53 protein-coding genes and 1 tRNA gene (1 of these 54 cut by a window edge) are annotated in these 56599 nt (G+C 64.3%); 23 read left to right on the top strand and 31 right to left on the bottom strand.

Going from position 1 to position 56599, the window contains the following annotated elements; genetic code table 11:
- Positions 1 to 17: 17 nt before the first annotated feature.
- Complete coding sequence (locus FHT19_RS15075) at positions 18 to 392, bottom strand: MerC domain-containing protein (RefSeq protein WP_168555625.1); 375 nt, start codon at positions 390 to 392, stop codon at positions 18 to 20.
- 120 nt (positions 393 to 512) lie between these two features.
- Between FHT19_RS15075 and FHT19_RS15080 the strand changes: the two genes are divergently transcribed.
- The 3 genes from FHT19_RS15080 (at position 513) to rpsI (ending at position 2740) form a co-directional block, all read left to right on the top strand.
- Complete coding sequence (locus FHT19_RS15080) at positions 513 to 1562, top strand: COX15/CtaA family protein (RefSeq protein ID WP_169475749.1); 1050 nt, start codon at positions 513 to 515, stop codon at positions 1560 to 1562.
- A 150-nt stretch (positions 1563 to 1712) separates the two neighbouring features.
- Entirely contained in the window at positions 1713 to 2192 is a 480-nt protein-coding gene (gene rplM / locus FHT19_RS15085) for a 50S ribosomal protein L13 (protein ID WP_168555623.1), read from the top strand.
- Positions 2193 to 2194: 2 nt separating this feature from the next.
- On the top strand, positions 2195 to 2740 hold the full coding sequence (gene rpsI, locus FHT19_RS15090) for a 30S ribosomal protein S9 (RefSeq protein ID WP_168555622.1): 546 nt from the start codon (positions 2195 to 2197) through the stop codon (positions 2738 to 2740).
- A gap of 164 nt (positions 2741 to 2904) precedes the next feature.
- Here rpsI and FHT19_RS15095 read toward each other — a convergent pair whose 3' ends face one another.
- The 5 genes from FHT19_RS15095 to coaBC form a co-directional block, all read right to left on the bottom strand.
- Positions 2905 to 3993 (bottom strand): helix-turn-helix transcriptional regulator, encoded by a 1089-nt coding sequence (locus tag FHT19_RS15095; protein ID WP_169475750.1) that lies wholly within the window; start codon positions 3991 to 3993, stop codon positions 2905 to 2907.
- 86 nt (positions 3994 to 4079) lie between these two features.
- Positions 4080 to 5384: an ammonium transporter gene (locus FHT19_RS15100; RefSeq protein ID WP_169475751.1), complete on the bottom strand. Its 1305-nt coding sequence runs from the start codon at positions 5382 to 5384 to the stop codon at positions 4080 to 4082.
- Between the two features lie 147 nt (positions 5385 to 5531).
- Positions 5532 to 6665: a pyridoxal phosphate-dependent aminotransferase gene (locus FHT19_RS15105; RefSeq protein WP_169475752.1), complete on the bottom strand. Its 1134-nt coding sequence runs from the start codon at positions 6663 to 6665 to the stop codon at positions 5532 to 5534.
- 9 nt (positions 6666 to 6674) lie between these two features.
- Positions 6675 to 7154, bottom strand: coding sequence for a dUTP diphosphatase (dut, locus tag FHT19_RS15110; RefSeq protein WP_169475753.1), 480 nt, complete (start codon positions 7152 to 7154; stop codon positions 6675 to 6677).
- On the bottom strand, positions 7151 to 8407 hold the full coding sequence (gene coaBC / locus FHT19_RS15115) for a bifunctional phosphopantothenoylcysteine decarboxylase/phosphopantothenate--cysteine ligase CoaBC (protein ID WP_169475754.1): 1257 nt from the start codon (positions 8405 to 8407) through the stop codon (positions 7151 to 7153). Before coaBC ends, dut begins: the two co-directional genes overlap by 4 nt.
- A gap of 151 nt (positions 8408 to 8558) precedes the next feature.
- On the opposite strand from coaBC, the gene FHT19_RS15120 reads away from it, so the two are divergent.
- Positions 8559 to 8975, top strand: coding sequence for a hypothetical protein (locus FHT19_RS15120; RefSeq protein WP_169475755.1), 417 nt, complete (start codon positions 8559 to 8561; stop codon positions 8973 to 8975).
- Positions 8976 to 8981: 6 nt separating this feature from the next.
- Positions 8982 to 9386 (top strand): hypothetical protein, encoded by a 405-nt coding sequence (locus FHT19_RS15125; RefSeq protein WP_248290487.1) that lies wholly within the window; start codon positions 8982 to 8984, stop codon positions 9384 to 9386.
- Between the two features lie 146 nt (positions 9387 to 9532).
- Here FHT19_RS15125 and FHT19_RS15130 read toward each other — a convergent pair whose 3' ends face one another.
- The 3 genes from FHT19_RS15130 to FHT19_RS15140 are packed head-to-tail and all read right to left on the bottom strand — an operon-like array spanning position 9533 to position 13009.
- Positions 9533 to 10657: an acyltransferase gene (locus tag FHT19_RS15130; protein WP_248290488.1), complete on the bottom strand. Its 1125-nt coding sequence runs from the start codon at positions 10655 to 10657 to the stop codon at positions 9533 to 9535.
- Positions 10654 to 12258 (bottom strand): 2-polyprenylphenol 6-hydroxylase, encoded by a 1605-nt coding sequence (gene ubiB, locus FHT19_RS15135; protein WP_168555614.1) that lies wholly within the window; start codon positions 12256 to 12258, stop codon positions 10654 to 10656. The genes FHT19_RS15130 and ubiB overlap by 4 nt, the downstream gene beginning before the upstream one ends.
- A 13-nt stretch (positions 12259 to 12271) precedes the next feature.
- Positions 12272 to 13009, bottom strand: coding sequence for a class I SAM-dependent methyltransferase (locus FHT19_RS15140; RefSeq protein ID WP_169475757.1), 738 nt, complete (start codon positions 13007 to 13009; stop codon positions 12272 to 12274).
- A 60-nt stretch (positions 13010 to 13069) separates the two neighbouring features.
- Here FHT19_RS15140 and mutM point away from each other — a divergent pair, with 60 nt between their 5' ends.
- The gene (gene mutM, locus FHT19_RS15145; protein WP_168555612.1) at positions 13070 to 13882 is read left to right on the top strand and encodes a bifunctional DNA-formamidopyrimidine glycosylase/DNA-(apurinic or apyrimidinic site) lyase; all 813 of its coding nucleotides are present in this window, start codon (positions 13070 to 13072) and stop codon (positions 13880 to 13882) included.
- A gap of 133 nt (positions 13883 to 14015) precedes the next feature.
- Positions 14016 to 15800 (top strand): diguanylate cyclase, encoded by a 1785-nt coding sequence (locus FHT19_RS15150; RefSeq protein ID WP_211184934.1) that lies wholly within the window; start codon positions 14016 to 14018, stop codon positions 15798 to 15800.
- Between the two features lie 210 nt (positions 15801 to 16010).
- On the opposite strand, the gene FHT19_RS15155 is transcribed toward FHT19_RS15150, so the two are convergent.
- On the bottom strand, positions 16011 to 17984 hold the full coding sequence (locus FHT19_RS15155) for an ATP-binding protein (RefSeq protein WP_248290489.1): 1974 nt from the start codon (positions 17982 to 17984) through the stop codon (positions 16011 to 16013).
- A 558-nt stretch (positions 17985 to 18542) separates the two neighbouring features.
- Between FHT19_RS15155 and FHT19_RS15160 the strand changes: the two genes are divergently transcribed.
- The 5 genes from FHT19_RS15160 (at position 18543) to FHT19_RS15180 (ending at position 25781) form a co-directional block, all read left to right on the top strand.
- Positions 18543 to 19916: an SWIM zinc finger family protein gene (locus FHT19_RS15160; RefSeq protein WP_169475758.1), complete on the top strand. Its 1374-nt coding sequence runs from the start codon at positions 18543 to 18545 to the stop codon at positions 19914 to 19916.
- A gap of 262 nt (positions 19917 to 20178) precedes the next feature.
- Entirely contained in the window at positions 20179 to 21312 is a 1134-nt protein-coding gene (locus FHT19_RS15165) for a DUF5691 domain-containing protein (RefSeq protein WP_248290490.1), read from the top strand.
- Complete coding sequence (locus tag FHT19_RS15170; protein WP_169475760.1) at positions 21309 to 22388, top strand: AAA family ATPase; 1080 nt, start codon at positions 21309 to 21311, stop codon at positions 22386 to 22388. Before FHT19_RS15165 ends, FHT19_RS15170 begins: the two co-directional genes overlap by 4 nt.
- Positions 22389 to 22392: 4 nt before the next feature.
- Positions 22393 to 24609, top strand: a complete 2217-nt coding sequence (locus tag FHT19_RS15175; RefSeq protein WP_169475761.1) for a DUF5682 family protein — start codon at positions 22393 to 22395, stop codon at positions 24607 to 24609.
- Positions 24606 to 25781, top strand: coding sequence for a VWA domain-containing protein (locus FHT19_RS15180; protein ID WP_169475762.1), 1176 nt, complete (start codon positions 24606 to 24608; stop codon positions 25779 to 25781). The genes FHT19_RS15175 and FHT19_RS15180 overlap by 4 nt, the downstream gene beginning before the upstream one ends.
- Before the next feature lie 390 nt (positions 25782 to 26171).
- Here the strand turns inward: FHT19_RS15180 and FHT19_RS15185 are convergent, their stop codons facing one another.
- The 4 genes from FHT19_RS15185 to FHT19_RS15200 form a co-directional block, all read right to left on the bottom strand.
- Positions 26172 to 27071, bottom strand: a complete 900-nt coding sequence (locus tag FHT19_RS15185; protein WP_169475763.1) for an HNH endonuclease — start codon at positions 27069 to 27071, stop codon at positions 26172 to 26174.
- A 409-nt stretch (positions 27072 to 27480) separates the two neighbouring features.
- Positions 27481 to 28413, bottom strand: coding sequence for a nucleotidyl transferase AbiEii/AbiGii toxin family protein (locus FHT19_RS15190; protein WP_169475764.1), 933 nt, complete (start codon positions 28411 to 28413; stop codon positions 27481 to 27483).
- Positions 28406 to 29332 carry a hypothetical protein gene (locus FHT19_RS15195; protein WP_169475765.1) on the bottom strand — a complete coding sequence of 309 codons (927 nt, stop codon included), beginning with the start codon at positions 29330 to 29332 and terminating at the stop codon, positions 28406 to 28408. The genes FHT19_RS15190 and FHT19_RS15195 overlap by 8 nt, the downstream gene beginning before the upstream one ends.
- Before the next feature lie 597 nt (positions 29333 to 29929).
- Complete coding sequence (locus tag FHT19_RS15200; RefSeq protein ID WP_169475766.1) at positions 29930 to 30799, bottom strand: MBL fold metallo-hydrolase; 870 nt, start codon at positions 30797 to 30799, stop codon at positions 29930 to 29932.
- 71 nt (positions 30800 to 30870) lie between these two features.
- Between FHT19_RS15200 and FHT19_RS15205 the strand changes: the two genes are divergently transcribed.
- From FHT19_RS15205 to FHT19_RS15215, 3 genes are read left to right on the top strand one after another with little or no spacing between them, the layout of a single operon-like run.
- Positions 30871 to 31185, top strand: coding sequence for a metalloregulator ArsR/SmtB family transcription factor (locus FHT19_RS15205; RefSeq protein WP_169475767.1), 315 nt, complete (start codon positions 30871 to 30873; stop codon positions 31183 to 31185).
- A 4-nt stretch (positions 31186 to 31189) separates the two neighbouring features.
- Positions 31190 to 31708, top strand: coding sequence for a rhodanese family protein (locus FHT19_RS15210; protein ID WP_169475768.1), 519 nt, complete (start codon positions 31190 to 31192; stop codon positions 31706 to 31708).
- 7 nt (positions 31709 to 31715) lie between these two features.
- On the top strand, positions 31716 to 32495 hold the full coding sequence (locus tag FHT19_RS15215) for a sulfite exporter TauE/SafE family protein (protein WP_169475769.1): 780 nt from the start codon (positions 31716 to 31718) through the stop codon (positions 32493 to 32495).
- A gap of 255 nt (positions 32496 to 32750) precedes the next feature.
- On the opposite strand, the gene FHT19_RS15220 is transcribed toward FHT19_RS15215, so the two are convergent.
- Both FHT19_RS15220 and traA read right to left on the bottom strand, forming a co-directional pair.
- Positions 32751 to 33467, bottom strand: a complete 717-nt coding sequence (locus FHT19_RS15220) for a DUF6118 family protein (RefSeq protein WP_169475770.1) — start codon at positions 33465 to 33467, stop codon at positions 32751 to 32753.
- Positions 33464 to 36448 carry a Ti-type conjugative transfer relaxase TraA gene (gene traA / locus FHT19_RS15225; protein WP_169475771.1) on the bottom strand — a complete coding sequence of 995 codons (2985 nt, stop codon included), beginning with the start codon at positions 36446 to 36448 and terminating at the stop codon, positions 33464 to 33466. Before traA ends, FHT19_RS15220 begins: the two co-directional genes overlap by 4 nt.
- Before the next feature lie 182 nt (positions 36449 to 36630).
- Here traA and FHT19_RS15230 point away from each other — a divergent pair, with 182 nt between their 5' ends.
- From FHT19_RS15230 to FHT19_RS15245, 4 genes are all read left to right on the top strand, one after another.
- Positions 36631 to 36963: a conjugal transfer protein TraD gene (locus FHT19_RS15230; protein ID WP_169475772.1), complete on the top strand. Its 333-nt coding sequence runs from the start codon at positions 36631 to 36633 to the stop codon at positions 36961 to 36963.
- 16 nt (positions 36964 to 36979) lie between these two features.
- Complete coding sequence (locus tag FHT19_RS15235; protein WP_169475773.1) at positions 36980 to 37195, top strand: conjugal transfer protein TraD; 216 nt, start codon at positions 36980 to 36982, stop codon at positions 37193 to 37195.
- 76 nt (positions 37196 to 37271) lie between these two features.
- Complete coding sequence (locus FHT19_RS15240) at positions 37272 to 37439, top strand: DUF6771 family protein (protein ID WP_169475774.1); 168 nt, start codon at positions 37272 to 37274, stop codon at positions 37437 to 37439.
- Between the two features lie 81 nt (positions 37440 to 37520).
- Positions 37521 to 38162 carry a GNAT family N-acetyltransferase gene (locus tag FHT19_RS15245; RefSeq protein WP_169475775.1) on the top strand — a complete coding sequence of 214 codons (642 nt, stop codon included), beginning with the start codon at positions 37521 to 37523 and terminating at the stop codon, positions 38160 to 38162.
- 19 nt (positions 38163 to 38181) lie between these two features.
- Here the strand turns inward: FHT19_RS15245 and FHT19_RS15250 are convergent, their stop codons facing one another.
- From FHT19_RS15250 to FHT19_RS15270, 5 genes are all read right to left on the bottom strand, one after another.
- On the bottom strand, positions 38182 to 39327 hold the full coding sequence (locus FHT19_RS15250; RefSeq protein ID WP_169475776.1) for a hypothetical protein: 1146 nt from the start codon (positions 39325 to 39327) through the stop codon (positions 38182 to 38184).
- A gap of 39 nt (positions 39328 to 39366) precedes the next feature.
- Entirely contained in the window at positions 39367 to 40512 is a 1146-nt protein-coding gene (locus FHT19_RS15255; RefSeq protein WP_169475777.1) for an ATP-binding protein, read from the bottom strand.
- Entirely contained in the window at positions 40509 to 42281 is a 1773-nt protein-coding gene (locus FHT19_RS15260) for a methyltransferase domain-containing protein (RefSeq protein ID WP_169475778.1), read from the bottom strand. Before FHT19_RS15260 ends, FHT19_RS15255 begins: the two co-directional genes overlap by 4 nt.
- Positions 42278 to 42523 (bottom strand): hypothetical protein, encoded by a 246-nt coding sequence (locus FHT19_RS15265; RefSeq protein ID WP_169475513.1) that lies wholly within the window; start codon positions 42521 to 42523, stop codon positions 42278 to 42280. The genes FHT19_RS15260 and FHT19_RS15265 overlap by 4 nt, the downstream gene beginning before the upstream one ends.
- A gap of 115 nt (positions 42524 to 42638) precedes the next feature.
- Positions 42639 to 42929, bottom strand: a complete 291-nt coding sequence (locus tag FHT19_RS15270; protein WP_169475779.1) for a hypothetical protein — start codon at positions 42927 to 42929, stop codon at positions 42639 to 42641.
- On the opposite strand from FHT19_RS15270, the gene FHT19_RS15275 reads away from it, so the two are divergent.
- Together FHT19_RS15275 and FHT19_RS15280 are read left to right on the top strand one after the other, a co-directional pair.
- On the top strand, positions 42912 to 43952 hold the full coding sequence (locus FHT19_RS15275) for a nucleoid-associated protein (protein ID WP_169475780.1): 1041 nt from the start codon (positions 42912 to 42914) through the stop codon (positions 43950 to 43952). The genes FHT19_RS15270 and FHT19_RS15275 overlap by 18 nt on opposite strands.
- 25 nt (positions 43953 to 43977) lie before the next feature.
- Entirely contained in the window at positions 43978 to 45657 is a 1680-nt protein-coding gene (locus tag FHT19_RS15280; protein WP_169475781.1) for a hypothetical protein, read from the top strand.
- 66 nt (positions 45658 to 45723) lie between these two features.
- On the opposite strand, the gene FHT19_RS15285 is transcribed toward FHT19_RS15280, so the two are convergent.
- The 4 genes from FHT19_RS15285 to FHT19_RS15300 all read right to left on the bottom strand — a co-directional run bounded on the left by FHT19_RS15285 (position 45724) and on the right by FHT19_RS15300 (position 48504).
- Positions 45724 to 45990 carry a hypothetical protein gene (locus FHT19_RS15285; protein ID WP_169475782.1) on the bottom strand — a complete coding sequence of 89 codons (267 nt, stop codon included), beginning with the start codon at positions 45988 to 45990 and terminating at the stop codon, positions 45724 to 45726.
- A gap of 355 nt (positions 45991 to 46345) precedes the next feature.
- Positions 46346 to 47275: a nucleotidyltransferase and HEPN domain-containing protein gene (locus FHT19_RS15290; protein ID WP_169475783.1), complete on the bottom strand. Its 930-nt coding sequence runs from the start codon at positions 47273 to 47275 to the stop codon at positions 46346 to 46348.
- A gap of 60 nt (positions 47276 to 47335) precedes the next feature.
- Positions 47336 to 47611: a sigma-70 region 4 domain-containing protein gene (locus FHT19_RS15295; RefSeq protein ID WP_169475784.1), complete on the bottom strand. Its 276-nt coding sequence runs from the start codon at positions 47609 to 47611 to the stop codon at positions 47336 to 47338.
- Positions 47608 to 48504, bottom strand: a complete 897-nt coding sequence (locus FHT19_RS15300; RefSeq protein ID WP_169475785.1) for a zincin-like metallopeptidase domain-containing protein — start codon at positions 48502 to 48504, stop codon at positions 47608 to 47610. Before FHT19_RS15300 ends, FHT19_RS15295 begins: the two co-directional genes overlap by 4 nt.
- A 576-nt stretch (positions 48505 to 49080) precedes the next feature.
- Between FHT19_RS15300 and FHT19_RS15305 the strand changes: the two genes are divergently transcribed.
- Entirely contained in the window at positions 49081 to 49290 is a 210-nt protein-coding gene (locus FHT19_RS15305; RefSeq protein ID WP_169475786.1) for an AlpA family phage regulatory protein, read from the top strand.
- A 332-nt stretch (positions 49291 to 49622) separates the two neighbouring features.
- On the opposite strand, the gene FHT19_RS15310 is transcribed toward FHT19_RS15305, so the two are convergent.
- Together FHT19_RS15310 and FHT19_RS15315 are read right to left on the bottom strand one after the other, a co-directional pair.
- Positions 49623 to 50867: an integrase arm-type DNA-binding domain-containing protein gene (locus FHT19_RS15310; protein WP_169475787.1), complete on the bottom strand. Its 1245-nt coding sequence runs from the start codon at positions 50865 to 50867 to the stop codon at positions 49623 to 49625.
- Between the two features lie 166 nt (positions 50868 to 51033).
- Positions 51034 to 51107: transfer RNA gene (locus FHT19_RS15315), tRNA-Gly, on the bottom strand.
- Between the two features lie 165 nt (positions 51108 to 51272).
- Here FHT19_RS15315 and FHT19_RS15320 point away from each other — a divergent pair.
- On the top strand, positions 51273 to 53393 hold the full coding sequence (locus FHT19_RS15320; RefSeq protein ID WP_169475788.1) for an acetate--CoA ligase family protein: 2121 nt from the start codon (positions 51273 to 51275) through the stop codon (positions 53391 to 53393).
- 121 nt (positions 53394 to 53514) lie between these two features.
- Here the strand turns inward: FHT19_RS15320 and FHT19_RS15325 are convergent, their stop codons facing one another.
- The 4 genes from FHT19_RS15325 to petA form a co-directional block, all read right to left on the bottom strand.
- Positions 53515 to 54051 (bottom strand): adenine phosphoribosyltransferase, encoded by a 537-nt coding sequence (locus FHT19_RS15325; protein WP_169475789.1) that lies wholly within the window; start codon positions 54049 to 54051, stop codon positions 53515 to 53517.
- Between the two features lie 104 nt (positions 54052 to 54155).
- Positions 54156 to 54974, bottom strand: coding sequence for a cytochrome c1 (locus FHT19_RS15330; protein ID WP_168555603.1), 819 nt, complete (start codon positions 54972 to 54974; stop codon positions 54156 to 54158).
- Between the two features lie 30 nt (positions 54975 to 55004).
- Positions 55005 to 56279 carry a cytochrome b N-terminal domain-containing protein gene (locus FHT19_RS15335; protein ID WP_168555602.1) on the bottom strand — a complete coding sequence of 425 codons (1275 nt, stop codon included), beginning with the start codon at positions 56277 to 56279 and terminating at the stop codon, positions 55005 to 55007.
- 11 nt (positions 56280 to 56290) lie between these two features.
- A protein-coding gene (petA, locus tag FHT19_RS15340) for a ubiquinol-cytochrome c reductase iron-sulfur subunit (RefSeq protein WP_168555601.1) crosses the window boundary here: on the bottom strand, positions 56291 to 56599 show its 3' portion. It continues 285 nt past the right edge of the window; 309 of the gene's 594 nt are visible here — the last part of the coding sequence; the start codon falls outside the window, past its right edge; the stop codon is at positions 56291 to 56293.

The following is a 56599-nucleotide window of genomic DNA, read 5'->3' on the forward strand; positions in this document are numbered from 1 at the left end:
TTGCATGGTGCAAGGCTTCAGCAGGCGTTACGCCGCATGTTGACCACATGGGCCGTGGCCACGAGCAGCACGCCGCCGATGGTCAGCACGGATTCGGCCGCCCCATGGCCAACCAGCACGGCAGCGGTCATCAGCGAAAGGCCGGCCACGCCCAGGGCAAGGGGCAGGCGGTGGCCATGGCGCAATGCGCCCATGCCGATCGTTGCCGCACTGATCACGATGGCCAGGACCAGACCGACATGGTGGATTTCAGGATTGAGCAGCACACCGCCGCCCAGACCCAGGACGCCGACCAGGAACAGCCCGGCCAGGCAATGGATCATGCACAGGCCGGAAAGGAGCACGCCGAAACGGTCGAGTCGGCTGCGCAAGGCAAGGAAGGCCTGGTTCATGGCCGCCCATATATGTAACGTTGTATCATCGTTCAAGGCTTTTGCGCGGCCGGGCTGCAAAACCGGCTTCCCCCAAATGCCACTTGCGCGCCCGCGCGCGCAGACGCAGAAGTCGCGCGCATGACGGCTTCCAAACCTGCACCGCTGCTCCTGGTCCGCTGGCTTATCGTGGTGGCCGCCATGATCGTGGCGATCGTGGTGGTCGGCGGCATTACCCGGCTGACCGAATCGGGCGTGTCGATCACCGAGTGGAACGTGGTTTCGGGCGCCTTGCCGCCGCTCACCCACGCGCAGTGGCAGGCGCAGTTCGACGCCTATCGCCAGACGCCGCAGTATATCCTGGTCAATGGCCCGGCCGGGATGACGCTGGCGACCTACAAGTTCATCTTCTTCTGGGAATGGGTGCACCGCCTGCTGGCGCGCACCATCGGCCTGGCCTTTGCCGCGCCGCTGGTCTGGTTCTGGGTGCGTGGGCAGATCCCTGCCGGCTACAAGCCGCGCCTGCTGGCGCTCCTGGCGCTGGGCGCGTTGCAAGGCGCGGTGGGCTGGTGGATGGTCAAGTCTGGCATCGTGCATGATGTGAAAGTCAGCCATTATAGGCTGGCCACGCACCTGGCCGTGGCGCTGTTCACCCTGGCCGGGATCGTCTGGACATTGTTGGACTTGCGCGCCCTGGCCGCTGGCCAAGGCCGCGCGCGCCTGACCGGCCTTGGCGCGCTGGCGCTGGGGATGCTGGCGCTGCAGCTGGTCTATGGAGCGTTCCTGGCGGGCCTGCGCGCCGGCGTGGTGGCCGGGGCAGGGTGGTTTTCGTGGGACGCCTGGCCGCTGATGCAGGGCAAGTTCTTTCCCGATGGCGTGGAATGGGCGCGGGGCGCCTTGGCCACGCTGACCAGCGATCCCTATCTCGTGCACTTCCTGCACCGCTGGTGGGCCTGGGCCGTGGTGGCCGTGCTGGTGGTGATGGCGCGCAAGCTGCGCCGGGCGGGGCAACGGCCCGCCTCGGTTGCGATCCACATCGCTTTTGGCACGCAAGTCCTGCTGGGCATTGCCACGGTCTATAGCGGGGTTTCGCTGTGGCTCGCCGTGCTCCACCAGTTGTGCGGTGCGTTGCTGCTGGTGTGCACGGTCTGGGGTGCGCATGGCCTGGGACGGGGCGGCAAATCGGCCTGAAAACCGAGAAGGTATTATTTTACCTCTCCGCAAAGGCGCGGTTTGCTTGACTCCTGAGGCCATTTGCAACAAAGGCGCGGTTCTTCACCCCGCTTGTGCCAAGTCTGGCGCGGGACGCGGGTAACCCAACATCCAGGGAACCGAACAGCCATGAAGGCTCTCAGCAAGGTCACCCGGTCGATCAAGCCGGCCGAGGTGGAAAAGAACTGGCATCTTATCGATGCCGAAGGCCTGGTGGTCGGCCGTCTCGCCGTCATCATCGCCAACCATCTGCGCGGCAAGCACAAGCCCAGCTTCACGCCCCACGTCGATTGCGGCGATCACGTTGTCGTGATCAACGCCGACAAGGTGCGCCTCACGGGCAACAAGCTCAAGGCCAAGACCTATTACAAGCACACCGGCTATGCCGGCGGCATCAAGGAAGTCACCGCGGACAAGGTCCTGGGTGGTCGCTTCCCCGAACGCGTGCTGGAAAAGGCCGTTGAGCGCATGATCCCCCGTGGTCCGCTCGGCCGTGCGCAGATGCGCGCGCTGCACCTCTATGCCGGTACCGAACACCCGCATGGTGGCACCCAGCCGGTGGCGCTCGACGTCGCCTCGATGAACCGCAAGAACAAGGTGGGTGCCTGATCATGGCCGATAACGACACCGTCTCGAGCCTGGCCGACCTCAAGAACCTGACGTCTGCCGCTCCCGCTCCCGCCGCTGCTGCCGAACCCGCCGCCGAAGGCGACGCGCCGGTTGCACCTGCTGCGCCGACCATGCCGCTGCGCGATCGCGAAGTCGATTCGTTCGGCCGCGCCTATGCTACCGGCCGCCGCAAGGACGCCGTGGCCCGCGTGTGGCTCAAGCCCGGCAGCGGCAAGATCGTGGTCAACGGCCGCGACCAGGAAGTGTACTTCGCCCGTCCGACCCTGCGCCTGGTGATCAACCAGCCGTTCCAGGTGGCCGGCCGCGAAGGCCAGTACGACATCATCGCCACCGTCAAGGGCGGCGGTCTGTCGGGCCAGGCCGGCGCCGTGAAGCACGGCATCGCCCAGGCGCTGACCCGCTTCGAACCCGCGCTGCGTGGCGCCGTCAAGGCCGCTGGCTTCCTGACCCGCGACTCGCGCGTCGTGGAACGCAAGAAGTACGGCCGCGCCAAGGCTCGCCGCAGCTTCCAGTTCTCGAAGCGCTGATCTTTCAGTCCGCTTCGGCAACGAACGCATCAAGGGCTGGCCTTCGGGCCGGCCCTTTTTGTTTGCGCGTAGAGCGCGATGACAAAAAGTGGGGGCCGGGTTTTGTCAAAAAATCGCGCGAACACAAAAAACTAGGGCATGAGGGTGTTTCGACGAAACGCCGCCTAGGCCGCCGGATCGAGCGGGCCGGCCAGCGAGGCCAGCAGCACGGCCAGTTCGGTCTGCCGGGTCACCCCGGTCTTGGCAAAGACATGCTTGAGCTGGGTGCGCACGGTGGCTGGCGAGGCGGTGTGGCGGCTGGCGATTTCCGTCGGTGACAGGCCCTGGGCCACGGCGCGGGCCACGCGCGCTTCTGCCGGGGTCAGATCGAACAGCGCGCGGATCAGATCGGCGCCGGGCACGCTGGGGTTGCCGGCCCCCGCCAGGATCAACACCGCGCCGGCGCTGTCGAACGCATCACGGGCAAGGCCGTGCATGGGCACGAGGTGCAGGGCGTGGCGCGCCGCACCCTGGGCGTCGCGCAGCGGCAGCGAGCAGCCCGCGCGGCGTTCGCGCAACCGCGCCAGCGCCACCCGCAACTGCGCATCGCAGCCGGGATGCACCGCGTGCAGCACGCCTGCGCGCTGCGCCAGCAGGCTGTCCATCGCCGCGGCAAAGCGCGGGTTCATTGCCTCGATCCGGCCGGCCGGATCGATCACGCCGGCGGCTACGCTGACCAGGTCCAGCGCATTCACCGCCGCTTCTACCCGCTGCATGCGCAATTGCGCGCTCAAGGCCAAGGCGCGGGCAAGGTGCGGGCGCAAGGCATCGAGCCGGCGCGCCGCCTGGCGCGACGCCTCGTGGCCAGCAAACCCTTCCAGGGCCAGGATCAGGCCATCTTCTCCCGCACCCTGGATCACGGTGGCTGCGCCTGCATCCATGCCATGGGGAACGAGGAATTCGCTGTAGATCGGCAAGGACACGAGTTCGTCGGCGCTGTGCACGTCGCTGTCGGTGAGAAAGCCGGGGTGGTCGCCGCGCGCCAGCAACCGGCTCACCCGGGTGTTCTGCGCATTGTAACCCAGCCGATCGAATTCCACGGTGAGCGCCTGCACGCTTTCGGTGGAAGTCATCGCCAGGCCTTGCGGGCCAAAGCGGATCAGGTTGCTGCCGCGCGCGCCCGCCTGGTCCGCCAGGGTCTGCAATACCCCGGCCCAGCGCTCGGGCACGGCGGCCGCCTCATAGATGTCGCCTATCAGTCCCGCATCGAACATGCCCGCCTGCCCACCTGTTCCCCACGCCAATGCTATCGCACTTTGTCGCGGACGAACAAGCGGATGTGGCGCCGTGTTGACGCGATTCAGTCAAATTCCCACGCGCGCTCGCCGTGGGATGCAAGGTCGAGTCCTTCGCGCTCGTCATCCTCGTTCACCCGCATCGGCCAGATCCGGGCAAGGCCAAGCGCCAGCACCAGCGTGGCCAGCGCCGACCACAGCGCCACCACGCCCACGCCGAGCGCCTGGGCGAGGATCTGGCGCCCCATGTCCATGCCGGGGGCATAGCCGGCGCCGCCAAGGCTCGGGGCCAAAAACGGCGCCAGCAGCAGCGAGCCGATCATGCCACCCACGCCGTGGACGGCAAAGACATCAAGCGAATCGTCCACCTTGCAGCGGTGCTTGACCAGCAGGATCATGGGATAGCACACGCAGGCTGCGGCCAGGCCGAACAGCAGCGCTGCGCCCGGCGCGATCATTCCCGCCGCGGGCGTCACCGTGGCAAGGCCGCCCACCGCGCCGGTGGCAAAGCCCACGCTGGTGGGCTTGCCCACCGTCAGCCGCTCGATCAGCAGCCAGGCCATCGCTGCGGCGCAGGCGGCGATATGGGTGTTGAGAATGGCCGCCGTGGCCCCGGCATTGCCGGCCAGTGCCGACCCGCCGTTGAAGCCGAACCAGCCCACCCACAGCAGCGCAGCGCCAGCCATGGTCAGTGCGGGCGCGTGGGGCAGCATCAGCGTCTTGGGAAAACCCTGCCGCGCGCCCAGCAGGATCGCCACGACCAGCGCGGAAACCCCGGCGGTGGTGTGCACCACGATGCCGCCGGCAAAATCCAGCGTGCCGAGCCGCGTGGCAAGCCAGCCGCCGCCCCAGATCCAGTGCGCCGCGGGGGCATAGACCATAAGGCCCCAGGCCGCGCAGAATGCCAGGACCCACGAAAACCTTGCACGATCCACCCAGGCGCCGACCATCAGCGCGGGCGTGATTGCGGCAAAGCACATCTGGAACAGCGCAAATGTGTTTTCGGGAATGGCAAGGCCGGCACGCAGGGGTGCCAGATGGCCGAGCATGACCGGCCCGAGACCACCCACCAGGCCGCCACCCACCGGGCCGAACGCCAGGGCATAGCCGCAGACCAGCCACAGCAGCGAGGCGACAGCCGCGATCGCGCCCACCTGGACCAGCACCGAAAGGAAGTTCCTGGTGCGCACCAGGCCGCCGTAGAACAGGCCGAGGCCCGGCATGCACATCAGCAGCACGAGCGCCGAGGAAACCATGATCCACACCGTGTCGGCGCCGTTCGTCCCCGGCACCGGGCCGGCGGCGGCGTGGACGATGGTTGGTGCGGCCAAGCCGGCAAGCGCCAGCGGCCACGCGGCACGAGCGCGCATGACATTCTCTCCCGTTGTGCAGCGCCCACGCAAGAAGGCGGCGGCCACACCCTGATCCCTGGGGCAGGCCCCTAGGGCAGGCCAGGCGGGAAAGGCAAGCGCTAGTGGTGCATCACGCGCAACAAATGGTGTCTGGCAAGCACCAGATCAGAATGTTCGTTGTTCCAGATAGGCGCGCAAGGCAGCGATGCTTTCCGGCACGTCGCTGCGGCCAAAACCGATGCGGAACCGATCGGCGGGCACGGGGCCCAGATCGGAATGATAGATGCCCGAGGGCAGCAACAGCACCCCGGCCTTGTCGACCAGATCTTCGCAGAAGGCATCCACCGTGCCCGGCCCAAGCCAGCGCGGGTAGCCCACGCAGCCACCGTCCGATCGTGTCCATTCGAACAAGTGCGGATAATCGGCAAAGAACGCATCGAGCACGTCGAGATTGGCGCGCACGAGAGCATTGTTGCGCCCGATGATGCGATCGGCGGCGCGCAGCGCGATGATCCCCAGCGCCTCGCTGGGCGCGGAATTGCAGATCGACAGGTAGTGCTTCATCCGCTCCATGCGCGAAAGCACGCCCGCGTCCTGGCAAGCGATCCAGCCGATGCGCAGGCCGGGCAGGCCATAGGCCTTGGACAGCACATTGAGCGATAGGCCGCGCTCATAGATATCGGCCACTTGTGGCAGGTGCCGTGCCGGATCGGGGCCGAGCAGGCGATAGACCTCGTCGCTGAAGATCCAGATGCCATGGCGCCGGCACAAGTTCACCAATCCATCGAGCGTGGCGCGATCGGGGATGGAGCCGGTGGGATTGTGGGGAAAGTTGATCGAGACCAGCTTGGTATTGGGCTGGATCGCCGCCGCCACGCGATCGAGATCGAGCCGCCAGCCGTTTTCGGGATCGAGCGGCACGCCGGTGACCGCACAGAGCGAGAGCGGCACGGTTTCGGCCGCCTGGTAATTGGGCGTGATCACGATGGCGTGATCGTCCTTGCCCAGCAGCACGTGGTAGGCGACGTAGATGCCCTCTTCCGCGCCGGCAAAGCACAGCACGTTTTCGGGGGGCATCGCGTCATAGGTGCGGGCAATCTCGGCCCGCAAAGCCGGGGCGCCGAAAGTCTGGGTGTATCCCAGCCATTGCGCATCGAACGCGGCGGCATCGGCAGGATCGGCCATGGCGAGCAGTTCGCGCAAGGTCATGCTCTGCGCGTCGGACGCCGTCAGGTGATGCCGGGCGGCGAATTCCCACTTCGAGAAATACGCCTCCAGACGGAAGTCAGGCAGAGCCATCCTCGCCGCTCAGCTGCCCAGCGCGACGATGCCGCCGGTGGAGCCGAAGCCACCCTGGCCCCGCGTGGTATCGTCCAGTTCGTCAACCTCGAGCCAGGTGCCGTGCACCACCGGGGCCAGCACCAGCTGTGCCACGCGATCGCCGCGACGGATCGAAAAGCTCTCGCTGCCGTGGTTGATCAGGATGATCTTCAATTCGCCGCGATAGTCGCTGTCGATCGTACCAGGGGCATTGGGCACGGAAATGCCGTGCTTGAGCGCCAGGCCCGAACGCGGCCGCACCTGGATTTCGAAGCCCGGGGGAATGGCGAGCGCCAAACCGGTGGCCACGGCATGGCGCGCGCCCGGCGCCAGGTCGAGATCCTCGGCGGCCACCACGTCCATGCCGGCGGCGCCATCGGTGGCATAGGCGGGCAGGGGCAGCCCTTCGCCATGGGGCAAGCGCTTGAACAGGATCGGCACCGGGGCAGAATGGGAATGGGCGGTCATGCGGGGAATTCCGTTGGCGGGGTGGATGGGGCAGGTGCCGTGGGCGAAAGCGTTTGCGCGATGCGCGCGACAAGCGCCTCGGCCACGTGTTCCTTGGGCATTTCGGGCAGGCTGTCCACGCCGTCGGCGGCAACGATGTGGACAGCGTTGGTGGCCCCGCCCATGACATCGCCGGAAACGTCGTTGGCCACGATCCAATCCGCCCCCTTGCGCGCCCGCTTTGCCACGGCATGGGCGATGACGTCATCGGTTTCCGCAGCAAAGCCCACGACGAGTGCAGGGCGCCGCGGATCGCGGCACAGATTGGCCAGGATATCGGGATTTTCGACCAGGGCGAGCGGGGGCGGCGTGCCGCTGCCGTCCTTCTTCAGCTTGTGCGGGCCGGCATCGGCCGTGCGCCAGTCGGCCACGGCGGCGACCATCACCGCCACGTCGGCCGGCAGCGCCGCCTCTACGGCAGCGGCCATCTCGCGTGCGGTTTCCACGTTCACCCGAACAACACGCGGTGGCGTGGGCAGGGCGACGGGGCCGGCCACCAGCGTCACCCGCGCGCCGGCGCGGGCGGCAGCCTCGGCAATGGCAAAGCCCTGCCGGCCGCTTGACCGGTTGGCGATATAGCGCACCGGATCGATCGGTTCGTGCGTGGGGCCGGCCGTGACCAGCACATGGCGGCCCGCAAGCGGCAGGGCTGCAGCGGGCGGCAGGGGCTGCCTCGGCGCCAGCGCGGCCTCGATCGCCGTCCACACCGCCGCAGGTTCGGGCAGGCGGCCGGGGCCGAATTCGCCGCAGGCCATCGCGCCTTCATCGGGTTCCAGCACGGTGACGCCCGACGCGCGCAAGGTGGCGACGTTGCGCACGGTGGCGGCATGCTGCCACATGCGCACGTTCATCGCCGGCACGGCCATGACCGGCTTGTCGGTTGCGAGCAGCAAGGTGGTGGCCAGATCATCGGCGATGCCGGCGGCCATGCGCGCCATCAGGTCAGCCGTGGCCGGGCACACCACCACCAGGTCTGCCTGGCGGGACAGCTGGATATGGCCCATTTCCACTTCGTTCTTCAGATCCCACAGCGTTGTGTGCACGGGATTTTCGCTGAGCGCGGCGAGCGTCATCGCGGTTACGAAATGGGCGCCGCCCTCGGTCAGCACGCAGGTGACATCGCCGCCGCCCTTGCGGATCAGGCGGACGAGTTCGCAGGCCTTGTAGGCGGCGATGCCGCCGCCCACGATCAACAGGATGCGCTTTTGTAGCATGGGCGGCTTGTGCCGCCTTGGCCGATGCGGCGCAAGTTTTCCCGCCGTCGATGGTTCAAAACGGCGGAATTGCGTCGTTCAATTTCTTTGCAAGCTGTCCGAAAGTTTGTCAGACTTGCGACAAATAGAACAAGGTCGATGGAGAGACTCGATGCGTGTGGTGTTGGCCGCGCTCGTGTTGATGGCCGGGCTCGTGGATCTGATCATTGTCGGCTCGTTCCTCGTGACGCCGCATGACAGCGCCGAACTCGCGCGCGCGGCGCACGGGCTTTCGATCATCCGCGCGCATTGCACGTCGTTCTTCAGCGTCGCGGCGCTGGCGATGATTGCGGGCGTCTTGTGGCGCAATGGCGATCTGCTGCTGGTGCCGACCTTCATCTTCATCGGCGCGCTGGTGGAACGGCTGGTCAATTTCGTCGCTTTTGGCCCCTATCCCGAATGGTTGCTGCCCATGGCGCTGGACGTGGCGCACATCGCCTTGCTGTTGGCCGCGCGCCGCGCCTTTCGCCAGGCGAACGAGGATGAAGCAGCCGCGCCCGCCACGCCCCACCGCGCGAACCTGGCCTGATCCGCGGTGCCGATCCGCCTGATCCTTACAGCCCTGGTTTTCCTGCTTGGCCTGTTCGACCTGATGATGGCCGCCGCGTTCCTGTTCACGCCCCCGGCCGGTGCCGCGATGCTGGGCGTGGGGGCGCCGGGCGCGGCGGGCTGGGCCACCATTCGTGCCGATTTCACCGCGTTCTTTGGCGTTGCCGCGCTGTGCATGATGATTGGCGCCTGGCGCCGCAACGGCGATCTGCTTCTGGTGCCGGGCCTTTTGTTCGGCGTGGCGCTGGCCGGCCGCGCACTGGACCTGGCGCTGGCCGGTGCCTATCCCGGCTGGGCGCAACCCATGGCAGTCGAAGCGCTGCACGTGATCGTGCTGGCGGCTGCCTGGCGCATCCTGCCGCACCACCGCGTGGGGGACTTGGCGGGGTAGGCTGCTGGCAAACCGCAGCGCCCACGCCCTTCGACAAGCTCAGGGCGAACGGGGGTGGGATAATCGGAGGAGGAAGGGCGCATTCAGCCCTATTCCCCCGTTCGGGCTGAGCCTTTCTAAGCCCCCCGCAGGCAAGTGCTGAGCCGCTAGGCCTGCGCGCCCCTGCCACCCCAGCGGCCGGCAAAGCGCAGGATCGCGCGCTGGGCAGGGCGTTCGATCCAGCGGTGGGAGGCAAAGCCGGCGGCGACCGCGGCGGCCAGGAAGAAGATGAGGAACGCCGGCTCGCGCGCAATGGCCCGGCTGCCCAGCGTGGCGTCGATCAGCAGGACCAGCGCCACCTGCATCGGAAAATGCCAGAGATAGATGCCGTAGGAGGCTTCTCCCCACTGCCGCCCGAACGCGAGGGCATCGGTCTTGTCGGCCACGTCCACTGTCAGGGTGGCGAAGAGCACGGCAAACGTGCCGGCCAGGATCGTGGCGTCTTCGGCGTGATAGCGCGTGGCTGCGACCCAGCCTGCCACCGCGCAAGCCAGTGCGCCGCCGGCCAGCACGGGCAGCGGCAGCCAGCCTTTCAAAGCGGCGGCGTAGATCGCCACGCCCAGGAAGAAATAGCCGATGCAGGTCAGCACCGGCTCGTTCGGCCAGCCCAGGAAGAACAGGCGCAGCACGCCGACCGCCACCGGCAGCGACACCAGCAGTGGCGCGCGGCGCATGGCCGGCAGCAAGACCCAGAACGCCGCATAGGCCAGGATTTCGGTGGAGAGCGACCAGCTTGGCCCGTTGAATGACTGGTTGTGCTGCCAGCCCCAATAGTGCGCCAAGGGAATCGACAGGAGGAAATGCTTCCAGTCCTGCTCGTGATAGATGAACGCGGTGCCGTTGATGCGGGTATAGGCCGCCTGCAGGCCCGCCACGATCACCAGCGTCAGCAGGTGCAGCGGCCAGAGCCGTGCCACCCGGGCCAGCCAGAACCGGCGCATCGCCGTGCTGTCGGCAAAATAGACATGGGCAAAGACAAAGCCCGAGACGGCCCAGAAATATTGCACCGCCATGTGCCCATAGTCGAACAGCCAGCGCAGCGGCCGATAGAGCGGGATCACCGCTGCGCGATCGACCTGGAAGCCATAGCCCACTGGCGGCACGAAGAAGTGCTGGTAATGCCAGAACAGCACGAAGAACGCGGCGATGACCCGCGACAGGTCAAGCGCGTTGAAATGGCGCTTGGCCAGCCGCAGGCCGGGTAAAGGAGCGGGACGGGCGGGCGCGTTCACGGATGGCGATGCCATTCGGGTTCGGGCGGGGGCCCGTCATGATGGCCCCAGGCCTGGAGCCCCAGCACCGCAGCGCCGCCCAGCACGGCCGCGAGCAGCAGCCCGGTCCAGCTTGTGCCACGCGGATCGTCGTCACGCCGCTTGCGCTCCCACATCAGGTCGACATGCGGCAGCGGCGGAGCTTCAGGTGCGCCGCCCTTGGGCGGAAAGCGTTCCTCGATCCGGCGGATCAGCGCGGGCACGCGCAGCAGCGTGGCGGTGTCTTCTTGCAGCCGCTCGGCAATCGCGGCTTCGGGGCCCAGCTCGTCGCGGATCCAGTTGCGCACGAAGGGCGCGGCGGTTTCCCACATGTTGATATCGGGATCGAGCTGTTGGGCGATCCCTTCGACCATCACCATGGTCTTTTGCAGCAGCAGCAGGTGCGGCTGGGTCTGCATGTCGAAATCGCGGGTGATGGCAAACAGCCCGTCGAGCATCTGCCCGACCGACAGGTCTTTCACCGGGCGGCCGCGCATCGGCTCGCCCACTGCGCGCAGGGCCGTGGCGAATTCATCCACCGAGTGATAGCTCGGCACGTATTGCGCCTCGAAATGGATCTCGGCCACGCGCTTGTAGTCGCCCGTGGTCAGGCCATAGAGGATTTCGGCCAGCCATTGCCGCGCCTGGCGGTCGATCCTGCCCATGATGCCGAAATCGATCGCGGTGATCGTGCCATCGGCTTCCACGAACAAGTTGCCCTGGTGCATGTCGGCATGGAAATAGCCGCCGCTGATCGCCTGGGTCAGGAAGGCCAGCACCAGCCGGCTGGCCATTTCCTTGCGATCGTGGCCTGCCGCGTCGATCGCGTCCAGGTTGCTGATCTTGACGCCATCGACCCAGTCGAGCGTCATCACCCGGCCGTTGGTGCGGTCCCAATCGATACCGGGCACGCGATAGCGCGGAAAGGCGTGCATGGCATCGGCCAGTTCCGAAGCGCTCGCCGCCTCGCGGCGCAAGTCCACCTCGCGCGCGGTCCAGCGCTTGAAATTGGCGATGACCAGGCGCGGGCGCAGGCGCCCGGCTTCCCCGCCCAGCGCTTCCAGGTGCGCGGCGGCCCATTCATAGGTCTCGATATCGCGCGCCAGCTTTTCCCGCACGCCGGGGCGCAGCACTTTGACCGCCACCTTGCGCCCGTCGGCCGTCCAGGCCTGGTGCACTTGCGCGATGGAGGCGGCGCCCACCGGCTCTTCATCGAAGCGGGCGAACAGGCTTTCGAGCGGCCGTTCGAAGCTGGTTTCGATTTCGCGGCGGATCAGCGCGAAATCGACCGGGGGCAGCTTGTCCTGAAGGGCCAGCAGATTGCGCGCCGCTTCCTCGCCCACCAGATCGGGCCGGGTGGCAAGGGTTTGCCCCAGCTTGATCGCAGCCGGGCCGATCGCGCGAAACGCGCCGGCATAATCGGGCACGGCGGGCTGGCGCGTGCCGAAGCGGGCGATGCGGCACAGCCGGCGCACGGGGGCCGGGGTCTGCGGGCTCTCTTCCAGCAGGCGCAGCGCGCCATGGCGCGCCAGAATGCGGCCCCAGCCCAGCAGGCGGCGAATATGGGTGGCAGGACGGGTCAACGAATGTGTACTCTCAGACCTTCCAGCCGGAATGGATCGCCACCAGGCCACCCAGGATCGGCTCCACCTTGGTGTGGCGGAAACCGGCGGCTTTGATCATGCCTTCGAATTCGTCCATCTTGGGAAAGCGGCGGATCGATTCGATCAGGTAGCGATAGGATTCGGCGTCACCGGCAATCGCCTGGCCGATCTTGGGCACCAGCTTGTGCGAATAGGCATCATAGACTTCGGCAAAGCCGGGCCATTGCGTGGTCGAGAATTCCAGGCAGAAGAACCGCCCGCCGAACTTGAGCACGCGGTGCGCCTCGGCCAGGGCCGCGTCGATCCGGGTCACGTTGCGGATGCCAAAGGCGATGGTGTAGGCATCAAAGAAGCGATCGCCGAAAGAAAGCTCCTCGGCATTCTGGCGCGACCAGACCAGGCCATCGATGCCGCGCTCCATCGCGCGCTCGATGCCCACGTCGAGCATGTCCTGGTTGATGTCGCTCACTGTGATCGACGCGCCTTCGCGCGCCATGCGGAACGCGATGTCGCCGGTGCCGCCGGCCATGTCGAGAATCTGCTCGCCTTCGCGCGGCTTGACGCGGGCGACGAAGCGATCCTTCCACAGGCGGTGCATGCCCACCGACATCGCGTCGTTCATCACGTCGTACTTTTTGGCGACGCTGGAAAACACCGCGCCGACGCGGGCAGTCTTTTCCTCAGGGGTGACGTCCTCGTAACCGAAGGACACGCTTTCCGGGCTGGTCATGGTTCAGGGCCTTTAAAGAGGAATTGCCGCAGGCGCAAAGCATGATAGCAGAGCGGCACGATGCCCGAACTACCAGAGGTTGAAACCACCGTTCGCGGCCTGGCGAGCATACTCGAGGGCCAGACGATCACCCGCGTGGCCATGCGCCGCGCCGACTTGCGCCGCCCGTTCCCGCCAGACCTGGGCCAGGCGCTGACCGGTGCACGCGTGACGGGCCTGTCGCGCCGCGCCAAGTATGGCCTGATCCACACGGACCGTGCCCGCACCATGGTGTTTCACCTGGGCATGTCGGGCCGCTGGCGAATCGATCCCGAAGAGATCGCCAAGCACGATCACCTCGTGCTGGAAACCGGCAACGGGCATGTGCTGGCGCTCAACGATGCGCGCCGCTTCGGTTCGGTCGATCTGGTTGACGACGATGCGCTCGATGCCTGGCCGCCGTTCGCCGCGCTCGGGCCCGAACCGCTGGGGCCGGGGCTCACGGCGCAGCACTTGGCGCGCGCCTTTGCCGGCCGCATCGCCGCGATCAAGCTCATGCTGCTCGACCAGCGGATCGTGGCGGGCCTTGGCAACATCTATGTGTGCGAAGCGCTGCACCGCGCGCGCATCCATCCCGAGCGGGAAGCCGGCACCGTTTCGCTGGCCGCGCTCAAGCGGCTGGTGCCCGAGATTCGCGCCGTGCTGGAAGAATCGATTGCCGCGGGCGGTTCCACCTTGCGCGACTATGCCCGGCCCGATGGCGAGCTGGGGTACTTCGCCAAGGACTGGCGCGTCTATGGCCGCGAGGGCGATCCTTGCGCCTGCGGCCGGCCGGTGGCGCGCGTGGTGCAGGGCGGGCGCTCCACGTTTTTCTGCCCGGTATGTCAAAAGTGAACCCGCACAGAGCGATTTCTCTTTAGCGCCTAATCTGTTAAGCAGGCGATCGGGGTCGCACGGGTAGGTTCTATTGGTCGGGTCGCTTTCTCATCGCATTTCGCTGCTTTGCGCCGCGCTGGCCGGGTTGATCATGATTCTGGCTGGCGCGCTGCTGGCCGTGACGCTGCAGATGCATGACAACCTGCGGTGGGTCGATCATTCGTCGCGCGTGCTGCGCACGGCCAACCATGCCCTGGCCAGCCTGCGCGCCGCCGAATCCGGCCAACGCGGCTATACGCTCACCCACAATCCCGAATTCGCCAGTGCCGTGCTGCCAGCGATCGACACGGCGCGCCGCGATGCGGCCGACCTGGTGGCGCTGACCACCGACAATTTCGAGCAGCACGAGCGGGCGCGCCAGTTGCAGGTGCTGGTCAACGCACGCGCCGATACGCTGGCAACGGTCTATCGCCTGGCTCGCAGCGGCGCGTTCGATCGAGCTTTGGATTCTACGGCCAGCGGCCGCGGGCTGGCCATGATGCAACTGGTCGAAGCCAAGGTGAACGACCTGCTGCTCGACGAGCGAGCGCTTGCTGCCGATCGTATGGCCGAGGTGGAAAGCCTGCTGCGCACGATTCGCTGGCTGGTCGTGCTGGGCACGCCGCTTACCCTCATGATGCTGGCGCTGGTTGCGCGCTCGCTGATCCTGCGCATCCGGCGGCCCGTGGGGGAAATGCTGGCGGTGATGGGCGAACTCGGCGCGGGCCACCGCGAGGCGCGCGTTACCGGGGAAATGGGATCGAGCGAGTTCACGCGCCTGGCCGGCGGCTACAACGCCATGGCCGACGAACTGCAACGCGCGGTGGCCAGCCAGGCCGAGGCTGGCGAAAATCTCAAGGCCGCCAACGCAGCGCTGAGCCACAACGCTGAAACCCTGCGCGAACGGGGCGAAGTGATCGAGATTCTGGGCGGCATGGCGCACCGCATGCAGGCCGCCCGCACCGACGACGAACTCGCCGCGATCATCCGTGTCTTCGTGCCGCGTGTGCTGCCGCATATTCCCGGCGTGCTGTTCGTGCACAACAATTCGCGCAACCTACTGATTCCCACGGCCACCTGGGGCGGGGTGGAGGCCGGGCAGGCATTCGGGCAAGCCGGCTTTGCGCCAGAGGAATGCTGGGCCCTGCGCCGCGGGCAAAGCCATTACGTGGACGAGCCTGGCTCGGACATCGTTTGCCCCCACGTGGGCCAGCAATCCGATCACTACCATTGCGAGCCTCTGCTCGCCGGTGGTGAAGTGATCGGCGTGCTCTATCTCATGGGCACGATCGGCACCGAAAGCCGGTTTCGCCTGGCCGTGCTGAGCGAAAACATCGCCTCGGCATTGGTCAACCACCGCCTGCAGCGCGGCCTGCGCGAACAGACCATCCGCGATCCGCTGACCGGCCTGTTCAACCGTCGCTATCTGGAAGAGACGCTGGCCCTGGAAATGGCCCGCGCCTCGCGTTCGAGCGCGCCATTGACCGTGGTGATGTGCGATATCGACCACTTCAAGCGCTTCAACGACGAATTCGGCCATGATGCCGGCGACCAGGTGCTGCAAACCGTGGCCGGCGAATTGCGCCGCCGGTTCCGCGATGGCGACGTGGTCTGCCGCTTTGGCGGAGAGGAGTTCGTGGTGATCGCGCCGGCCACCGAAGTTTCGGTCCTGCGCGCCCGCGTGGAAGAAGTGCGCGTGGCGGTCAGCCTGTTGACCGTGCGCCAGGGCGAGCGGGCGCTGGGCTCGGTGACGATGTCGTTCGGTCTGGCCAGTTGGGCCCCAGGCATGGACCGCGAAGGCACCGCCCTACTCAAGGCCGCCGACGCCGCGCTCTACGCCGCCAAGCGCGAAGGCCGCAACCGCGTGATGATCGACCCGCAAGCGCTGGCGGCGTGAGGGTAGCGGCGCGAGTTTCGGTTTTCAGGAGCGGAATGCAATAGCTCGATGGCGCCGAGTGGCGGGTCAATCTTGCTTCCGAGCGTGGCGCCGGAGTGGTGACCCGGATCGCTCCAAAACCGGTTCGGCTCACGCTCTCGGTGTTGATGGGATGCTGCATCGAGCAGGCGCACCGTTCGGCCGAGGTGCAATCCCCGGCCGGACGCGGCGTCAAAAACCCATGCGCACGCTGCCGCCTCCCTTGGCTGCGCTTTCGTCGCGCAGACGGGCGAGGATGTCGGCGGCATCGTGCGCGGGGGCGTGGCGAAGCTGGCGCGCCACCACGGCAAAATCCCCCGGCGTCAGGTTGCTAAGGGCGGCGATGCCTTCTGGCGGCTCCATGCCGAAGCGCTGGCGAAAGGCCCGTATCAGCCGTTCGGGACCCAGCGGCTTCAACTTCAGTTTGAAAACAAAGCGCCGAAGTGTTGCCGGGTCCAGATTGTCGGGGTGGTTCGTGGCGGCCACGACCGGCAGCGGATGCCGGTCGAGCCAGGTCAGCAATTCATTGACCTGGCCAACCTCCCAACTAGTGCGCGCGTGCCGGCGATCGAACAAGAGGGAGTCCGCCTCGTCGAACAACAGGACGCCATCGCGGCGACGCGCTTCCTCAAAGGCATCGGCAATGGCGCGTTCGGTGCCGCCGACCCATTTGGACAGCAGGTCCGAAGCGCGTTTGACCAGGAGGGGACGATCCAGCGCACGGGCGAAGTGATGCGCCAGCGCGGTCTTGCCCGTGCCGGGCGGCCCGGAGAGCAGCAACGAGACATCGCTGGCCCCGCCCGCTGAGACTGCCTCCAGCAAGCTGGCCAGCGGACGATCGGTCTCGAACAGGTCAAGGTCGAGCGCGTCCTCGTGCCCCACTGGCAGAGGTTCATCACGCAGTGCGCGCACCAGCGATCCAGCCGCCTTGGCACCACCATCCAGTTCTCCTGCCAAACGCGCCACCCGCGCCGACACCCGCAACACGCTGGCCGCCTCGGGCGCGGCATCGATCAGCGCCGTGATGGCGTCGCCACGGACAACGCCTTCCTCGTGCGCGATCCGGTCCGCCATGCGCAAGGCCGCGCTGCGGGGCGGGTGCGCCATGCGCAGCACAAAGCTCATGCGGCGCAGGATGGCATCGTCCACATTGCCCAGCGCATTGGTGGTCCAGATCACCGGCAGCGGGTTGGTTTCCAACATGCGGTTGATGAAAACCTTGCTGCCCTCGCGTCGGTTCATCCAGTCACCCTCGCTGCGCTGGGTGTCGCCGATCAGGTCCTCCATCTCGTCGAACAGCAGGATCGCCGGGCGGGGTTGGCCAGACAGGGCACGCTGCGCCAGTTGCAGGGCGCGGACGCGTTCCCAGCGGGTCGGCTCATCCCCGTCGTCGTCAGCTTCGCCAATCGCGTGCAGCGGGGCGCCTACGGCAGCGGCAAGGGCCAGCGCCATTTCGGTCTTTCCGGTGCCCGGCGGGCCGTGGATCAGGATGTTGATGCCTGCCGCACGATGTGTCAGCGCCCCTGCCAGCAGGCGGCGCAGCATGTCGGCGTCACCCACGTGGCTGAAATCCTCCAACGTCAGTCGCGCGTCTTGGCGCGCGCCCACCAGCAAAGAAAGCAGATCGCCATCGGCCGCCGGCGCACGGTTGAGCAAACGCTCCAGCGGCCAGCGCAGGTCCACCTGCAAATGCCCTTGATGTCCCAGCTCAAAGCCGATCAAGCCAAGACGCAGGACCGGGCTTTGGCGCACGGCTCCTTCGGCCATGGCGCTGTCTGCGCCGGCCAGTTCACCCAGCAATGCTGGCAGATCATGCCCACACCGCGCGGCGATACGCACCAGTTCGCGAAACCGGGGCAGCCGCTCTGCCGCGATCATCACGGCCATCAGTTGTGCATCGAAGGGCGAAAAACCGAGCAGCCGGGCCAACCTTGCGCCCAGCACCAGGACATGGGCTGGCACGCCCTGCTGCTGGGATGCAGCCAGCTTGGGGCAGATTTCAGCCCACGCGGGATCTTCCTGTGCCGTTTCATCCAGCAACCACGGCAGGTTTGGCCCTGCCCATTCACCCAAAGCGAGCGCCAGTGCACCCTTGGCCGGAATATCCTGGCCAATCCGCAGCGCCAGGCTGCGGACGATCGAAAACTCGTCCATAAAGCGTCTCACGTGCGGCCTGGCCACGCGACTAGGCGCGGTCGATCAGGTCCAATTTCAAGAAGGCTTGAAAGGGCGCGACAGGCGGTTCCACCACCCTATCGCAGCGCCACGCGACGCTTACGAGAAGGGCTGGAACAGCACGGGCGCAGCGCCCACAAGGCTATAGTGTTCCAACACGGTCTTTCTCCGAGAAGACGGGCAATAAGCGCCGTCTGCCAGTGGATCATAAAACATGCGGCACCCCGGCGACAAGCATTTGTTCAAAAGCCGGCCAGGGATTTATGCAATTCGCAATTTATGCTCACGCTTGTAAGCGTGGTTATATTTAAAAAATATGCAAGCGGCGGGCTGGGCAATGAAATTCGCTGCCTGAGCGTGAGCATACGACATTTTGCCGCTGATCCACACCTGTCAAAACTTTGTCATCTGCAATGACGGCCATTTGCAAGCTGGGCCCCCGGGGCGCTTCGGGTCCGGCCATTCTTAAACTGCGGCCCGACATCGAAACACAATTGTTATTTAACAACCGCAATCTACCATGGCTTTCACGGCGAAGTTGGAGGGCGTGTGGGGGGCGATCTGAAGGCGGTTGAACAACTTGCAAGCGATCAGGCATCGCTCAAGGCCGCCGCCGGGCTGACCAAACCCACAAAATGGTCCGGCCTTGGCGCCAGCCATGATGCCACGCTGATCTGGGGCGAATGCGCCGGGTCGGGCGCGAATCCCTATCGGGTCATGGCCGATCTGCGCGATATGGGCAGCAAGTGTACCTGCCCTTCGCGCAAGTTCCCTTGCAAACATGCGCTGGCGCTGCTGTGGATCAATGTCGAGGCGATAGCGCCCTTTCCCGCCGCCGAAACGCCGGACTGGGTCAGCGACTGGCTGGGCAGGCGGCGGACAGGGGTGGTGGCGAGGCCCGTGGTCAAGGCGGAAAGCGGCGAGGAAAAGAGCCTTGCGGCAGCGCTGAGCGAAGCGCCCGAACCGGCCACGGACGAGAAGGCAGCAGCGCGGCGCGCGGCAGCCAGCGCCAAACGCGCCGAAGATACCGAGCGTGCGATCCTCGATGCGCTCGACGCGCTTGAACAATGGATTGGTGACCAGTTGCGGCTTGGCCTCGGCGGCTTTGTCGGCGATGTCACGGCGCGCTGTCGCCGGATCGCGGCCCGGCTGGTCGATGGCAAGGCGGCGGCGCTGGCTGGCCACATCGACGAACTGCCCGCGCGGCTGCTTGAACAACCCGCTGCTGATCGCATCCGCGCCGCCACCGTGGAACTGGGGCGCCTGGTGCTGCTGGCGCGTGCCTATCGTGCCGATCCGCGCGCGCCCGAACTGCGCCGCGCGGTGGCAACAACGGAAAACCGCGAGGCCCTGCTCGCTGATCCCCGGACGATCCGTGTGGCGGGCGTTTGGGAAGTGCTGGGCGAGCAGGTGCGGACACGGCGGGACGGGCTGGTTTCGCAGACGACATGGCTGCTCAACCTTGGCCCGGATCAGCCGCGCTTTGCCATGCTGCTCGATTTCTTCCCGGCCAGCGCAGGACGGCGGGGATCAGTCTTTGTACCCGGGGAACAATTCGTGGGTGAAATGGCCTTCTATCCAGCGCGCGCGCCATTGCGGGCGGTGCTGCTGGGGCGTGAGGCGGCGGGCGAGGCGCTGCGGGCATGGCCGGAGCACGACGAGCCGCTGGAGCAGGCGTTGACCACACCATGGCTCGACGAACCTTGGGCTGTGGCCTGGCCCGTGCTGCTGCCCGCCGGTAGGATCGGCTTTGACCGCTCTGGCGCGACATGGTGGCGGGGCAGCCACGGGGCACTGCCGCTGGGCGGCGAGGTGACGGGGTTGGCGACAGGCACCGAATTGACGCGCAGCGTCGGGTTGTGGTCGGGCAACCGGCTCGACCTGCTGGCCGCGCGCACGCCTTGGGGGCGGATCGGTGGCTGAAGCGCTGTTGGATGGACTGGCCCCGGTCATCACCCGTTGGACGATGGGCGGCAGCGCTGCACATGCAGCGCCCGCTGGCTGGCGCGGCGGGCTGGGCCAAGATGCGGGCGAGGCGGAACTGCGCCTGCTGGCGCTGACCGGCCAATTGCTGGGCACGATGGCCGTGGCCGAACCGGCGGGAGATCTGCAGGTGCTGGACGACCTTCCGCGCCTTGCCAAGCCGCCGCTGCCCGAAGCATTGCGTCCGCGCTGCCGGCGCATCTTGGCCGCGCTGCGCGATGCGGATCACCGCCGCGGCCTGCTGGCCCTGCTCGACCGGCGCGGTTGGACCATGCATCCTGCCGACTGGTTGCCGGGCGCCAATGAGCACGATCTTCCCGCCACGTATGCGGCGTGGCAGGATTGGGTGGCGCAGGCTGCCGCTTGCGCCGATACGGACGAAATCTCTCCGGAAAACTGGGATCGTTTCGGTCCGGCCGCAAGGCGGGTTGCCTTTGCCGAATTGCGGCGGCGCGATCCGGCGCGCGCATCGGCGTTGCTCGCCGCCAAGATTGCCAGCGAGACGCCAGACCGGCGGCTGCTCTTTCTCGACCTGCTGACCGGGCTGTCGGCCACCGACGTCCCGCTGCTCGAAACCTTGGCCGGCGATCGCGCGCCGCGCGTCAAGGCGCGGGCGATGGCATTGCTGGCCCGGCTGGGAAAGGGCGGTGCGGTGGACGAGGATGCCCGCGAGATCGCCGGGTTCTTCTCCACGAAAACCACCGGATGGCTGCGTAAATCGCTGCGGATCGTCCCGCAGGAATTGAAGACCTCCGCGCAGCGTAACCGCCGCGGCGCGCTGATGGAGGCGCTGACGCTGACGGCCATGGCGCAAGCCCTCGCGTTGAGCCCGGAAGAACTGATCGCAGCCTGGCCTTGGGGCGAGGACACCCATGCCGACCATGCCCTTGCGGCAATGGCGGAGCGCAGCGCTGCCGATGAGGTGGTCGTCCTTGTTGCCGAAGCGCTGGCGTCGCAGCCAGGCAGCGACATCCTGGCGTTTATTCCGCTGCTGCCCCGCATGTCCGCAACCTGGCGACAGCAAGTGGCGCTGCGCATGCTGGAAGCAAAAGAGGGCAATTTCCTTCGCGCGCTGCCTTTGGCCGGAGGCGATGGTGAGATCGCCGGCACGATCCGCACCGCTGCGGGCAAGGCGCTGCTAGCATCGCTGGTCAAGGAGGATGCCAAGCCTGCCGACCATGCGCCTGAATTGGCCGCGCTCGGCTTGCTGTCCGCCCGCGCCGCAGCGTCGGAGGCGCTGGGCCGGCTGACGGATGCGGGGCTGATCGCATCGGACCCAAGGCTTGATTTGTTGCGGCTCAACGCCGCGCTCAACGACGAAGGAAGCAATCCATGAGCGAGATGCTGCGGATGCCCGCCGAACAGGCCCACGCCGCCGAACTGGCCGCGCTGGCAGCAGGCGATGTTGGCCGCCGCCCGGCCGGCTGGGCGCTCTCGCCCCAGGCGGTCGTCACTTATCTGATGGGCGGCAAGGCGGCGGATGGCGCCGTCATTTCCCCCAAATATGTCGGCGACAAGCGCTTGATCGAAACCGCTGTCGCCACTCTTGCCACCGATCGCGCGCTGTTGCTGCTCGGCGTGCCCGGCACCGCCAAGTCATGGGTTTCCGAACATCTTGCTGCGGCGATCACCGGCGATTCGACGATGGTGATCCAGTGCACCTCGGGCACCGATGAAAACCAGGTTCGCTATGGCTGGAACTATGCACAGTTGCTCGCCCACGGTCCCAGCCGCGAGGCGCTGGTGCCCACCCCGCTACTGCGCGCGATGGAGCGCGGCAAGCTCTGCCGGTTCGAGGAACTGACCCGCATGGGCAGTGATGTGCAGGACACGCTCATCACCGTGCTTTCGGAAAAGATGATGCCGATCCCCGAGCTGAACGACACCGTCTATGCTGCGCGCGGCTTCAACGTCATTGCCACTGCCAACAACCGCGACAAGGGGGTGAACGAGCTGTCCTCGGCGCTTAAACGGCGGTTCAATGTCGTCGTCCTGCCCTTGCCCGATAACGCGCAGCAAGAAGTGGCGATCATCGTCAAGCGCGTGGGCGAAATGGCGCAGAGCCTCGATCTGCCCGAGCCGAAAAATGTGGCCGAGGAAGTGGCCCGGGTGGTGGCGATCTTCCGCGAACTGCGCGCAGGCTCGACCGAAGACGGCAAAGTCGCGCTCAAAGTGCCATCAGGCGGGCTTTCCACGGCTGAAGCTATCGGCGTGATGGTGGGCGGCATCAGTCAGGCAACCTTCTTCAACGATGGCAGGCTGACGCCGGAAACACTGGCCAGCAACATGATCGGCGCGGTGGTGAAAGACCCGGTGCAGGACCGCGCGGTGCTGGGCGAATATCTCGAAACCGTGCTCAAGAAGCGGCGCGGCTTTGAAGGCTATTATGCCTCGCTGACCGAGATGCTGTGAGCCTGTGGTCGCGCCGGTCTCCTATTTCGGTATCCGCCACCATGGCCCAGGCTCGGCCCGGCGGCTGGTTGAGGCGCTGGATGATCTACGCCCCTGCGCGGTGCTGATCGAGGGGCCGGCCGACGCCACGCACCTGCTTTCGATGCTGGCCGATCCGGCGCTGGAAACACCGGTCGCGCTGCTGACCTATGCGCAGGACGATCCCTCCCGCGCGAGCTTCTTCCCTTTCGCCGAATATTCGCCCGAGTTCCAGGCGGCCCGCTGGTCGCTGGCCCATGGCGCCGATTTGCTCTTTATCGACCTCCCCGCCGCCGACCGTCTGGCCGAGGAGGACAATGCCGCACCAGAGATACCGCCCAACCCTATCGCCCAAGATCCAATCGGCTCGCTGGCACAGGCTGCTGGCTATGATGATGGCGAATCATGGTGGGCCGATGTCATCGAGCAGAACCCTTCTCCCGGCCCGGTCTTTGCCGCAGTTGCCGATGCCATGACTGCGCTGCGACGCGAATCCGGCCCGCTCCCGGCCTACGAGGCTGCGCGCGAGGCGCATATGCGGATCGAGATCGCCCGCGTCGCCAAGGACAGCCCCGGTCCGGTGGCGGTGGTTTGCGGCGCCTGGCATGTGCCTGCTCTGGCAGAAAAGCACAGTCTTGCCGCCGACCGCGCTCTGCTCAAGGGCCGCGCCAAGGTGAAGATCAAAGCCACGTGGGCGCCTTGGACCACGCCGCGTCTTGCCTATGCCAGTGGCTATGGTGCTGGTGTGGCAGCGCCTGGCTGGTGCGCGCATGTGTGGCACAGCGGCGGGGCGGCGGATAGCAATGCGGTCTGGCTCGCCAAGATCGCCCATACCTTGCGCGAGAGGGGGCATTTCGTTTCGACCGCCGCCTTGATCGAAGCGCAGCGGCTTGGCACTGCGCTGGCCGCAATGCGCGGCCGGCCCACGCCGGGGTTCGAGGAAATGCGCGAGGCCACGATTGCCTGCCTTTGCCATGGCGAACGTGCGGTGTGGGACGACATTGCCGCTCAGTTGCTGGTCGGTTCGGGCGTTGGCGTGATCCCCAGTGGCACCCCGCTTGCCCCATTGCTCGAAGATCTTGCTCGGCAGCAAAAGGCGACGCGGCTCAAGCCCGAGGCGCTCGAACGCGCTCTGACGCTCGACTTGCGCAGCGAAAGCGGCCTTGCCCGATCCGCCTTGCTCCACCGCCTGACGGCGCTGGGCATTCCCTGGGGGCGACTGACCGACGCCGGGCGTAGCCGCGGGACGTTTCGCGAGAACTGGCTTTTGCGCTGGGAGCCCGAATATGCGGTGCGGCTGGTCGAGAACCTTGTCCATGGCTCGACCATCGCCGAGGCGGCCGCCAATTGCCTGCTCGAAACCATGCGTGGCGAGGGCAATCTGGGCATGCTCGCGCGGCTGGTTCGCGACGCGATGATTGCCGATCTGCCACGCGCCACGGATGCAGGCATCGCCCTGATGGAAGAAAAGGCAGCGCTGACTAGCGATTGCCCGGGCATGCTGGTCGCGCTGCCACCCATGGCCGATGTCCTGCGCTATGGCGAGGCGCGCGCGGGCACGGTTGAACATCTGGCCGCGCTGATGCCGCGCATCGTGGTGCAGGCATCGCTGGCGCTGGCCTATGCCGCGCGCAATCTGGACGCCGAGGCGGCCGCGGCGCTGCGCGAGGCGATCCTTGCCGCCGATGGAGCTATCACACTGGCGGAGCTTGGCGGCGATATTGCGGAAAGCTGGTATACCGCGCTGGCGGCCGTCATTGCCGATCAGCAGGCGACAAGGCTGGTGTCCGGCGCTGCCGCAAGACTGCTTTTTGAAGCGGATCGGCTTCCCGCCGACGAGGCTGCCACCTTGCTTTCGCGGATGCTCTCTCCCGGCACGCCAGTGGCCGAGGCGGCGGGCTTCTTTGAAGGTTTCTTTGACGGCATGGGCCAGCGACTGATCCACGATGACCCGCTGCGTGATGCTGTCGATGCCTGGATCAGCGCGCTGGAGGAAGAAGCATTTGTGGCGAGCCTGCCGCTGTTGCGCCGCGTCTTCTCGCGGCTCGACAAGGCAGAGCGGCGGCGGCTGGCCGATGCCGCGCTGGGGCGTGACGATGTCGGAGGTGGGCGCCTCTATCGCCTGCTGCCTGCTGCCGCCACGCTTTGGCCCGCGCACGAGGCACGCGTTCTTGCTCTCTTGCAGGCGGGAGCACCCGCATGAGCCAAGACGAACGTATCCGCCGCTGGACTCTGGCCTTGGGCGTCGAGGAAAGCGAGAGCGAGCGATCGGCCCTCTCGGCATCCGACCTGCGCATGGCGCAGGCGCTTTCCGCGCTTTATGGCGATGGGGAGGATGGCGGGAAGAAAGGCAGCGGAGGCCTCGGTGCATCGGCCCCACGCGTTGCCCGCTGGCTGGGCGACATTCGCGAGTTCTTCCCCACGCCGGTGGTTCAGGTCATCCAGAAAGACGCCTTCGAGCGCAAGGGCCTGCGCCAGATGCTGCTCGAACCGGAATTCCTCGCCACCGTGGAGGCCGATGTCAGCCTTGTCGCCGATCTCGTCGCGCTGCGCTCGGTGATGCCGGAAAAGACCAAGGAAACCGCGCGCATTGTCATTGCCAAAGTCGTGGCGGAATTGATGGAGCGGCTGGAACGGCGCACGGGTGATGCGATCCGCGGCGCGCTTGATCGGTCGCGCCGCACCAATCGCCCGCGCTTTGCCGATATTGACTGGCCGCGCACGATCCGCGCCAATCTGCGGCATTATCAAGCCGAGCATGGCACAATCGTCCCCGAAAGGCTGGTCGGCTTTCTGCGCCAGCAGCGCCGTATTGCCGACCTTGATGAAGTCGTGCTCTGTGTCGACCAGTCGGGCTCAATGGCGACGTCGGTGGTCTATGCCTCGATCTTTGCTGCAGTCATGGCGTCGCTCCCTGTGGTGGCGACCAAGCTCGTCTGCTTCGATACCGCTATCGTCGATCTGACTGAAGAACTGGCTGACCCGGTAGAAGTGCTGTTCGGCGTCCAACTGGGCGGGGGCACCGATATCAACCGCGCGGTGGCCTATTGCGAAGAGCGCATCGAGCGTCCGGCCAAGTCGCATCTCGTTTTGATTACCGACCTTTATGAAGGCGGCGATGCGGAGGCCTTGCTCGACCGGCTGGCGCGCCTGGTGCTTTCGGGCGTCAATGTCATCGTGCTGTTGGCACTCACCGACAGCGGACGCCCTTCCTATGATCCCGCGCTATCCGCAAAAGTTGCCGCGCTGGACATTCCGGTCTTCGCCTGCACCCCCGATGAGTTCCCCGATCTCATGGGCACCGCGCTGCGCCGCGAGGATATCCATAGCTGGGCGGCCGATCGGGATATCAGGCTGATCAGGCCTGACGGATAGGGCATGCCCGGATCGACCGGCATTCACGAACCCGAGCCATGGCATGAGGCGAGACTTCCCGAGCCGGATGGCCTGAAAAATGCCGCAGATTTCAGCGGCTTGTAAAGCTGTTAGGGATGTCCTGAGACCGAGAACTGGAGGTAGCGGGAATCCAATTGATAAACTAACAATTTGATATGATTTCAGTATGTTGTGTGATTCGAAAATCGGTCCATCACGCGTGCCCCTGTCAAGAAAAATGTGACGCGGTTCGGTTCTCACGAGCGGAATCCAATCCCCGATTCGGCCGAGTCGCAGATCATGTTCTCGCGTCTCATTCCGGCGCCGATTGGCACCGGAGGAGGGGAACAAATTCGGTGCGACAACCGCCCAGAAAATGCAGCAGCAGCTTCAGAGCTTGAAGCGGTGCTCTCGGTGCCACCTGAGAAATTGCGGATGCGGGCGATCAGCTTCGCGCTGCGGCAGCAAGATTCGGCCCGTGGCATTGATGACCGATCGGATGCTGTCAGGATCATTTGCTTGCCGCGAAATCATGATGCGCATGTCGTCGTCCAGTCCAATCAGACCTCGGTCGAACATCCAATGTGCGGTGCCGGAAAGGGCCAAGCCATTGCTCACAATGTCAGGCCCACTAGCTTCCACGGGGCGGATGTGAGCGGCCTCAACTTCGGCCCGCCCGCCACCGTTGATGAGCTTTAGCCCGGTGACGGCACAGCGTTCATCATAGGCTCGCAACACAATTCGGCGAAACACGCGATCGCGCACTACGCGGGAAACGATAGCGGAAACGCGTTCCCTAGCCTCATCGAACACAAAGGGGGCTGACTCTTCACGAACAATTTGTTCGTCGATTAGCAAATCTGTCCGTGGCAGCAGCGGCTTCTCATCGGCCAGTCCGGCGGCCACGATACGATTGAAGTCGCTGGAAGACAGGCCTCGAACGGCTGCTTGAGCTCGCCCGGAAATGGCTCCAACCTCGTTGAGCAGGCCGCGTTCGATAGGCCCATCTTCATCAGAAAATGGAACAGGGCTTGCGAAATCCAGATAGCTGCCGGGCGCGATCAGAGCAAGGTACATGCCGGACGTTGTCGGGTCGGCGATGATCCGCTCGACTTTGGCCACTGCGTAGTAGCCTCGCGTGCCTGTAACCTTTCTCGGCTCGTAGTAAATAATCCAGTCGCCGACGCAGGCTCGGGCGCGTTCCAGATACTGTTTCGGAAACTGGTATCGCTCGGCCGGGGTGTCGTCGTAGATCGAATCAGACCGATGGATGAACACGCCGAATGCCATGACAGAAAGATAGCCCGAAAGCAGCCTGTCGAAAAAGATTAAAGTTCGCGGCTTAAGGCTGGGTAGTACGACGTCGTAGCCTTATTGGCTGCCGATCGAATTGTGTTGTCCGGGTGTGAGCCGCCAACAGCGGGCGAGCATCAGTCAGGGAATTGCCGCCGCGATTGCGGACATTCAACGCCTCTTGTCACCTCATCAATAGCTTCCTTCCGTTCATCGCATACGAGAAGCCCTCCAACAAATCCGGTACGTTTCAATGTCGGGACTTTTGCGTCAAAAGCGTAGGAGACCAGCCTCCACTAGCGGTATTTCATAAACTCGCCACTAACTGTCGTCGCGTCGAACGCAGTGCGAAAGGCTTGGTAGAAGGCGGTCAGCTTCGCGGAGCGATCACGGGAGAACTGATCGGTCATAGTGGCGAGATAAGAACTTGATCCGGCTTTGGCGACCAGGGAAGTGAGCGATAGAACGCATCGACAATTGCGAAGCATTCCTCAAAATCAGGCAAGGCGCCGATTTCGATCTCAAGGGTCGCCCATTCTTTAAAGGCACGATCACGCACCTCGGGCCTGGCCAATGATTCCGGCTCGGGTGTTGGGCAATTCATGGTGCGCGCGGCGCATTTTTCGTAAAGAAGCTTGAGAAGGCGTGCCTTTTCGCTTTCATCGAACTCGAAGCGCTTGAGCAAGGAGGCGATGTCGTAGAAATCCTGCCTACGGCCCCGATTGCGCTTCTCCTGCTGAAGGAGTGCGCGGATTTTTTCGGTAATGAGGTCGTGAAGCGAGTAAGCTCCAATTGCGGCGCCGTCGCCAAATGTGACAATCTGGATCGCGCCGACCGGCTCCTTGAAGGAGATATCGACCTCAAGGATCTGTGATGATTTGCCCTCCTCGAAATGACGCTCCTGAGGCGATCCGCGCAGGGCATAGCCAATTTTGACCTTCAGAGCTGGGCCGGTTGACTCGGCAAATTTTGCACGAGACGGCAGATAGCGGCATGACTGGACCGCACATCGCAGGTCTGGATAACCCAGGCGCGCTGCTGCGCGGGGGAATGCAGCGTTCAACTCATCCCTGAGTGCATCGGCGATCGCTGGTTCGGGCTCGCTGATTGCGGTAAAATCGATGTCGCCAGTTTGGCGGGGGCTACCATAAACCACCCCCATCAGGATCCCGCCCTTGAGAAATATCTCGCGGGAGAAGCGTGGTGTCATGGCTAAGGCCGCCAGGAACACTTCGGTTGCCTGGCGCTCGACATAGGCCACCGGATCGGCCTTGGCCCGGTCGATCCAATCCTCGATATTGACCTGGATCGTCTTTTCGACCGGCACGGCGTCAGGCATTTAGCGAAAGCATCCATTTTTCGGAGAAAATCGGAGAAAATGGCTTGCCTGGGTCCAGCACGCGGCTTGATCCGCGCTGGGCATAGGCAAGCCATTCTTGAACACGGAGATCGTCGATTCCTAGAACACCTTCCAGAATATAGCCTGCCCGGACCTTGAGGATAGGCTTTTCAGAACTCCCAACAACCTCGATGATTTCATCGAGGAAATTTCCGGCATGTTCCCGCCAGACATCCATGACATGGAGCATTCCGCCGCAAAGATCAGGGCTATCGATCATCTCAAGGAAGGTTTGCCCGATCGTTGCGATGCGAACGAAGCTTCCTCGGACATTCATGAAATTACGGTAGAATTTCGTGGCGACGAGGGAGAGGCGGCGGTCGCGAACGATATCTGGATGGGTGACGGCCTTTAGGCGTTCAACGTCATGGTCCAGATCGAAAAAGACGTCACCGAAATCCGCTTCCATTTTGCTGTCGAGCATCTCCCGGCGCAATTTCGGGGTGGGCTGCGTCATGAGGAGTGCTTCGGGTCTGCGGTTGGTCAGGCCATATCGCTGCATGGCCGATAAGTGGCTGACGTAACAAAATGGGTCGATGCTGCAGACCAGTTCCTCTGGAGAGAGGTCGGGCTTTGAGACAATGCGCCATTGGCTAGCATAATCGATATCCGGGCGAATATGGCCATGCACACGCAAAATCTCGCGAGTACGCCGGAAGCTTACGCGCGTCGGCAGCCTATCCCGAAGGTAAGGTACGTTCCCGCGTTGGTAGAGGGCTACGACGATGCGGAATAACTCATAGTTGCTGAGGACTGGCTTGTCCTGCTGATCGAGCTCGGCGAGCAGCGCTTGGGCCAGTTTGGTCACGCGAAGGCTATGACGCAAAGGCGTTGAAATCTGCTGCTCGGTCTCGATCATATGATCCAGCGATATAACCCTTGTCCTTAGGACAAGGGTTATATCGCTGGAGGTAATCTTGTCAAGATTCTTTGAGCAGCTGCCGCAAGGGCAATTTGACAGCTTTGCATCTATGCACTACCCTTTCCATCCTTAGGATGGAAAGGGTAGTGCATAGCCTGCAGATTGCCTTCAACATGCTTCTTTGATCTATCATCCAAGCCGGCATTGGCCTCGAAAATCGCTAATGACCGGCTTCTTACGTCTTCCCGAAAAGACCATCTCCGGCGTGCGGGCTCCATCGCAAATGTCAAACCTGGAGAGATAAAGGCAGCGGCGCATATTACTTGGAATGACCATCAAACGAGATTTCCGTTTCCACAATGGTGGCCGAGTCCCTTCGCTTTGGCGATTGCCGCCCTCACACTGGTCGTTCCGCGACGCAGTCTGGGGCGTCGGAACCCGTCTTTCGTTCACCATCGCAGTAGAGCGCTTCAATGACGAGGGCTGGGACATTGCCCCCATTCCGAGATTTGCGTCAAAAGGACAGCTTGCAGCCGAACACCGGGCGTTTCGAGCGATGGCGTAGGGGAAGAAACGGGCATGACGCCCCAACCCTCAATCCTCTTTCCACTTCACCGGGATGCGGAGGTAGGTGACGCCGTTAGCCTCCGCTTGTTCAAAGTAGCCCGCGCGGATGTTGACCTGGATTGAAGGAAGCAGGAGCTTGGGCACAGATAGTCCGGCATCGCGCTGTTCGCGCATGGCGACGAATTCATCCTCGCTGACGCCGTCATGCACGTGGACGCTCGACCGTCGCTGCTCGCCAACCGTCGTCTCCCAGCGATAGTCGTCGCGCCCCGGTGCCTTGTAGTCGTGGCACAGGAACAGCCGCGTCGCATCCGGTAGCGCCAGCAAGCGGCGGATCGAACGGTAGAGCGTGCGGGCGTCACCACCGGGAAAATCAGCACGGGCGGTGCCGTAATCAGGCATGAACAGCGTATCTCCGACCAATGCCGCATCACCGATCACATAGGCAACATCGGCCGGAGTGTGGCCGGGGACGTGCAGTACCTCGACTTCTAGCTCGCCGATCAAGAAGCGATCACCATCGTCAAACAGGCGGTCGAAGTCCGATCCGTCCGTCCGCAGGTCGTCCATCGCGAACACGGGACGAAAGATCTTCTGCACGTCGCGGATATGTGCGCCAATCCCAGTCCATGCGCCGGTACGCGCCTTGATATAAGGGGCCGCCGACAGATGATCGGCGTGCGCATGCGTTTCCAGCACCATCGCAATATGCCAGTCATGGTCACGGGCGAAGGCCACGATGCGCTTGGCCGATCGCGTATCGGCAACCCCGCTCGCCATATCGAAGTCAAGGACCGGATCGATCACCGCCGCCGTCCGCGAGCCGGGATCGCCGACGAGGTAGCTGATCGTGTTCGTCGGCTCGTCGAAGAATGCCTGGATGAAGGGGTGGGTCATGATGTCCTCCGTTAGCCCTTGCTAATATATTAGAACATGCTACATAAGCAAGACCTAATGGAGTGACAATCATGCTCAAACCGCCGATGGACCTGGCGACATTCGAAGCGAAGGCCGGACAGGTTGCCGATACGCTGAAGGCGATTGGCAATGCACGCCGGCTGATGCTGCTGTGCAAGCTGGTTGAGCATGGCGAGGTGACGGTCGGCGATCTGGCACGCGATGTCGGCCTGTCTCAGTCGGCCTGCTCACAACACCTCGCAAAGATGCGCGATGAAGGTCTCGTCACCTACCGGCGGGAGAGCCAGACGCTCTGGTACGCCATTGCGGATGCGCGTGTCGAAACGCTGCTTGGCACCCTGTACCAGCTCTACTGCAAGGATTGATGCGATGACGCTTGCAACTCTTTCCCCCGCCGACACTCGCGCCGCGATCGATGCCGGCGCGTGGTTGATCGACATTCGCGGGGCCGATGAACATGCGCGTGAGCGCATTCCCGGCGCGATAAATGTGCCGCTCGACCGGATCGACGATCTGCCGGGTGACGGCCGCCCGGTCGTGTTCCACTGCAAATCGGGGATGCGCACCGCTGCCAATGCCGCGCAGCTTGGTGCGGCAGCGGGTAGTGCACCGGCCTACATCCTCGGAGGCGGTATCGTAGGGTGGCGACAGGCGGGGCAGCCCGTTGTCGCCGATCGATCACAACCGTTGGAAATCATGCGACAGGTACAGATCACCGCCGGTGCGCTTGTGCTGGCCGGCGTCCTGCTCGGCATGTTCGTCGCTCCCGGCTTCTTCGGGCTGTCGGCGTTCGTGGGGGCGGGGCTGATGGTCGCGGGTGTCACGGGATGGTGCGGCATGGCAAACCTGCTGCGCGTCATGCCCTGGAACCGGCGCGCGGCGGCCTGAGGCAATCATGCCTGCCGCCACTATTCTTGCGACCCTCTTATCGGGCGGCGTCATCGGCCTGATACTTGGCCTCGTCGGTGGGGGTGGGTCGATCCTCGCCGTGCCGCTTCTGATCTATGTCGTCGGCATCGGATCCCCGCACGCTGCGATTGGGACAGCCGCAGTCGCCGTCACGGTCAACGCACTGGCCAGCTTGATCGGCCATGCGCGCGCGGGCCGCGTGAAGTGGCGTTGTGCTAGCGTTTTCGCGGCGTCGGGCATGATCGGCGCCGCGCTTGGGGCCGAATTGGGCAAGACCTTTGACGGCAAGCGGCTGCTTGTCCTGTTCGGGCTGCTGATGATTGGTGTGGGGCTGTCCATGCTGCGCACGCGTCGCACGGCGGAATCCCCCGATGTGCGGTTGACCCGGCAAAGCGCCGTGACGCTGCTGCCGCGTCTGGTTCCTATCGGGCTAGGCGTCGGACTTGCAGCAGGCTTTTTCGGAATCGGCGGTGGCTTCCTGATCGTACCCGGACTGGTCGTGGCGACCGCGATGCCGCTGCCGTTCGCGATCGGCACGTCGCTCGTTGTTGTCAGTGCGCTGGGGTTCACCACCGCCACGTCCTATGCCCTGTCAGGGATGGTCGACTGGCGCGTGACGGCGTTGCTGGTCATGGGAGGTGTCGTTGGGGTGGTTGTTGGCATAGCGCTGGGCAAGGTTCTTGGCACCCGCAAGGGGCTCCTCGAACTCGGTTTCGCCGCCGTGGTTATCGCGATTGGGGGTTATATCACTGCATCATCAATCTGAGCTGAATACCTTCCTACAAACGAGGCTGATGCGGGGCAGCTGAATTGCGCTATGTTGATGGAAAGGCGGTGTTGGAGCGCTTGCTGTCTGACAGTTTCTGTCTGATCTGGACATTCGCACCGCTTCAGGCGAACGGCAGTATCTGGTCGTCTGCTGCCCTCATTGCCGCCCTTGGAACGGCAGCTTTCCGGCCTTCGCATGTCGTGATCTGCCCTTCCGGTTCGTCCTCAATCCCGGACGAAATCGGTCCTGTGCCTACCTTTGCGGATCGTCTACCGAGATTGAGCAGGTCACGCCCTTTCCGACCTCCGCGACACGCCGCTGGCAATCATCCAACGCTTTGGCGTTGCTCGCCCAAACGCTGGCGGCTTCCCGCAACGCCCGCCACCGCTGCGGATCATAAACTTGAAGCATCCGCTCCCCAGCTGCCCAGCCATCACGCTGGAGAAGGCTGGCCGCACGCTCCTCTGGCCAGTGCCAGCTTTCCGGCGCGGCTTGGTCGACGCAGTCCGGAACAACCCAACCCAGCATGAAGCCGGCGACCACACCGGTGGCTGCCGCGATACCCAGCCAGCGCAGTTGCTGAAGCCCCCTCAGGATGGATTGCACGATGTTGTTGATCGTGAGGACGGTGCGATCCAGGTCAATCCGCGCTGCGCCGAAGTGCTGTCGTTCAACCTCACTGGCTTTGGCCGTCGCGTGATGGATCTGGCCGGCAATGGCCTCCGGCGTCAGTTGCAGCGCGGGCCTGCTGGCCAGCGTCTTGATCGCGTGGTTTGCTGCGTCCTGGCGCGCATGGATACGGGCCAGGTCTTCGGTGTAGTCCCGGCTGTGCAGTTCCTGCTGCCGCGCCGCAAAGCCTTCGACGGCAGCAATGAGAACGGCCAGCTTGTGCGTCATCGCCTCGAACGCGAGTTCCGGGCGGTCGAGGTCGGCCTGGGGGCTTGAGCGATGGGCGGCAGCCTCAGTCACAGGCCCAGCCCCCGGTCACGCCCGCGCTCGAGCGATTGGGTCAGTTGCTGGGCGATGGACCTGGTCCGAGCGGCCTCGCTGATGTCATGGCCACTGACGCTCGGCGACCATTCCCGCGACCACTGTTTGCCGATCAGCTGGTTGCCGCGCTTGCTGAGTGCACTGCCCAGCTCGTGGTCCTTCTCCAGCCCCTTGGCCATGGCGCGCATCTGGCCTTCCACCTGCTGGCGTACCTCGCGGTTGTTGGAGCCGCTGAGACTGCCACGCTTGGCCTGCAACTGCTGCCAGGACTGAACGAAGCGATCGGCGCGCAGTTCGGGATTAGCGCGGATCTCGGCTTCGAGCTGCATGGCGCGGATGGCGGTAGTGGTGCGGCCGGTGGCGGCCTCAGCCATGAGGCCGGGATTGCGCTGGAACGCGGTGTCGAGATCGCGCGCACTGCCGCCAGGCAGCGCGTCGAGCGCCTGGGCCGCACGGGCCTGCGCGGTCTTCTGGTATTCGAGTGCAGGGAGCTGCTGTCTGGTCATGCGGTCGATCTCCGCCGTGGCGCGGGCATAGCGCTCGACCGCCTGGTCGAGGCTGGGCCTGGTTCCGATGTGCTGCTGCGCCGCGGCCAATGTTGGCTTGGTGTTGTCGCGCTGTGCCTGCTGGTCTTGGGTCGGCGGCCTGGCAAAGCTGGGCACGCTGAGCCGCAACCCAGCAAAGCGCCCCTGCTTGCGTTCGGGTTGTTCTGCACTGGTTGCTGACTGTAGTGTCGGCTCGGCTTTGTGCGCTCGTTGTTCCTGCTCCTGGCCGGCGTAATCACGCGCCATGTCCTTGGACCGGTCGCGCGACATGCGCTGGGCCAGGCGCTCGCGGTCGGTGAAGTCAGCCTTGGCGTAATGCAGCTCGACATGATCACGATGCCGTGACAGCGCGACATAAGCGCCATGGCGATCGAGCCCTGGCGTCGCCAGAACATGGACCCGGTCAAGCGTAGCCCCTTGTGACTTGTGCACCGTGGCGGCGTAGCCATGGGTGAGGTCGGCATAGTCCTTGTGGTCGAACGCCACGGTGCGGCCATCGTCGAGCCGCACCGCCATGCCGGTGCGATCAACCCGCTCGATGGTGCCCAACATGCCATTCTTCACACCCAGTTCGCGTTCGTTGCGCAGGAACATGATGCGGTCCTGGTCGGCAAACAAGCGGGTGCCGCGGTTGGTCTCGACCGCAACATCGGTACCCAGTGTGCCATGATCGCGCAGGCGATCCCGGGCCTGCGCATTCAGTTCATCGCATTCTGCATTGGTGTGGGTGAGAATAAGCCGGCTGGCCTCGGGATGGGCCTGCCGATCGGCATCCCAGCGCTTGATCAAGGCATCGCGTGCCGATTCGCGGGTGGGCGATTCGACCACCAGACCAGCGGCATGATAGGCTTCGATCGCTTCGCCAGTGCGGCCGGTGGCCAAGTGCCGCGTCGCATTGCGCTGCCATTCCTCGGCCTGCCGGCGCACTTCGGTAATCTCGACGGCGCCATGCCGCTCGGCCATGCTGCGGAAGGCAGCGCCCGCTTCGATCGCCTGGAGCTGCTGCGGATCGCCGACCAGCACGACCTTGGCGCCTTGCTCCTCCGCTTCGCTGATCACGCGTTCCATTTGGCGCGTGCCGATCATGCCGGCTTCGTCGATCACGAGGATGGAATTGGGTCTCAGGGTCTCGCGTCCCTGCGCCCACTGGTGCTCGAGACTGGCTATGGTGCGCGAGGCAATGCCCGAGCCGTTTTCCAGGTTCTCGGCAGCGATGCCGGACAGGGCAATGCCGCGCACGTCAAAGCCGGCTTTCTCCCAGGCTTCGCGGGCCACGCCGAGCATCGCGCTCTTGCCAGTGCCGGCATAGCCGATGACGCTGGCGAGACCCCCACGTCCAGTGACATACTCGAGCGCATGGTGCTGCTCGACCGACAGCATCAGGCCACGCGCTTCGGCGCGGTCCAGCGCGGCGGCAATATGGCGGTCAGGAACGGCATGATGCCACTGTGCGTCGAGCCTGGCCGTGGCCTTCTCCAGCCGCTGTTCGGTCTCGAGCATGGCGCGCGAAGTGAAGCGCTCCTCGCCGCGCCCGTCAGGACCCAAGCGCACCAGATCGGGCGAGGACCGCACCGCCGCCAGCACGGCGTCGAACTGGTCCTTCCCGTCGCTGTGCCGATGCACGAAGGTGGCGAGATCGCGGCTGGTGAACGTAGCCTGCTGGTGGGTGATGGCATCGAGCGCGATGCCGGGGTTTTCGAGGATCTTCTCGCCATTGCTTCTGGCAATGGCAAAATGCTCTTCCAGCCGCTCGCGGACCAGGCCTTCCTGGGCCATGCGTGCGGCGGCTGGACCGATCTTGTTCTGAGGCTCGAGATCGATGCCTTGGGCCTCCAAGCTGCGGTGATCGATCCGCGCGTCGATATCGAGCTGGGCCAGCCGGCCATTGACGTGCTCGGCCCAAGCTTCGCGCCAGTGGGTCAGCAGCTCGGTCTTGTTCCACTCTCGCACCTTGGCGCCGAACCCATCTTCTCCAACTTCGCGCATCCCCAGCATGACATGGGCATGGGGCTTGGCAAGGCCGTCGGGTCCGACATCCCAGTGCACATTGAGATCGGCGACCATGCCGCGATCGACGAATTCCTTTTGCACAAAGTCTCGCGCCAGCGCGATGCCATCGGCCTGGGTCATCTCACGCGGAATGGCGAACTCGATCTCGCGGGCAAGCTGGGCGTCCTTGCGCACTTCGACCGCTTCGACGTCGTTCCACAACTTCGCCCGGTCGAGCCATTCTTCTGGCGCGCCATCGGGCAACATCACTTCGCTGTGCACGACGCCGGTCTTGTTGGAGAAATCATGGTGCCGATCGAGCCGCGCATCATAGAGCCGATCGGCCGAGCGATAGGCAGCGGCGGCCACGGCGCTCGAGCCGGCACCGCGCGAAATGACTTTGGCCGAGAAGTGGTAGATCGCCATGGCGATCGTCTAGTTACGCCCAAAAGCGCACGTCGGCACGACGTATAAGCGCGCCCTCAAAAGATTTCATCATTCTCGGGACGGCAGAATCCCATGAGGTTTCAAGCAATTGGCATTGATCGTCAAGGCCGATAACTGGAAGACCTCACGGCGCAATCGAACGCCGTCACAGGACACCAGACATGCGCAAACCCCGTAACTATGACGAGGACCTTAAGGCGCTTACCGCCAAGGCCAAGCAACTCAAGGCACGCAAGCAGAGCCACCTCGGCGAACTGGTCGAAGCGACCGGCGCCGATGCGCTGACCATCGAGGAACTAGCCGGCGCGCTGCTGTCGATTGCCGCCATCACCGATCCAACGCGACGGGAGGGATGGCGCAAACGCGGCGCTGCGTTCTTTTCTGGCGAGCGGACCGAACAGGCTTCTGGCCAGCGCACTGGCGACAACGCGCAGTCAGCAGCGCCGCACGACCAGCGCGCGCCATCGACTGGCCCTGCAACAGGCACGGCATGACACAAGAGCCTGGCAGGTGAAGCGTCGCGAGCGCACGCGGCAGTTGATCGAATTGGGCGGGCTGGTTGCCAAGGCTGGCCTCGTCGAACTGACCGATGATGATCGCGCGGTCATTCTTGGCCTCCTGGTCGAGGCGGCGGCGAAACTGCGGACCGACGACACCGGCAACCAACTCACGCTGTGGCGGCGGCGTGGACAGCGAGCATTTGCCGATGCCGACGACACAGACTGAGCAGCCGGCAACATCGCTTCCACCGTCCATCGCCAGCGCATTGCCCCGCGCCAGCCGCGTCGCCATAGGGTCAGCTATGGACGACAAGACCAAGACCCGCATTCTCGGCGTGATTGAACGTGCACCGCAGTGGCTTCGCAACGATCTGGCCGCCAAGGATCCGGCCGCACGCGCGCGTGCGGAAGAGTCGCTGGCCGCGATGCTTGTCGATGCACTCGATGAGGGCAACAAGGCAGCCAGTTGACAGCCGGCGGCAATACCAAGCGGACTGGCAGACCTTCACGGTATGGCCATCCCTAAAGGCACAATTCGGTGTGCGAGGCACATGATGAACAACGAAGGCCTTGATCCGCACCTGCTGTATGCTTGGCTCACCGCGCGATCGCTGGCGCGCGGGCTACCCATGCCAATCGCCGAGCATGGCGGCTTCCGCGTCGATACCGGATCGGAAACCGAAACGGTCCGCTGGGTGTTTCCGTGCATCAGCGATGGGCTCAGGGATCTTGCCCGCACGATCCATCAGTCACGCCAGTTCGTGAAGGTCTGTGAAACGTCGGAGGCCTTGCGTGCCGCGATGCCAGCACACTGGACTATCCATGCGCCAAGTCATGTGATGCGAGCTAATGGCATGATGCCGCGCAGGCAACTCGCGGATGGATACTCCATCGCGGTCGAGCAATCTGGCCCCGTGACGTCGGTCCGCATTGTCACAGACACCGGCATCTTGGCAGCCAGCGGCTACGGGGCCGAGACAGATGGTGTCTTCGTCTACGACCGCATCGTGACCGAGCCAGAGCATCGTCGCAAAGGCTTGGGTCATGTCCTCATGCAGACCTTGCACGAGGCTATGCGCGATCTCGACAGTTTCGAACTGCTGGTCGCCACCGACGATGGTCGGGCACTCTACGAAACGCTCGGCTGGCGGAAGATCACGTCCTACGCCAGCGCTTCGATTATAATGACGTGAGCCCCAGAGGCGGTGTGCCTTAGCCTGGCCAGTCCGCATCGAGACCGAAGGTCGCGGCGTCGAACCGGCCTTCAGTCTTCACGAACTCGCCATCGCCAGGGTTGAGCTGGTCGATCGGTAGCGGAATGTTCGGTAGGGGGCGGTGGGCCCAAGGATTGTGAACGATACGCGCGCCGCGGCCCCAGGGACGCCACGCGCTGAGATGATCGAAAGCGAGAACAGCGCTCACGCCGCGCTTTCTCGCCCGGCGGCCATCATGCAGCACACCGTTATTGCCCCGCCCGGCCTCCAGCGTGCCTTCGTCATCAGGCGAGGTGCGGCGCAGGATGCCAACCGTCGATCCGAGCAGTGCGTCGAGCAGGTCGCGCTCGCCCGCGGCATCTCCTGCAGCGTTGAACGCGATCACATAGGGCACAGGCAATGCGCCATAGCGATTCGCCTTCTTGAGAAGCGAACCACGAAGGTCATCGCCCGGGACAGCCATCCTGATGCCATAGGATGTCGCGCCGATGCTACGATCGCCCTCGGCATAGGCTTTCTTGCGTTTCACCATCGCCGAGAAAATGAGCTTCAGGCTATGCTGGCTATGGATCAGTGGCTTCGCACGTTTGGCGGCGGCTTCGTCCTCCGGAAGCTGCGCGATCCACCGTGCGAGTACGCGGCGCAGCGCCTTCAGGCTGATCGGCTGGGTCGGAACACCCTGGACCTTCACGGCAATGAAATGAACCGGGCTCGGCACCTCAGCAGCGGCATCAAGCGCGGTGGTCAGCCTGCGCTGCGCACCGGCCGCGTCCATCGACTCGCCATTCGTCATCACGCATTCGACGATGAATTCAGTGCCATCAGGGGCGCGCACGAGAAAATCGGGGCTGGTGCTTTTTCCCTCGATGACCGGCTCGACCTCGACGATCGTGTGGCCTGACCGGATCAGCAGCTCATGCACCAGCAACTCGAACAGAGCGGCGCCATGCGTCGTGTCAATCGACCGCAGACGCTTCACCAGATCACCCCGGTGATCCGCCGGATAACGCGACAGGCAATCATTAAGAAACGCGCGGACCGCCGCCGCTTCGGGCCGTGCCGACTGGTTCAGGTAGCTGTAGTTGGTGTCTTCGGCGCGCGGCGTCCGGTGCTCGGTTCGAGGGATGTCGTCAAACAGGTCCATTGGGCTCACTTACGCTGGAAGCCCATGGCTGTGCAGTGATTATCGAGGGTCCGCGAATGGATTGGCAGGACGCTCGAGACCGAATGCCAGCCAGAAGCGGCGCAACAGTGGCAGCAGTGCGGCGCGGTTCATCATTTCGACCACTAAGGGCGGTAGCGTCACCTGTCCGCGCCAGGCCGGGGCCGACCAGTGCTCTTTCGACTCGACCAGATGATAGTCCTTGATGCCGACCAGTGTGGCCATGACCAGCCATGGACCGTCGACCCCATAGTGGCTGAGCCAGGCCACGCCCGAGATAGCTGCATCGAGCAGTCCATCCTCGAACCGCTTGGGCCAGACCAGCTTCACCTTTTCCTCGCTAAGTTCGTCGACGATGCGCCCGATCGTCCACACCATGTCGGTGCGGCCGGTGCGATGGGTGACGGAATAGGAGCGGACCGCGCCCTGCTCTCCCGGATTGGTGTGCAGCAGCAGGCCCTCGATCATGCGAATCGATTCTATATATCCCGAGGGCTTGTGCGGGGCGAGGGCATGTTCGGGGGTTACATCGAGATCGCGTACCTCGCGGAAAATCGTCGTCGGAATGAGCGAGACGATCGCCGTTGGATCATCGCCGAGGAAAATCGGGAGTTCGCCGCGGGTCGCAGCATCGACCGCGTCAAGATGCAGAGCTCGGAGCCGCGCGGGGAGCGCCTCGCTCGCGGTGAAGGCGTCGCGTAGTTCCTGCGTGTCCATCTCATATTTGCCGTTGCTTGCACGGCCGAAGAACCGGTTGCTGTTCTTGAAGATGACCCTGTGCGGCGCGATCGTGCTGGCGGGTATCCGAATCAGCATGACGCCGCCGGCCTCACCGCAATCGATCCAGCGCAGCTTCACCCCGGGCATGCGAGGCTCGACGCCGGCCAGCAATATCTCGTCCCAGCGCAGCACTTCCTTGTCGGTGTCCTCGACTTCCAGCCCGGCTATGGTCGTAGCGACGCCTTTCGGTGCATCGATGCCGAACAGGAGATCGCCGCCCTGAGCGTTGGCGAAGGAGGTCACATCGGCGAGGAATTCCTTTCGTGCGCTTTCCGAGTTTCCAGGAAGCTCGCGCTTGAACTCGAGCGTGCGCCGCTCGGCAACCTGATTTGCAAACAAGGCTTCGAGATCGCTCCTGCCGATATCCTCGAAGGCACGCGGGATCATGGGTTCGCTCCAGCCAGAAGCGGGGATTGACGTTCGGTGACACCGCCCCATTCAGGCACTTGCTGATCCTGCCGCAGGCGCAACCGCCGCCATTCCAGTGCCGACCATATTCCATCAAGGTCAGGCACGTCGTCGATTGGCAGCGCGGCGGCGGCCTCGCGCAGAAATCTCGGCCCCAGCGCGCCATCGTCGAGCCAGGCGCGCTGCCACCAATCGAACACAAAGGGGCGAGCCGCCGCCATCGCGTCGCGCGTCGGGAGCCGGTCGCGCTTATGGTGCTGGTTGATGCGTCGGGTCGAGGGCATCAGGTTCCAGAGGTCTCCGCATGGCCATGCCGACCAGGGCAGGCAATGGTCGATGTCGAGCTGCGTGTCGGGGACTGGCTTGCCGGTCCAGATGCAGGCGATCGTGGCACTGCCTTCGCGGATACGCGCCGCCGCGTGGCGGGCGAGCAAGGTATCGCGTTGCGGCTCTTCCCAGACAAGGGCAGCTTCAGGGGCGCCGAGGGGCAAGGCAAGCTCCATGCGATCGGCATAGCCGCGCATCAGTCGTGCCCATTCGGAGATCAGCACTGGTTCGATCCAGGCGCCGAGCCGGGTCAGCGCCCGCCAGACATGGCCGGGCACGTTGAGGCTGCCCCATTGCCGTAGCGTCGCCAAATCGAGGATGAGCGCTTGGCGGGTGCGCGGGGCGCGCATCCGGTTCGCACCGAACACGCGCTGGTCGCTGCCGGGAAAGCGCGTGAAATTGGCGGGCATGGTTGCGATGGTCGCGGCTGCATCGCCGATCGCGCTGGCGACCGCCGCCGCACGGGGGCCGCTGAAACTGGCTCCGGGCCGCAGATCGATACCCGACAAGTAATCGTCGAGCAGCGCACGGAACCCAGCCTTGGCGAATCCCAGTCCATCGGGACCGGCATTGTGCGGCATCTGCGGGAAACCGGCACGGACTAACGGCAGATACATGCGCAGCCAGTTGAGCGCGACGAGACCCAACGGCACGTCGACCGCATCGGCTTCGGTCACAGACGGCGTTGCGGTGGCAGGCGCGACATCGGCGATCCGCGCAACCGCACGCAACAGCGCAAGCTTGTATGTCGCGCTCTTGTCGTCGCCGAGAATGATGCCGCGAATCAGTGGGAGCGCGCCGCTGCCATCATCAGGCATGCGCAGCACGACATGGGTCCAGGACACATCGCCGCGTCCCATCCGGTCGCCACTCGGCGCCGCGCGCAGCACCTCGATGCCGTTTATCCTTGCGAGTGCTTCGACCTCGCCGAAGCTCACCGCAAACATCGGCCGGTCGGCGGGGGCTTCGCCTTCGCGCAACGACAGGATCAGGAGACCGCCGGGCTTGAGCAAGGTGGTGAGCTTGCGGAAGGCACGCATCCGGTCGGCGGGTGCAACATGCTGCCAGACTGCCGAGACCATTATCAGATCGAAAGCGAGACCCAGTGCATGGGCTTTTGTGAGGCCGGGCAGGCGATCGTCAAGCCAGCGGATCATGCTGGCGCCATGGCGGCGCTGGCCTTCGGCGCGCATGCCAGCCGCCGGTTCGACTGCAACCACCTCATAGCCGCGAGACGCAAGCCATGCGGCGTCACGCCCGGAACCTGCTCCGACATCGAGTGCGACCGCATCGCTCACCTGTTCGGGGAGCATGCCGAGGATTGGATCGTGGATACGGAGCAAGGCAGGGTCGTCGTAGCGCGCGGCAAGGTCGCCCGCCTGCGCGTCATAGACTGCAATCGATGCGTCGCTGCCGCTCATTGCGACGGCAGGTTGCGCTGGGTCATCAGCAGTTCGAGCCGCGCAGCAATCTCTTTCCAACGCGCAATTCCGGCCCGAACGCCCGCCGGCGCAAGCGCGCCGATCCGCTCGGCGACATGAAGCGGTGCGCGGGGGCCATACAGCCGGTCCACCGCCAGCGCTTCGGCCCTGCGCTCCTGCTCAAAAGACTTCGTCGCGGGACGCGGAAGATCATTTGGTTTAAGGGCGTCGGAGTCTCGCATTGCCGTCGAGGCTAGCAGATATGTGCGTTGGTCCAAAGGATTGCGCGCGCAGTCGGTCAGCCGGTGTTGGTAAGCGCTTTATGGATATCAAACACAGCCAATCGCCGGTTCGTGGTCATCGACAAAGTGTCCCCAACATGACCCGTGCAGCCGCCTGGACGATGTCGATCGGGCGGTCGCGGTGGAGTTCTTCAGCGATCCTCCTGCCTGAATCCCGATGACGGGCCATCAGCCCCGATTTCGCTAAAGCAGCCGATTGCCCGTGCGCGAGCGAAGTTGACAAAATTAAAAAGAACATATAAAGAACATATAAAGAACATATATCATTGATATTGGCTACGTGATAAATTCGGCATACCTCGGGTGAAGGAGCAAAGGGGAGTGCCATATGATCGAGCCCGATCACCTCAATAACATCGCCATCGAACGTATGATCTTCCATGTTGTCGGACCCGACGATGGTAATCTCGTGCTGCTCGAAGAAATAGATGCTGGCGATCATGCCGATTTCTTCGTCGATCGTATTCGGACCGCCTCCAATGGCGTGATGTTCGACTTCGTCGCCGCATCGCCGGTGCTGGCGTCTTTGACGCGGATCGAGGAAGATGCGAGCCGCTTCGTATCAGAGACCAAAGATCTCGCGACCCTGTTCAACACCATGCACTCGGCTGCCGCGAGCGTCGGCGTGTTCCTGATGTTCGTACTCAACGTTGCGGGTGAGCGTCTGTACGCGATCATCAAGTATGACCATGAGGAAGTGCTTTCCTACACGATCGAGGAAGAGGAGGATGTGCGCCGCGCCCTCATCGCCGCGATGACCAGCACCTTCGTGCGTTCACCAGACGCACTGCAAAAGGCAGCGATCATCCGCCTGACGGGAGCCGGCGGCGAACTCTCGGTCCGCGACCGCGTGGCGCCAAGCAAGATCACCCGTTATTTTGCTGGCTTCCTCGGTGCCCGGCGTCGGTTTCAACCGGACCAGCTCACTACGACGCTCTCCGAAATCACCAAGAAGACCGCGCGGAAACATGCCGGCACGCTCGGTCCTGCGGTCATGAGCCAGCTCAACCGGCGGGTCTATGACGCGGTCCAGGCGCAGCCCGGCTTCGATCCCGGCAATCGCGAACCCTTTCTTGCCGCCGTGTTCGGACCGCTGCCCGAAGACTCACCGGTCCGCAGCACCTTCGACAAGGAACTGCGCAACTCGCGGATCGAAAATGAAGTGTTCGATTTCGACCGCGAAGCGGTGCCCCGGCCGCGGCGCAAGCATATGGTCACCGACGAGGGGATCGAGGTCATTTACGACCGGCAGTTCGAAGACCGTGTCCGGCGCGAAGCCCTTGCAGGCGGTGGCGAGCGGATCGTGATCGAAACCGGCGGGATCAGGGTTGAGGATGACTATGCCGAATCGCGTTCGCGCCTGCGCTGACGCCCTTGCTGCCTGCGATGGGTCGTTGAGCGAACGCCTCGATCGCCTGGACGTGCGCGGTACGCCGGAGGCGCCGTTGCGCGCCGAGCTGGCCGCGGCCGCCGCCGCCTGGTGCGATGGCGGTTTCGGTGCCTTCGAAGCCATCGACGCGTTGGGCGAGGCGGTTACGATCCCAGCTCTGGCGGAGAGCGACGGCGAATTGCGCGTGAGCTTCATCAAGCTGCCGACGGCTTCGACGTTTTATTTTCTGCACGCGCGCGGGCTCGCAACCCTGCTCGACGACCGCGACAAGGCCGCGCTCGCCCGACGTGTGCTCGTGGCCGAGAATTTCGTGCCATTCCGCACCGTCCAGTGCAGTTTCGAGCCCTGGACCGGGATGGTTGCCGACGCACCGGTCGGAGACGAGCCAGGCCTGCCCGTGCCGCGCCGCATCGTGCGCGATCAACTGGCGGTCGTTCCCCTCTCGATCGGGCCGTTGCTGCTGACGGTACCGCCTCCTTCTCCGGCTCAGGCCGACGATCTGGTTGCGGGCGAAGCGCGCCAGGAAGAGCTGGCCGATGCTGCTGTGCCACAGCACCGGGGCGAACCCCGGGTCAGCGCAGTCTTCGAAACCTGGCGGGCTGCCGCGCTTCCTCAATTGCTCCTGTGCTTTGTCGACGAGGTCTGGAAACAGGATGGCGAGACCCGCGTGGCGATTACCGGGCCGCGCAAGCGCAAGCTCCGCGCTGCGTTGGATACGGTCGATCCGGAGCGCGATTTCAAGCTGGCCACCGAGGTCGCCGACTGGATCTTCAACTCGGGCCGCGATGCCGAGACGAGGCATACCCTGTTTGTTTATGAACTCGCGCGCGAATGGCCTGGCGAGGAAACTCTGGCGAGCAGTTTCGCCGACCGCGCTCCCAGCGCGCTTGAAGCCGCCCGAACGGCTTTCCGCATGCATGTGCGCGACACGAGCAAGGAAACGCTCAAATCCCTTCAGGAGCTGCGCAAGACACTGGCAGACGACGTCACCCGCGTCGTCACCCAGACCCGGGAACTGACCGGAACGCTGTGGCGCGACTTGCTGGTCGTGGTCGCCGCCGTGCTCGGGCGCTTCACATTGTTGGCGACGCCCGGGAAGGGCGAGGCGGCCTTTGCCGATATGTTGCTCTATGGGCTCGCGGTCTATCTCGCCTTCAGCCTCGGCATGGTGCTCTATGCCAATGCGCGGTTCATGGCGCTGTTTCGGAAGGTCCAGGGGAAATGGCAGGTCAAGCTCTACGGCTTCGTCGACCCCGACGACTTTAAGGCGTTGGCGACTGAGCCTTTGAGCGAAGCCGAAGGCGTCTATAAGCGAACCCGCAAGGTCGCGATCGCGGCTTACGCTATCACCGCCATAGCGCTCATCGCGCTCGCCATCCTGACCCCCTCCACGCCCACGCAATCGGACCAGGGCACGAACAAAGATGCTGCTGTTGATGCGTCTGGAAATTCAATAATTGCGGCGGATCCCAATAATGTCGCGGCCTCTGGCGAAGAGACGGTGGGCAGCAATTCTTCGGGGCGTGCCGCTGGCGCCGCTGGAGGCCAAAACGAGATGGTCGCGCCAAGTATAACAGCCGGTGATCGCGCAGGAGCGAATACAAAAGCCGGGACGGTTGCGCCGACTGCACCTGTGGCCGACCCTCCCGTTAAAACCTCGCGCTCACGCTCAGGGATGCGTTAGAAGCGTATGCCCACGGCAACCTTCCGTTCGTCGGTCAGCTTGAGCGTTTCCTCTTCACGGCCGCTTTCATAGCTTGTCGTGAGGAAAACATGCTCGGACCCCGGCGATCCAGTAGCTTAGGTCGGCCTTGAACGCATACACCGGCGTATCCTCGCGCGAAATCCGAAACAAGCGCTTGTAAGTGATGTCAAGCGACATATCCTCAGCAAGGCCACTGAGACCGTAAATGTGGATCGCGCCCGAAGGGGCTAGCCGCACATAGTCCTTCCCAACGATCGCGGCCGGATCATTGCCTTTATCGAGGACGGATCCGAACGAGCCGATCAGCTGCACGTCGGTCCGGACCGCGAGTCCGTTCCCGAATTCACAGACACCGCGCGCCGTCCGTCTGCATGTGAAATGATAGGCGTTGTTGAAGGAGGGGAGCCAGTAAAGGAATCCTGGTCGCCAGGCGACGCCATCTGTCAGAAAATTCGCATGGGGTGTCGAGGCCTCGCGCGTATAGCGGCGTCAGACCGCTAGCGGCCGAGGTTGCTCATTCCGGAGACAATTGCTGCGAAACCACAAACGTCCGCTTCAACCGAAACCTGCTGCTCCCGCGCATGATCGCGAATGACGGGTTTGTCCCAGACCCGGAAAACAAGAGCTAAAGCCGTTAGGCCATGGAGATCGACACGCCGGTTATTCCTCACCCCGCTTGTCGCGCTGTCGCTTCCAGCTGGGCGATGCGTTCCGAGCAAATGGCGTGAACCACGCGGCCGAGTTCCTCGACCTGCTCGCCCAGCCAGGCCAGTTCCTCTTCGGTGATCCGATAGTGCTTGGAATAGCGTGCCTTGACGTAGGCTTCCTTGAGCTTTTCGAACATTGCTCGGTGCTTTCGGCTGTCGCTGGGCCAGACATAGATGAGACGGACATCGAGCCGCTCAGCCTGGGTACGCAGGAACGCCAGATTGTGAACGTGCGGAGTATAAAACGTGACCGAAAGGAGAACGGCGTGGTATAGCCTCTCTGTTGCCTGATGCAACATGAAGGCCGCGTCCTTGTACCAGCCTCGCTTTAAATCGTCGTTGAAATTGATGTGTACACGCATCGCACTCGGGTACCACTCCTCAAAATACTCCTTCGCCATGGCCAGCGCGGCATGCGGCGTCTTCGGTTTGGGCTGGTGCAGTTCGGTGTCGTCGCTCTGGTAGAGCGCGATGCCATCGCGGGCCACGTCCATGAAGAAGTAGCGCCCATGCGCCAGCCCATCGTTCACCTCCTGCAGGGTGTGGACAATGAAATTGACCGGCGTCTTGATCGTGCCGGCAATGCCATACTCGCGCATCAGCCGGTCATCGACCTTGGCCCAGTATTTCACCCGGTCGGTCAGGCGCTTGTCGTTGACGATGATGAGGAGGTCATAATCCGACTGGTAGCCCTTGGCGGTGTGGGGCTCGTCGACCCAGCCGCCGCGCGCATAGCTGCCGTAGAGAATGACCTTGAGAATGCGGCCCTTCTTCTTCCACTCGTGCGAAGCCAGGGCCAGCGCGTCCTCGAATTCCTCGAAGACAATCTGCACCACGCGTTCCAGTTCGCGCTGCTTGTTGGCGGGAAGATGGTCGAGATCGCTGCGCATGATAGCGGCACCCTGTCGCGACGGCCGCCCAATGGCAAGTCATCGGGCGGCCTGAATTTTTCACCACGGCCACCAGCGTTGCCACCATCGGCCATAGACGGCCCGGGTCAGCGTGGAGAGGGCCTTGGCCAGCTCGGCCTGCACCGCCTCGACACTGATGCCATGACGCTGGGCCAGATCGGCATAGCTGGCGCCTTCGAAGCGCACGGCCGCGAAGATCGCTCGCTGCCGCTTGGTCATGCGGCGCAGGCCGCGCTGGCCCCGGCGCCAGAACGTACGCGGCGATATGGTCGGCAGGACGGGCTTGCCCCATTCGGGCGGGAGAGGCCGGTTCATGGCCGGTCCTCCCCACAGGCGAGCAGGAAGTCGGCCGCCTTGCTCGCAGCACTGGCAGCGCGGAAGATCGCCTTCTCGTCGGCGCGCAGCACTTCGAGCCAGGCTCCGATGTAATCAGAATGCCGCACGGTCGGGACAATGCCCAGCGCCGCACAGGCAAAGGCACTGGCCATTTCCGCAACAAGTTCCTCTTTTGCGTAGGACGCAGAGCCGAACTTACCAGTCTGGTCACGGTCCAGCCGGCTCTTGTGGCCCGTGGCATGACCCAGTTCGTGCAGCGCCGTGCGAAACCAGTTGATCGGCTCGAGGAAGGCAGCCTGCGGCGGCACTTGCACCACGTCATGCGTGGGGGAATAGAAGGCTTCTCCGCCACCGATGCGGAAGGTCACGCCGCTGTTCTGGATCACGCGATCGGCGCCGGCAATCGCCAGCTCGGGCGCAATCGGTGCCACAGGCTGCACCATGTCCTCGGGCAGGTCCTCGCACTGGTCGAGATTGAACACGGTAAAGCGCTTGAGAAAGGCCACTGTGCGCGCTTCGCGGTCCTCGTCCCTGGCTTTGGCCGCTTCCTCACGCGGGGTGAAGCGATCGGCATAGCAGACCACCGTACCCTTCTCGCCGCGCCGGACATGGCCTCCCGCTGCTTCGGCCTGGCGATAGGTCAGCCAGCGCTGCGAGGAAAAGCCCTGCTCGATGGCAGAGGTCCAAAGAATGAGAACATTGATCCCCGAATAGGTCCGGCCCGAACCGGCATTGTGGGGCAGCGTGCAAGGACAGCGGCTGGCGTCCCATGGCTGCACCCAGGGCAAGCGCCCTTCCTCCAGTTCGGCAATGATGCGGGAAGTCACCTCGGCATAGAGGGACTGGCGTTCAGTCGTGTTCACGGTGCTCATGATCTTCAAGCTCCTAAAACCGCCATGGCCCGGCGCCGGGGTGGCGGGGGGCGGCAGGAGCGGACCGACAGCCCCGCGAGCAGCGGCGGGGTGCATCCGAAGGAGCGCAACAGCGTGGAGCACCCGGACCCGCGCAACGGGCCGGGTTGCACCCCGTCGCGGCGGGGCTACAGGGCCGTGACGCCCCCCGTCACCTCGGAGCCGAGGCAGACCCCGCCGCGCACCCAAAGCGCGGCGACAATTGGAGGGGAGCCATAGGCGGACCGACAGGGCCGGCCAGCAAGGCCGGGCCAAGTGTCAGCGATCGCACCGGCTCTGCCGACGAGACGGCAGTGCCGGCTCGGCTGGAGCGCAGCGGAAGGAGAGCGCGATCAGGCCGAGACGGCCTGAGACACAATCTGCATGACCATCAAAATTTCTTTTTCGCAGCCTGGGGCATGATCGGACACCCTGGGGTCAACTGGCGTAAAATCGGCGCATTGGCACCGTTTTCGGCACTCTTGACGCCGACCGCAGACCAGCAAATCTCACATCAAAGGAGCAAGAGAACCAACCACAGCACAGGAAGACCAAGCCATGACCGAACAGCCCCCGGACCGTATTCTGCGCCTCAACGCCGTGCTCGATCGCACCGGCCTGACCCGCGCTACCCTCTACCGCAAGATTCAGGCAGGCACCTTCCCCAGGCAGGTCCACATCGCCACGCGCTGCACCGGCTGGCGGGAATCCGCCATCCGCGAATGGATGCGTAATCCCATGTTCTATCGGGTCGACGAGGTCCGATAGCACTGCCACCCGATTGCGAACTTCACATAGAGGTGATTGCTTGTCGCACGTCATGTGTGGCGGTCTCACGCTTGCCGTGCACGAGAAGCTAAAACGACCGACGTGCGAGCACAGCCTTGAAGATGGCATCGTCTCGGCTGCAATAACGCGTAAGTGGGATAATCTGTCCGACGCATAACGGCCTCTGCCAGCATATATTCGCTGATAACCCTATATTCACTGACCAGCGATTATCGGGTGACATATGGCGGATCGCTTAGCCGAACGGTCCACGACCGCGTTATCGAACGTCACTGATCGGGTGTCAGCCGCAACTTCCCGGTTGCGTGTCATCATCCGAGTGCTGTGCTCCCGAAATTCGGGCGCAGCACCTTGGCGCCGTCACGCAAACTATCAAGATAGTCCGACCAGTGCTGCATCATGCGTACACGCTCGTCCCAGTATTGGCCGCGCGTGTAGGCGCGTCGGACGGCATTGGCTTCAACGTGAGCAAGCTGACGCTCGATGGCGTCAGCGTTCCAGATGCCCATTTCGTTGAGCAAGGTTGCGGCCATCGCCCGAAAGCCGTGGGCGGTCATTTCGTGCTTGCCGTATCCCATGCGTCGTAGCGCGGCATTGATGGTGTTGTCGGACATCGGGCGCGTGGCCGAGCGCAGCGAGGGGAACAGATAGATGCTGTAGGTCGGATCATGCGCGATATCGCCGATGATGGCCAAGGCCTGCCTTGATAACGGTATGGCGTGGGGCCGGCGCATCTTTGCCTTGTGCTCCGGGATGATCCAGACTTTGCGCTCGAAGTCGAACTCCTTCCATTCAGCATGGCGCAGTTCACCGGGCCGCACAAAGACGTGGGGGAGGAGGCGCATGGCGACTCGGGTCTGGTGGTCGCCCTCGTAGTCCTCGATCGACCGAAGGAGGGCACCGGCTTCCTTCGGTGTGGTGATCGCGGCGCGGTGCACGACTTTGGGCGTGACCAGGGCGCCACGCAGGTCCGCGCAAACATCGCGCTCGGCGCGCGCGGTGGCGATGGCGTAGCGGAACACCTGGCTGCATGTCGCGCGAACGCTGGTGGCGGTGTAGAATTTCCTGGTGCGCTCGATTTTCTTCAGCGCAAGCAGCACCTCGTGCGCGGTGAGCTTGGCGATGGGGCGATTGCCGATCGCCGGCATGACGAGCCCCAACTGCCACTGATATTTCTTGATCGAGGCTGGGGCCTTCTCCTCCAGCTGGACCTTTTCCAACCACTCGTCCGAGACCGTCTTGAAGGTGTTGGCGAACGAGATGGATTCCTGGATCTTGTTGAGCTTGGCATGATCGATCGGGTCGATGCCATCTGCCAACAGACGCCGCGCATTGAGAAGCCGCTGCCGGGCATCGGCAAGCAGCAATTCCGGATAGCGACCGAAGGTCACCGTCCGCTGCAGGTTGTGGAAGCGGTAGTTCATCCGCCAGTACCGTGCGCCGGTCGGCTTCACCAGAAGGTACAGACCGTCGTGGTCGGACAGCTTGTACGCCTTGTCCTTCGGCTTGGCGCGCGCGACCGATGATGCCGTCAGCCCTGATTTCCGTTCGCCCATTTTGATGGACCTCCCTTCAGCTCGGTTGGCTGCAGGTCCATCAATGTGCCCATTTTGTTCTGATATTGGGTGAAACATCGCCGGAACTGCCGGGACATTATACCAACAAAAAGCTGTAAAAAACAGCCGCTTACGGGTCGTCTTGGGACCTCCTGAGAGGAGGCTCTGGAGCGGGTAGCGGGAATCGAACCCGCATAACTAGCTTGGAAGGCTAGGGCTTTACCACTAAGCTATACCCGCCCGCTTCGGCCAAAGCGCTTGCCATGGGCGATCGTGTCTCGTCAACCATTGTCGTCATGTTTGTGGTGGATGCCAGGGGAGGCAGGCCATTGGGGCATGCTGGTCACTCGCCGCTTGCCGCGTTTCGCTGATTGTTATATGTCATAGCGAAATTCGGAGGATGTCATGGCTGTTGAACCCGTTCTGTCGCATCAGGCGATCGCCCGTTTCCTGCGCCCGCAATCGGTGGCCGTGGTCGGTGCATCGGACAAGCCCGGAGCGCTCGGCGCGACGCTGCTCAGCAACCTGGAGCGCAATGGCTATGCCGGGGCGATCTATCCGGTAAATCCCAAGCGCGAAGAGATCGGCGGGCGCAAATGCTATCCCAGCGTCGACGCGCTGCCCGAAGGCGTGGACGTGGCCGTGCTGGCCATTCCGCGCGTGGGTGTGCTTGATGCCGTGCGCAGCCTGGCCGCGCGCAAGGCCGGGGGCGTGGTGATCTTTTCGGCCGGCTTTGCCGAGGGAGGCGAGGAAGGGCTGGCTGAACAGCGCGAGATCGCGCGGCTGGCTGCCGAAGCGGGCATGGTGGTGGAAGGGCCCAACTGCCTGGGCCTGGTCAACTATGTCGACCGCATTCCGCTGACTTTCGTGGAAACCAACGCCGTGCCGCCCGCAGGCAAGCGCGCGGTGGGCATCGTTTCGCAATCCGGGGCCATGGCGGCGGTGCTGGGCACCATGCTGCTGGCGCGCGAATGCGGGGTTTCCTATTCGGTTTCCACCGGCAACGAAGCGGCCAGCGGTGTTGAAGACTTTGTCGATTGGCTGGTCGACGATCCGGACACCCACGCCATTGCCATGATCGTGGAGCAGTTCCGCAAGCCGCAGCGCTTCCTGGCGGCGGCGCGCCGTGCGCGGGCCGCTGGCAAGCCGGTGGTGCTGCTGCATCCGGGCAAATCGAGCGCGGCACGCGAATCGGCGGCGACGCACACCGGCGCGATGGCGGGCGATTACAAGCTGATGCGCGCGATGGTGGCCCGCGCCGGGGTGATCTTTGCCGAAACGCTGGAGGAACTTGGCGACATTGCCGAGATTGCCGCGCGTTGCCCGATCGCGCCTTCGGGTGCGGCCGCCGTGTTGGGCGAATCCGGTGCGTTCAAGGCATTGACGCTCGATCTGGCCGAAGAACTCGGCCTGGCGCTGGCGGCGCTGCATGACGAGGATTCACCCGCGTTGCGGGCCGCCCTGCCGCCTTTCGTGCCGGTGTCCAACCCGCTCGACATCACGGCGCAGGGCCTGTCGGAACCGGCGATCTATACCCGCACGCTCGATGCGCTGATGGCCGACGACCGGGTGGGCACGGTGCTGGCCGGCATCATCCAGGCCGAGGCGATCACTTGCGCGATCAAGTTCCCCGCGATCCTGGCCGCAGTGGAAGGCAAGACGCTGACCAAGCCGCTGATCTTTGCCGGGCTGGACGAAGGCGCAGACGTTCCGGCGGAGCGCATTGCCGCCCTGCGTGCAGCCGGCATTCCCTGGTTCCCCACCACCGAACGCGCGCTGCGGGCGATCACTCGCCTCACGCACTGGTCTGCCCGCGATCTTTCGGTCACCGATGCCCCGGCGCTGGCGGTGCCCGGCCTTGCCGATGTGACCGGCGTGATTCCCGAATACAAGGCCAAGCAACTGCTGGCTCCGGCCGGCGTTGCCTTTCCCAAGGGGCAGTTTGCCGCCAGTGCCGATGATGCTGTGGCAGCCGCGCAGGCCGTGGGCTATCCAGTGGCGATGAAGGCGCAGGCGGCCGCGCTGGGCCACAAGAGCGATGCCGGCGGGGTGATCCTGAACCTGGCCGACGATGCGGCCGTGCACGAAGCCTGGACCCGCATGTTCGCCAACGTGGCGGCCTATGATGCCACGATCAAGCTGGACGGCGTGCTGATCGAGGCGATGGGCAAGCGTGGTCTGGAAATGATCGTGGGCGCCAAGAACGATCCTGAATGGGGGCCGGTGGTGCTGGCCGGGTTCGGTGGGGTGACGGCCGAAATCCTGCAGGATGTGCGCCTGCTGACAGCAGACCTGACGCAAGAGGCGGTGGAAGCCGAACTCATGCAACTGAAGAGTGCGGCACTGCTGGCCGGCTATCGCGGGTCGCCCGCGCTCGATGTGCCGGCGCTGGCCGCGCTGATCGTCAAGGTGGGCCAGGTCCTGCGGGCGGAGCCTTCGATTCGCGAGATCGACCTCAACCCGGTGATCCTGCATCCCAAGGGCGAGGGCGTGGTGGCGCTGGATGCGCTGATGCTGGTGGATTGACGAGGGTGGGGGTGTAACAGGCCCCCTCGACCCCCTCCCGCGAACGGGAGGGGGAGTTTGCGGTGCCCTCTCGCGCAAGTGGAGAGGGAGATCGCCTGAAAGCCCCTCCTGCCGGCCGTGATCAGTGCCCCGGAAAATCCATCAGGGCATCAACGGTCACGCCCGCCTCGCGCAGGCGCCGCGCGCCGGGCAGATCGCACAGGTCGATGACAAAAAAGGCGTGGGTGACGATCGCGCCGGCCTGGCGCAACAGGTGCGTGGCGGCGAGCGCCGTGCCGCCGGTGGCGATCAGATCGTCGACGATGGCCACCTGCGTCCCCGGCGCGATTGCCGTGGGGTCTATTTCCAGCCGGTCGGTGCCATATTCCAGGTCATAGTCCACGCCGAGCGTGGCGACGGGCAGTTTGCCCGGCTTGCGCACGGGCACGAAGCCCAGGCTGGCATGGGCGGCGGCCGCCGCGCCGAAGATGAAGCCGCGCGCCTCCATTCCGGCGATCAGGCCGGCACCGCTGTCCTGCACCCGCCGCGCGAGATGATCGATTGTCGCGGCAAAGCCCGGCCCATGCGCAATCAGCGTGGTCACGTCACGGAACAGGATGCCGGGCTGTGGGAAATCGGGCACGGCGCGGACCAGGGCCTTGAGATCGTCGGGCGTCATGACATGCTTTCGCGGAGGGGAGGGGCGTGGCGGCGCTGTGCCGTCAACCCATGAAAAAGGCCACCGTTTCCGGTGGCCTTTTCGTTTTCGCACAGGGGCGGTTCTTAGTGGACCTTCGACCACACGTTCCGCTTGGCAAGGTAAGCCAGCGCGGTTGCGGCGAGGAGGAAACCCAGCACGGCCCAGCCGGTCTGCTTGCGCTTTTCCATCTTGGGTTCGGCGGTCCAGGTCAGGAAGGCGGCCACGTCGGCAGCCATCTGTTCCTTGGTGGCCTTGGTCCCGTCGCCATAGGTCACCTGATCGTCGGCCAGGGGAGCCGGCATGGCGATATTCAGGTTGGCGAAGTAGGGGTTGTAATAGAGGCCATCGGGCGTCTTGGCATCAGGATACTTCTTGAGCAGCTCGGCAGGCTGTTCCTGATAGCCGGTCAGCAGCGAATAGACGTATTCCGGGCCTTCGTGCCGGGCCTTGGTGACCAGCGACAGATCTGGCGGGTTGCCGGTGCCGGCGTAATAGACCTTGGGGAAGTGATCGGCAGGCACGTTGTCGCGCTCTGTTTCGTCACCGGTCTTGGGATCCTGGACCTTGGCCTTGGTGCCCCATTCCTTGGCGATCGCTTTCACTTCCGCTTCGGTATAGCCCAGCGCGGCCAGATCGCGGAACGCGACGAAATGCAGCGAGTGGCAGTTGGAGCAGACTTCCTTGTAGACCTGGAAGCCGCGCTGCAACTGCGCCTGGTTGAACTTGCCGAACGGGCCATTGAACGAGAAGCCGGGTTCCGGCTCCTTGGGGGCAAGGTGGAATTCCTGCACCGCCGTGGTGGGTTCGGGCTCGCGGATCGCCTGGATCGCGCCAACGCCGAACGACCAGAGCAGCGCGACGGCGAAGAAGAGGCCGACAAGAGGACCAAAAAGACGGACCATGGGGTTCTCTCTCTTTTGCGCTTCGCTGGCTCAGGCGGCCGGGGCGGTCTGGTCATCCTTGCCCAGCACCGCTTCGGTGATCGAGAACGGCAGCGGGGCCGGCTTCTCGATCGAGGCGACGATCGGCAGGATCACGAGGAAGTGGAGGAAATAGTACGTGGCGGCGATCTGCGAGATCAGCACGTACTTGGTTTCGGCCGGCGAGCCACCGCAATAGCCCAGCACCAGCACGTCGATGACGAGCAGGTAGAAGAACTTGCGGAACAGCGGGCGATAGTGGCCCGAACGCACCGGCGAGGTATCCAGCCAAGGCAGGAAGAACCACACCAGGATCGCCGAGAACATCGCCAGCACGCCCATCAGCTTGGCCGGGATGAACAGGAAATCGGCGGTGAAGGCGCGCAGGATCGCGTAGAACGGCCAGAAATACCATTCAGGTACGATGTGCGCGGGCGTGGAAAGCGGGTTGGCCTGGATGTAGTTGTCCGGGTGACCCAGCGCGTTGGGGAGGAAGAACAGCATGGTGCAATAGAGGATCGCGAAGACCCCCAGCCCGAAGCCATCCTTCGCCGTGTAATAGGGGTGGAAGGGCACCGTGTCGGATTCGGTCTTCACTTCCACGCCGGTGGGGTTGGAAGAGCCGGGGATATGCAGCGCCCAGATGTGCAGGATCACCACGCCCAGGATCACGAAGGGCAGCAGGAAGTGCAAGCTGAAGAAGCGGTTGAGCGCGGCGTTATCGGGCGCAAAGCCGCCCAGCAGCCACTGTTGCAGCGGTTCGCCGACCACGGGAATGGCCGAGAACAGGCCGGTGATGACCTTGGCGCCCCAGAAGCTCATCTGCCCCCAGGGGAGCACGTAGCCCATGAACGCCGTGGCCATCATCAACAGGAAGATGGTCACGCCCAAAAGCCAGATCATCTCGCGCGGGGCCTTGTACGAGGAGAAGAAGAACCCGCGGAAAATGTGGATGTAGACCACCACGAAGAACGCCGAGGCGCCGTTGGCATGCGCGTAGCGCAGCATCCAGCCCCAGTTCACGTCGCGCATGATGTGTTCGACGCTGTCGAACGCCACGCCCGAATTGGCGGCATAGTGCATCGCCAGGACCACGCCGGTGACGATCTGCAACATCAGGCAGACCCCGGCAAGAATGCCGAAGTTCCAGAAATAGTTGAGATTGCGTGGCACCGGATAACCGGCGCCGACGGCGTTGTAGACGAAGCGCGGCAGCGGCAGCTTCTCGTCCAGCCACTGCATCAGCGGGTGGCTTGGCTTGTATTCTTTCGCCCAGGGAAAGCTCATCGTGTCTATCCTCAGCCGATCTTCACGACAGTGTCGGACGTGAATTCATAAGGCGGCACTTCCAGGTTCTTGGGCGCCGGGCCCTTGCGGATGCGCGCGGCGGTATCATAGACCGAGCCGTGGCACGGGCAGAAATACCCGCCGAACTCGCCCTTCACTTCACCTTCGCCGGCGCCCAGCGGCACGCAGCCCAGGTGGGTGCACACGCCCATGGTGATCAGCCAGTTCTTCTTGCCCGCCTTGGTGCGCTCTTCCAGCGTCTGCGGATCGCGCAGGCTCGAGGTTGGCACCTTGTCGGCCTCGCCGATTTCGACCGGCGT

This window comes from Novosphingobium sp. SG919, assembly GCF_012932495.1.
Lineage (GTDB): Bacteria > Pseudomonadota > Alphaproteobacteria > Sphingomonadales > Sphingomonadaceae > Novosphingobium > Novosphingobium rhizosphaerae.

Bases quoted from the DNA above. Each gene is read 5' to 3' on its own strand.
- FHT19_RS15075 (WP_168555625.1), bottom strand. From the start codon at position 392: ATGAACCAGGCCTTCCTTGCCTTGCGCAGCCGACTCGACCGTTTCGGC.
- FHT19_RS15080 (WP_169475749.1), top strand. From the start codon at position 513: ATGACGGCTTCCAAACCTGCACCGCTGCTCCTGGTCCGCTGGCTTATC.
- rplM (WP_168555623.1), top strand. From the start codon at position 1,713: ATGAAGGCTCTCAGCAAGGTCACCCGGTCGATCAAGCCGGCCGAGGTG.
- rpsI (WP_168555622.1), top strand. From the start codon at position 2,195: ATGGCCGATAACGACACCGTCTCGAGCCTGGCCGACCTCAAGAACCTG.
- FHT19_RS15095 (WP_169475750.1), bottom strand. From the start codon at position 3,993: ATGTTCGATGCGGGACTGATAGGCGACATCTATGAGGCGGCCGCCGTG.
- FHT19_RS15100 (WP_169475751.1), bottom strand. From the start codon at position 5,384: ATGCGCGCTCGTGCCGCGTGGCCGCTGGCGCTTGCCGGCTTGGCCGCA.
- FHT19_RS15105 (WP_169475752.1), bottom strand. From the start codon at position 6,665: ATGGCTCTGCCTGACTTCCGTCTGGAGGCGTATTTCTCGAAGTGGGAA.
- dut (WP_169475753.1), bottom strand. From the start codon at position 7,154: ATGACCGCCCATTCCCATTCTGCCCCGGTGCCGATCCTGTTCAAGCGC.
- coaBC (WP_169475754.1), bottom strand. From the start codon at position 8,407: ATGCTACAAAAGCGCATCCTGTTGATCGTGGGCGGCGGCATCGCCGCC.
- FHT19_RS15120 (WP_169475755.1), top strand. From the start codon at position 8,559: ATGCGTGTGGTGTTGGCCGCGCTCGTGTTGATGGCCGGGCTCGTGGAT.
- FHT19_RS15140 (WP_169475757.1), bottom strand. From the start codon at position 13,009: ATGACCAGCCCGGAAAGCGTGTCCTTCGGTTACGAGGACGTCACCCCT.
- mutM (WP_168555612.1), top strand. From the start codon at position 13,070: ATGCCCGAACTACCAGAGGTTGAAACCACCGTTCGCGGCCTGGCGAGC.
- FHT19_RS15150 (WP_211184934.1), top strand. From the start codon at position 14,016: ATGATTCTGGCTGGCGCGCTGCTGGCCGTGACGCTGCAGATGCATGAC.
- FHT19_RS15170 (WP_169475760.1), top strand. From the start codon at position 21,309: ATGAGCGAGATGCTGCGGATGCCCGCCGAACAGGCCCACGCCGCCGAA.
- FHT19_RS15180 (WP_169475762.1), top strand. From the start codon at position 24,606: ATGAGCCAAGACGAACGTATCCGCCGCTGGACTCTGGCCTTGGGCGTC.
- FHT19_RS15185 (WP_169475763.1), bottom strand. From the start codon at position 27,071: ATGGCATTCGGCGTGTTCATCCATCGGTCTGATTCGATCTACGACGAC.
- FHT19_RS15190 (WP_169475764.1), bottom strand. From the start codon at position 28,413: ATGCCTGACGCCGTGCCGGTCGAAAAGACGATCCAGGTCAATATCGAG.
- FHT19_RS15195 (WP_169475765.1), bottom strand. From the start codon at position 29,332: ATGATCGAGACCGAGCAGCAGATTTCAACGCCTTTGCGTCATAGCCTT.
- FHT19_RS15200 (WP_169475766.1), bottom strand. From the start codon at position 30,799: ATGACCCACCCCTTCATCCAGGCATTCTTCGACGAGCCGACGAACACG.
- FHT19_RS15205 (WP_169475767.1), top strand. From the start codon at position 30,871: ATGCTCAAACCGCCGATGGACCTGGCGACATTCGAAGCGAAGGCCGGA.
- FHT19_RS15210 (WP_169475768.1), top strand. From the start codon at position 31,190: ATGACGCTTGCAACTCTTTCCCCCGCCGACACTCGCGCCGCGATCGAT.
- FHT19_RS15215 (WP_169475769.1), top strand. From the start codon at position 31,716: ATGCCTGCCGCCACTATTCTTGCGACCCTCTTATCGGGCGGCGTCATC.
- traA (WP_169475771.1), bottom strand. From the start codon at position 36,448: ATGGCGATCTACCACTTCTCGGCCAAAGTCATTTCGCGCGGTGCCGGC.
- FHT19_RS15230 (WP_169475772.1), top strand. From the start codon at position 36,631: ATGCGCAAACCCCGTAACTATGACGAGGACCTTAAGGCGCTTACCGCC.
- FHT19_RS15240 (WP_169475774.1), top strand. From the start codon at position 37,272: ATGGACGACAAGACCAAGACCCGCATTCTCGGCGTGATTGAACGTGCA.
- FHT19_RS15245 (WP_169475775.1), top strand. From the start codon at position 37,521: ATGATGAACAACGAAGGCCTTGATCCGCACCTGCTGTATGCTTGGCTC.
- FHT19_RS15250 (WP_169475776.1), bottom strand. From the start codon at position 39,327: ATGGACCTGTTTGACGACATCCCTCGAACCGAGCACCGGACGCCGCGC.
- FHT19_RS15255 (WP_169475777.1), bottom strand. From the start codon at position 40,512: ATGATCCCGCGTGCCTTCGAGGATATCGGCAGGAGCGATCTCGAAGCC.
- FHT19_RS15260 (WP_169475778.1), bottom strand. From the start codon at position 42,281: ATGAGCGGCAGCGACGCATCGATTGCAGTCTATGACGCGCAGGCGGGC.
- FHT19_RS15265 (WP_169475513.1), bottom strand. From the start codon at position 42,523: ATGCGAGACTCCGACGCCCTTAAACCAAATGATCTTCCGCGTCCCGCG.
- FHT19_RS15275 (WP_169475780.1), top strand. From the start codon at position 42,912: ATGATCGAGCCCGATCACCTCAATAACATCGCCATCGAACGTATGATC.
- FHT19_RS15290 (WP_169475783.1), bottom strand. From the start codon at position 47,275: ATGCGCAGCGATCTCGACCATCTTCCCGCCAACAAGCAGCGCGAACTG.
- FHT19_RS15295 (WP_169475784.1), bottom strand. From the start codon at position 47,611: ATGAACCGGCCTCTCCCGCCCGAATGGGGCAAGCCCGTCCTGCCGACC.
- FHT19_RS15300 (WP_169475785.1), bottom strand. From the start codon at position 48,504: ATGAGCACCGTGAACACGACTGAACGCCAGTCCCTCTATGCCGAGGTG.
- FHT19_RS15305 (WP_169475786.1), top strand. From the start codon at position 49,081: ATGACCGAACAGCCCCCGGACCGTATTCTGCGCCTCAACGCCGTGCTC.
- FHT19_RS15310 (WP_169475787.1), bottom strand. From the start codon at position 50,867: ATGGGCGAACGGAAATCAGGGCTGACGGCATCATCGGTCGCGCGCGCC.
- FHT19_RS15320 (WP_169475788.1), top strand. From the start codon at position 51,273: ATGGCTGTTGAACCCGTTCTGTCGCATCAGGCGATCGCCCGTTTCCTG.
- FHT19_RS15325 (WP_169475789.1), bottom strand. From the start codon at position 54,051: ATGACGCCCGACGATCTCAAGGCCCTGGTCCGCGCCGTGCCCGATTTC.
- FHT19_RS15330 (WP_168555603.1), bottom strand. From the start codon at position 54,974: ATGGTCCGTCTTTTTGGTCCTCTTGTCGGCCTCTTCTTCGCCGTCGCG.
- FHT19_RS15335 (WP_168555602.1), bottom strand. From the start codon at position 56,279: ATGAGCTTTCCCTGGGCGAAAGAATACAAGCCAAGCCACCCGCTGATG.